General features: G+C 61.1%; 55 protein-coding genes and 2 pseudogenes (1 of these 57 cut by a window edge). 33 read left to right on the top strand and 24 right to left on the bottom strand.

What is annotated here, in order from left to right:
* The 3 genes and pseudogenes from AC1RDQ_RS03095 to AC1RDQ_RS03085 all read right to left on the bottom strand — a co-directional run.
* A protein-coding gene (locus tag AC1RDQ_RS03095; RefSeq protein ID WP_407515724.1) for an MFS transporter crosses the window boundary here: on the bottom strand, window positions 1–1,590 show its 5' portion. Its footprint begins 87 nt before the window's first position; the window shows 1,590 of its 1,677 coding nt (coding positions 1–1,590); it begins with the start codon at window positions 1,588–1,590; the stop codon falls past the left edge of the window.
* 315 nt (window positions 1,591–1,905) lie between these two features.
* Window positions 1,906–2,499 (bottom strand): annotated as a pseudogene (locus tag AC1RDQ_RS03090) (methyl-accepting chemotaxis protein); the annotation flags it as partial.
* A gap of 264 nt (window positions 2,500–2,763) precedes the next feature.
* A pseudogene (locus AC1RDQ_RS03085) lies at window positions 2,764–3,834 on the bottom strand (methyl-accepting chemotaxis protein); the annotation flags it as partial.
* Between the two features lie 579 nt (window positions 3,835–4,413).
* Between AC1RDQ_RS03085 and AC1RDQ_RS03080 the strand changes: the two are divergent.
* The 4 genes from AC1RDQ_RS03080 (at window position 4,414) to AC1RDQ_RS03065 (ending at window position 8,797) form a co-directional block, all read left to right on the top strand.
* Entirely contained in the window at window positions 4,414–5,730 is a 1,317-nt protein-coding gene (locus AC1RDQ_RS03080; protein ID WP_056722503.1) for a Na+/H+ antiporter family protein, read from the top strand.
* Between the two features lie 53 nt (window positions 5,731–5,783).
* On the top strand, window positions 5,784–7,631 hold the full coding sequence (ctpM, locus tag AC1RDQ_RS03075) for a methyl-accepting chemotaxis protein CtpM (RefSeq protein WP_492586266.1): 1,848 nt from the start codon (window positions 5,784–5,786) through the stop codon (window positions 7,629–7,631).
* Between the two features lie 154 nt (window positions 7,632–7,785).
* Complete coding sequence (locus AC1RDQ_RS03070) at window positions 7,786–8,538, top strand: C1 family peptidase (RefSeq protein ID WP_492586264.1); 753 nt, start codon at window positions 7,786–7,788, stop codon at window positions 8,536–8,538.
* 103 nt (window positions 8,539–8,641) lie between these two features.
* Window positions 8,642–8,797, top strand: coding sequence for a metallothionein (locus AC1RDQ_RS03065; protein ID WP_079246731.1), 156 nt, complete (start codon window positions 8,642–8,644; stop codon window positions 8,795–8,797).
* 27 nt (window positions 8,798–8,824) lie between these two features.
* Here the strand turns inward: AC1RDQ_RS03065 and AC1RDQ_RS03060 are convergent, their stop codons facing one another.
* Together AC1RDQ_RS03060 and AC1RDQ_RS03055 are read right to left on the bottom strand one after the other, a co-directional pair.
* The gene (locus AC1RDQ_RS03060; RefSeq protein ID WP_090456811.1) at window positions 8,825–9,103 is read right to left on the bottom strand and encodes a hypothetical protein; all 279 of its coding nucleotides are present in this window, start codon (window positions 9,101–9,103) and stop codon (window positions 8,825–8,827) included.
* 33 nt (window positions 9,104–9,136) lie between these two features.
* The gene (locus tag AC1RDQ_RS03055) at window positions 9,137–9,364 is read right to left on the bottom strand and encodes a DUF6555 family protein (RefSeq protein ID WP_057714008.1); all 228 of its coding nucleotides are present in this window, start codon (window positions 9,362–9,364) and stop codon (window positions 9,137–9,139) included.
* A gap of 145 nt (window positions 9,365–9,509) precedes the next feature.
* Here AC1RDQ_RS03055 and AC1RDQ_RS03050 point away from each other — a divergent pair, with 145 nt between their 5' ends.
* The 5 genes from AC1RDQ_RS03050 (at window position 9,510) to mnmH (ending at window position 13,866) form a co-directional block, all read left to right on the top strand.
* Window positions 9,510–10,289: an AraC family transcriptional regulator gene (locus AC1RDQ_RS03050; RefSeq protein ID WP_492586262.1), complete on the top strand. Its 780-nt coding sequence runs from the start codon at window positions 9,510–9,512 to the stop codon at window positions 10,287–10,289.
* Window positions 10,290–10,394: 105 nt separating this feature from the next.
* On the top strand, window positions 10,395–10,568 hold the full coding sequence (locus AC1RDQ_RS03045; protein ID WP_079246732.1) for a DUF1427 family protein: 174 nt from the start codon (window positions 10,395–10,397) through the stop codon (window positions 10,566–10,568).
* A gap of 27 nt (window positions 10,569–10,595) precedes the next feature.
* A complete protein-coding gene (locus tag AC1RDQ_RS03040) occupies window positions 10,596–11,552 on the top strand; it encodes a quinone oxidoreductase family protein (RefSeq protein ID WP_492586260.1) in 957 nt (318 codons plus the stop codon).
* A gap of 176 nt (window positions 11,553–11,728) precedes the next feature.
* The gene (gene selD / locus AC1RDQ_RS03035) at window positions 11,729–12,763 is read left to right on the top strand and encodes a selenide, water dikinase SelD (protein ID WP_057714011.1); all 1,035 of its coding nucleotides are present in this window, start codon (window positions 11,729–11,731) and stop codon (window positions 12,761–12,763) included.
* Window positions 12,763–13,866, top strand: a complete 1,104-nt coding sequence (gene mnmH / locus AC1RDQ_RS03030; protein ID WP_057714012.1) for a tRNA 2-selenouridine(34) synthase MnmH — start codon at window positions 12,763–12,765, stop codon at window positions 13,864–13,866. The genes selD and mnmH overlap by 1 nt, the downstream gene beginning before the upstream one ends.
* Window positions 13,867–14,003: 137 nt before the next feature.
* Here mnmH and AC1RDQ_RS03025 read toward each other — a convergent pair whose 3' ends face one another.
* Window positions 14,004–14,675, bottom strand: coding sequence for a histidine phosphatase family protein (locus AC1RDQ_RS03025; RefSeq protein WP_218498114.1), 672 nt, complete (start codon window positions 14,673–14,675; stop codon window positions 14,004–14,006).
* Between the two features lie 367 nt (window positions 14,676–15,042).
* On the opposite strand from AC1RDQ_RS03025, the gene AC1RDQ_RS03020 reads away from it, so the two are divergent.
* The gene (locus AC1RDQ_RS03020) at window positions 15,043–15,753 is read left to right on the top strand and encodes a glutathione S-transferase family protein (protein WP_154908800.1); all 711 of its coding nucleotides are present in this window, start codon (window positions 15,043–15,045) and stop codon (window positions 15,751–15,753) included.
* A 156-nt stretch (window positions 15,754–15,909) separates the two neighbouring features.
* A complete protein-coding gene (gene hemB / locus AC1RDQ_RS03015; protein WP_492586258.1) occupies window positions 15,910–16,884 on the top strand; it encodes a porphobilinogen synthase in 975 nt (324 codons plus the stop codon).
* Window positions 16,885–17,021: 137 nt separating this feature from the next.
* Here the strand turns inward: hemB and AC1RDQ_RS03010 are convergent, their stop codons facing one another.
* Window positions 17,022–18,557, bottom strand: coding sequence for an FAD-dependent oxidoreductase (locus tag AC1RDQ_RS03010; protein WP_492586256.1), 1,536 nt, complete (start codon window positions 18,555–18,557; stop codon window positions 17,022–17,024).
* Window positions 18,558–18,694: 137 nt separating this feature from the next.
* On the opposite strand from AC1RDQ_RS03010, the gene AC1RDQ_RS03005 reads away from it, so the two are divergent.
* Window positions 18,695–19,786 carry a DUF1615 domain-containing protein gene (locus tag AC1RDQ_RS03005; RefSeq protein WP_492586254.1) on the top strand — a complete coding sequence of 364 codons (1,092 nt, stop codon included), beginning with the start codon at window positions 18,695–18,697 and terminating at the stop codon, window positions 19,784–19,786.
* Between the two features lie 77 nt (window positions 19,787–19,863).
* Here the strand turns inward: AC1RDQ_RS03005 and AC1RDQ_RS03000 are convergent, their stop codons facing one another.
* Entirely contained in the window at window positions 19,864–20,304 is a 441-nt protein-coding gene (locus AC1RDQ_RS03000; RefSeq protein ID WP_340315944.1) for a phage infection protein, read from the bottom strand.
* A gap of 261 nt (window positions 20,305–20,565) precedes the next feature.
* On the opposite strand from AC1RDQ_RS03000, the gene AC1RDQ_RS02995 reads away from it, so the two are divergent.
* Window positions 20,566–21,189 (top strand): glutathione S-transferase family protein, encoded by a 624-nt coding sequence (locus tag AC1RDQ_RS02995; RefSeq protein WP_057714019.1) that lies wholly within the window; start codon window positions 20,566–20,568, stop codon window positions 21,187–21,189.
* Window positions 21,190–21,322: 133 nt separating this feature from the next.
* On the opposite strand, the gene AC1RDQ_RS02990 is transcribed toward AC1RDQ_RS02995, so the two are convergent.
* Window positions 21,323–21,763, bottom strand: coding sequence for a CBS domain-containing protein (locus AC1RDQ_RS02990; RefSeq protein WP_007976812.1), 441 nt, complete (start codon window positions 21,761–21,763; stop codon window positions 21,323–21,325).
* 330 nt (window positions 21,764–22,093) lie between these two features.
* Between AC1RDQ_RS02990 and AC1RDQ_RS02985 the strand changes: the two genes are divergently transcribed.
* Window positions 22,094–24,454, top strand: coding sequence for a DNA polymerase II (locus tag AC1RDQ_RS02985; protein WP_492586252.1), 2,361 nt, complete (start codon window positions 22,094–22,096; stop codon window positions 24,452–24,454).
* Here AC1RDQ_RS02985 and AC1RDQ_RS02980 read toward each other — a convergent pair.
* Window positions 24,419–24,889 (bottom strand): DUF1810 domain-containing protein, encoded by a 471-nt coding sequence (locus AC1RDQ_RS02980; protein ID WP_090456797.1) that lies wholly within the window; start codon window positions 24,887–24,889, stop codon window positions 24,419–24,421. The genes AC1RDQ_RS02985 and AC1RDQ_RS02980 overlap by 36 nt on opposite strands.
* A 29-nt stretch (window positions 24,890–24,918) precedes the next feature.
* Complete coding sequence (locus tag AC1RDQ_RS02975; protein WP_492586250.1) at window positions 24,919–25,740, bottom strand: aldo/keto reductase; 822 nt, start codon at window positions 25,738–25,740, stop codon at window positions 24,919–24,921.
* Window positions 25,741–25,941: 201 nt separating this feature from the next.
* Between AC1RDQ_RS02975 and AC1RDQ_RS02970 the strand changes: the two genes are divergently transcribed.
* Both AC1RDQ_RS02970 and AC1RDQ_RS02965 read left to right on the top strand, forming a co-directional pair.
* Entirely contained in the window at window positions 25,942–26,691 is a 750-nt protein-coding gene (locus AC1RDQ_RS02970) for a hypothetical protein (protein ID WP_492586248.1), read from the top strand.
* 217 nt (window positions 26,692–26,908) lie between these two features.
* Window positions 26,909–27,694 carry a sulfite exporter TauE/SafE family protein gene (locus tag AC1RDQ_RS02965; protein ID WP_057714023.1) on the top strand — a complete coding sequence of 262 codons (786 nt, stop codon included), beginning with the start codon at window positions 26,909–26,911 and terminating at the stop codon, window positions 27,692–27,694.
* A gap of 20 nt (window positions 27,695–27,714) precedes the next feature.
* Here the strand turns inward: AC1RDQ_RS02965 and AC1RDQ_RS02960 are convergent, their stop codons facing one another.
* On the bottom strand, window positions 27,715–28,083 hold the full coding sequence (locus AC1RDQ_RS02960; RefSeq protein WP_492586246.1) for a VOC family protein: 369 nt from the start codon (window positions 28,081–28,083) through the stop codon (window positions 27,715–27,717).
* 180 nt (window positions 28,084–28,263) lie between these two features.
* Between AC1RDQ_RS02960 and AC1RDQ_RS02955 the strand changes: the two genes are divergently transcribed.
* Complete coding sequence (locus AC1RDQ_RS02955; protein ID WP_492586244.1) at window positions 28,264–28,815, top strand: DUF4174 domain-containing protein; 552 nt, start codon at window positions 28,264–28,266, stop codon at window positions 28,813–28,815.
* Window positions 28,816–28,963: 148 nt separating this feature from the next.
* On the opposite strand, the gene ampC is transcribed toward AC1RDQ_RS02955, so the two are convergent.
* The 3 genes from ampC to AC1RDQ_RS02940 form a co-directional block, all read right to left on the bottom strand.
* Entirely contained in the window at window positions 28,964–30,103 is a 1,140-nt protein-coding gene (ampC, locus tag AC1RDQ_RS02950) for a class C beta-lactamase (RefSeq protein ID WP_492586242.1), read from the bottom strand.
* A 130-nt stretch (window positions 30,104–30,233) separates the two neighbouring features.
* Window positions 30,234–31,577, bottom strand: a complete 1,344-nt coding sequence (gene gudD / locus AC1RDQ_RS02945; protein WP_492586240.1) for a glucarate dehydratase — start codon at window positions 31,575–31,577, stop codon at window positions 30,234–30,236.
* Between the two features lie 24 nt (window positions 31,578–31,601).
* Window positions 31,602–32,948, bottom strand: coding sequence for an MFS transporter (locus AC1RDQ_RS02940; protein ID WP_492586238.1), 1,347 nt, complete (start codon window positions 32,946–32,948; stop codon window positions 31,602–31,604).
* Window positions 32,949–33,226: 278 nt separating this feature from the next.
* On the opposite strand from AC1RDQ_RS02940, the gene AC1RDQ_RS02935 reads away from it, so the two are divergent.
* Window positions 33,227–33,937 (top strand): FadR/GntR family transcriptional regulator, encoded by a 711-nt coding sequence (locus AC1RDQ_RS02935; RefSeq protein ID WP_492586236.1) that lies wholly within the window; start codon window positions 33,227–33,229, stop codon window positions 33,935–33,937.
* A 131-nt stretch (window positions 33,938–34,068) separates the two neighbouring features.
* Here the strand turns inward: AC1RDQ_RS02935 and AC1RDQ_RS02930 are convergent, their stop codons facing one another.
* The gene (locus AC1RDQ_RS02930) at window positions 34,069–34,980 is read right to left on the bottom strand and encodes a DMT family transporter (RefSeq protein WP_492586234.1); all 912 of its coding nucleotides are present in this window, start codon (window positions 34,978–34,980) and stop codon (window positions 34,069–34,071) included.
* Window positions 34,981–35,076: 96 nt separating this feature from the next.
* Here AC1RDQ_RS02930 and AC1RDQ_RS02925 point away from each other — a divergent pair, with 96 nt between their 5' ends.
* Window positions 35,077–35,940, top strand: a complete 864-nt coding sequence (locus tag AC1RDQ_RS02925) for a LysR family transcriptional regulator (protein WP_090456785.1) — start codon at window positions 35,077–35,079, stop codon at window positions 35,938–35,940.
* A 195-nt stretch (window positions 35,941–36,135) separates the two neighbouring features.
* Here the strand turns inward: AC1RDQ_RS02925 and trhP are convergent, their stop codons facing one another.
* Complete coding sequence (gene trhP / locus AC1RDQ_RS02920) at window positions 36,136–37,458, bottom strand: prephenate-dependent tRNA uridine(34) hydroxylase TrhP (protein ID WP_407515711.1); 1,323 nt, start codon at window positions 37,456–37,458, stop codon at window positions 36,136–36,138.
* A gap of 164 nt (window positions 37,459–37,622) precedes the next feature.
* Between trhP and AC1RDQ_RS02915 the strand changes: the two genes are divergently transcribed.
* Window positions 37,623–38,684 (top strand): AI-2E family transporter, encoded by a 1,062-nt coding sequence (locus AC1RDQ_RS02915; protein WP_489338926.1) that lies wholly within the window; start codon window positions 37,623–37,625, stop codon window positions 38,682–38,684.
* On the opposite strand, the gene AC1RDQ_RS02910 is transcribed toward AC1RDQ_RS02915, so the two are convergent.
* From AC1RDQ_RS02910 to AC1RDQ_RS02900, 3 genes are all read right to left on the bottom strand, one after another.
* The gene (locus AC1RDQ_RS02910) at window positions 38,681–38,872 is read right to left on the bottom strand and encodes a hypothetical protein (protein WP_057714034.1); all 192 of its coding nucleotides are present in this window, start codon (window positions 38,870–38,872) and stop codon (window positions 38,681–38,683) included. The two genes, AC1RDQ_RS02915 and AC1RDQ_RS02910, sit on opposite strands and share 4 nt — an antisense overlap.
* A gap of 115 nt (window positions 38,873–38,987) precedes the next feature.
* Window positions 38,988–39,182, bottom strand: a complete 195-nt coding sequence (locus tag AC1RDQ_RS02905) for a hypothetical protein (RefSeq protein WP_008052996.1) — start codon at window positions 39,180–39,182, stop codon at window positions 38,988–38,990.
* A 356-nt stretch (window positions 39,183–39,538) separates the two neighbouring features.
* A complete protein-coding gene (locus AC1RDQ_RS02900) occupies window positions 39,539–39,892 on the bottom strand; it encodes a hypothetical protein (RefSeq protein ID WP_057714035.1) in 354 nt (117 codons plus the stop codon).
* 246 nt (window positions 39,893–40,138) lie between these two features.
* Between AC1RDQ_RS02900 and AC1RDQ_RS02895 the strand changes: the two genes are divergently transcribed.
* Entirely contained in the window at window positions 40,139–40,957 is an 819-nt protein-coding gene (locus AC1RDQ_RS02895; protein WP_154861415.1) for a shikimate 5-dehydrogenase, read from the top strand.
* Between the two features lie 9 nt (window positions 40,958–40,966).
* Window positions 40,967–41,485, top strand: coding sequence for a cupin domain-containing protein (locus AC1RDQ_RS02890; RefSeq protein WP_057714037.1), 519 nt, complete (start codon window positions 40,967–40,969; stop codon window positions 41,483–41,485).
* A gap of 195 nt (window positions 41,486–41,680) precedes the next feature.
* On the opposite strand, the gene AC1RDQ_RS02885 is transcribed toward AC1RDQ_RS02890, so the two are convergent.
* Window positions 41,681–42,325, bottom strand: a complete 645-nt coding sequence (locus tag AC1RDQ_RS02885; RefSeq protein WP_057714038.1) for a YceH family protein — start codon at window positions 42,323–42,325, stop codon at window positions 41,681–41,683.
* 172 nt (window positions 42,326–42,497) lie between these two features.
* Between AC1RDQ_RS02885 and AC1RDQ_RS02880 the strand changes: the two genes are divergently transcribed.
* Genes AC1RDQ_RS02880 through AC1RDQ_RS02850 form a run of 7 tightly spaced genes read left to right on the top strand, consistent with a single transcriptional unit; the run spans window position 42,498 to window position 48,170 of the window.
* On the top strand, window positions 42,498–43,670 hold the full coding sequence (locus tag AC1RDQ_RS02880) for an acyl-CoA dehydrogenase family protein (RefSeq protein ID WP_492586232.1): 1,173 nt from the start codon (window positions 42,498–42,500) through the stop codon (window positions 43,668–43,670).
* Window positions 43,667–44,860, top strand: a complete 1,194-nt coding sequence (locus tag AC1RDQ_RS02875; protein ID WP_492586230.1) for an acyl-CoA dehydrogenase family protein — start codon at window positions 43,667–43,669, stop codon at window positions 44,858–44,860. Before AC1RDQ_RS02880 ends, AC1RDQ_RS02875 begins: the two co-directional genes overlap by 4 nt.
* Window positions 44,861–44,873: 13 nt before the next feature.
* The gene (locus AC1RDQ_RS02870; RefSeq protein ID WP_057714041.1) at window positions 44,874–45,656 is read left to right on the top strand and encodes an SDR family oxidoreductase; all 783 of its coding nucleotides are present in this window, start codon (window positions 44,874–44,876) and stop codon (window positions 45,654–45,656) included.
* A 2-nt stretch (window positions 45,657–45,658) separates the two neighbouring features.
* A complete protein-coding gene (locus AC1RDQ_RS02865) occupies window positions 45,659–46,117 on the top strand; it encodes a MaoC family dehydratase (protein WP_102671858.1) in 459 nt (152 codons plus the stop codon).
* Window positions 46,118–46,146: 29 nt separating this feature from the next.
* Window positions 46,147–47,349, top strand: a complete 1,203-nt coding sequence (locus AC1RDQ_RS02860; RefSeq protein WP_492586228.1) for an acetyl-CoA C-acyltransferase — start codon at window positions 46,147–46,149, stop codon at window positions 47,347–47,349.
* Window positions 47,350–47,739, top strand: coding sequence for a steroid Delta-isomerase (locus AC1RDQ_RS02855; protein WP_090456768.1), 390 nt, complete (start codon window positions 47,350–47,352; stop codon window positions 47,737–47,739).
* A complete protein-coding gene (locus AC1RDQ_RS02850) occupies window positions 47,736–48,170 on the top strand; it encodes a nuclear transport factor 2 family protein (protein WP_492586226.1) in 435 nt (144 codons plus the stop codon). The genes AC1RDQ_RS02855 and AC1RDQ_RS02850 overlap by 4 nt, the downstream gene beginning before the upstream one ends.
* A gap of 455 nt (window positions 48,171–48,625) precedes the next feature.
* Here AC1RDQ_RS02850 and AC1RDQ_RS02845 read toward each other — a convergent pair whose 3' ends face one another.
* Together AC1RDQ_RS02845 and AC1RDQ_RS02840 are read right to left on the bottom strand one after the other, a co-directional pair.
* The gene (locus AC1RDQ_RS02845; protein ID WP_492586224.1) at window positions 48,626–49,120 is read right to left on the bottom strand and encodes an SRPBCC family protein; all 495 of its coding nucleotides are present in this window, start codon (window positions 49,118–49,120) and stop codon (window positions 48,626–48,628) included.
* Between the two features lie 13 nt (window positions 49,121–49,133).
* On the bottom strand, window positions 49,134–49,910 hold the full coding sequence (locus AC1RDQ_RS02840; RefSeq protein ID WP_090456762.1) for an SDR family oxidoreductase: 777 nt from the start codon (window positions 49,908–49,910) through the stop codon (window positions 49,134–49,136).
* 277 nt (window positions 49,911–50,187) lie between these two features.
* Here AC1RDQ_RS02840 and AC1RDQ_RS02835 point away from each other — a divergent pair, with 277 nt between their 5' ends.
* From AC1RDQ_RS02835 to dmpG, 4 genes are read left to right on the top strand one after another with little or no spacing between them, the layout of a single operon-like run.
* Window positions 50,188–51,015, top strand: a complete 828-nt coding sequence (locus AC1RDQ_RS02835) for an alpha/beta fold hydrolase (protein WP_492586222.1) — start codon at window positions 50,188–50,190, stop codon at window positions 51,013–51,015.
* Window positions 51,012–51,803 (top strand): fumarylacetoacetate hydrolase family protein, encoded by a 792-nt coding sequence (locus AC1RDQ_RS02830; RefSeq protein WP_057714049.1) that lies wholly within the window; start codon window positions 51,012–51,014, stop codon window positions 51,801–51,803. Before AC1RDQ_RS02835 ends, AC1RDQ_RS02830 begins: the two co-directional genes overlap by 4 nt.
* 19 nt (window positions 51,804–51,822) lie before the next feature.
* Window positions 51,823–52,731 (top strand): acetaldehyde dehydrogenase (acetylating), encoded by a 909-nt coding sequence (locus AC1RDQ_RS02825; RefSeq protein ID WP_090456759.1) that lies wholly within the window; start codon window positions 51,823–51,825, stop codon window positions 52,729–52,731.
* Window positions 52,732–52,744: 13 nt separating this feature from the next.
* Window positions 52,745–53,779: a 4-hydroxy-2-oxovalerate aldolase gene (gene dmpG / locus AC1RDQ_RS02820; protein ID WP_154861407.1), complete on the top strand. Its 1,035-nt coding sequence runs from the start codon at window positions 52,745–52,747 to the stop codon at window positions 53,777–53,779.
* Between the two features lie 62 nt (window positions 53,780–53,841).
* Here dmpG and AC1RDQ_RS02815 read toward each other — a convergent pair whose 3' ends face one another.
* Window positions 53,842–54,009, bottom strand: coding sequence for a hypothetical protein (locus AC1RDQ_RS02815; protein ID WP_167362873.1), 168 nt, complete (start codon window positions 54,007–54,009; stop codon window positions 53,842–53,844).
* Window positions 54,010–54,346 lie beyond the last annotated feature (337 nt).

Below are 54,346 nucleotides of genomic sequence, written 5' to 3'. Positions count from 1 at the left end.
CCACAGCCCGTAGTAGATATCCCCCGTGGCCGCCACCATGGCGAACGCCACCGTCGGCAGGAAGCCACCGAACCAGCCATTGCCGATGTGGTAGGGAAGCGACATCGAGGTGTAGCGGATGCGCGCCGGGAACAGTTCCACCAGCCAGGCGGCAATCGGCCCGTAGACCATGGTCACGTAGATCACCAGGATCGTCAGCAGTAGCAACACCATCGGGTAGTTGGTCTTGGCCGGGTCGGCCTTTTCGGGGTAGCCGGCGTCCTTGAGGGCGGTGGCGAGGGTGGCGGCAAAGGCGTCGTTCTTGGCCTTGAAGTCGGCGGCCGGCATGCCAGTGCCCTCGAAGCTCTCGATCACTTTATCGCCAATGCGCACCTGCGCAACGGCGCCTGGCTCGGCGTCCGCGTTCTTGTAGGGGATGGCCCTTTTGGCCAGCACGGTCTTGGCCAAGTCACAGGAACTGGTGAATTTGGCCTTGCCCACCGGGTCGAATTGGAACGAACACTGGGCGGGATTGGCGACGACCGTGACCGGATTCTTCTCCTGCGCGATGAACACGTCGGGGTTACCGTATTGGGTCAGCGCGTGGAAGATCGGGAAGTAAGTCAGTGCCGCGATGATACAGCCCGCCATGATGATGCCCTTGCGCCCGATACGGTCGGACAGGCTGCCGAAAATGACGAAGAACGGCGTGCCGATCAACAGGGAGCCGGCAATCAGCAGGTTCGCGGTTTGCGGTTCGATCTTCAGCGTCTGCAACAGGAAGAACAGCGCATAGAATTGCCCGGTGTACCAGACCACGGCCTGGCCGGCGGTGCCGCCGAGCAGGGCCATGATCACGATCTTCAGGTTCTCCCAGCGTGCGAAAGATTCAGTCAGCGGCGCCTTGGAAGACTTGCCTTCGGCCTTCATTTTCACAAACACCGGCGACTCGTTGAGCTGCAAGCGGATGTACACCGAGATAATCAGCAGCAGGATCGACAGCAGGAACGGAATCCGCCAGCCCCAGGCTTCGAAGGCTTCAGTGCCCAGCGCGGTACGGCAGGCGAGGATCACCAGCAGTGACAGAAACAGGCCGAGGGTGGCTGTCGTCTGAATCCACGAGGTGAAGTAGCCGCGTTTGCCCTTGGGGGCATGTTCGGCCACGTAGGTCGCTGCGCCGCCGTACTCACCGCCCAGCGCCAGGCCTTGCAACAGGCGCAGGCTGATCAGGATGATCGGCGCGGCGACGCCGATGGTCGCATAGCCGGGCAGCAAACCCACCACGGCCGTGGAAATACCCATGATCACGATGGTGATGAGGAACGTGTGCTTGCGCCCGATCATGTCGCCCAACCGGCCGAACACGATGGCGCCGAAGGGCCGCACGGCGAAGCCGGCGGCAAAGGCGAGCAGGGCGAAGATGAAGGACGTCGTTTCGTTGACACCGGCGAAGAAGTGCTTGGCGATGATCGCCGCGAGGGAGCCGTACAGGTAGAAGTCATACCATTCGAACACGGTGCCCAGGGACGAGGCAAAAATGACCTTGCGTTCCTCCTTGGTGAGCCCGTGATGGGGCGCGCTGCCCGTGGTTGCATTGTCGATTGCTGCCATGAGTATTCTCCGTCTTGCTTTTGTTGTAGGCCGGAGTTCCCACCAACACTTACCGTACCCAGGCCCTGGGGCTGAAGTCATTGGATTACGTGGCTTGCATTCAGATTGACGCCCGAAGGCGCTGCAAGGTTCCATGAAGCATAATCGGCATGCGGCAGATATCCACTTGCCATCATTTGATTGAGCAGCACGGAAGAATAAATGTGGGAGCGAGCTTGCTCGCGATGGCGGTGGCACATTCAATATCAATGTGTCTGATAATCCGTCATCGCGAGCAAGCTCGCTCCCACAGGTATTTTGTTCGGCCAGCAGGGTTTAAACGCGGAACTGATCCATCAGGCTCTGCTGCTGGTTCGCCAGGCTATTGAGCGACTGGCTGACCCGCGCCGATTCATTGGCCTGGCCCGACAGCGACTCGGTCACGTCGCGGATGGTCGCCACGTTGTTGTTGATCTCCTCGGCCACCGCGCTTTGCTCTTCGGCGGCACTGGCGATCTGCATATTCATGTCGTTGATCACGGTCACCGCGTCACCGATCTGGCGCAGCGCCGTCACGGCCTGGCCAACCTGCTCGACACTGCCCTGGGCCTGACGATGGCTGTTGTTCATCGAACCCACCACCTCCTGGGTGCCGTTTTGCAGTTGTTCGATCACCAGACGGGTTTCTTCCACGGACTCCTGGGTACGCCGCGCCAGGTTGCGCACTTCATCGGCCACCACGGCAAACCCGCGCCCGGCCTCACCGGCGCGGGCCGCTTCGATCGCAGCGTTGAGGGCCAGCAGGTTGGTCTGCTCGGCAATCGCACGGATCACTTCCAGTACCGTGCCGATCTTCTCGCTGTTGGCCGCCAGGCCTTCGACCTGAACCATGGCCGCGCTCATGTCGGCGGCGAGGTTGTCGATGCTGGTGGTGGTGCGGTCGATCACGGTCAGGCCCTGACGGGTCGCCTGATCGGCATCGCGGGCGGCGTGGGCCGCCTGCGCGGCGCTGCGGGCGACGTCCTGGGCGGTGGCGCTCATTTCGTGGGAGGCGGTCGCCACCTGGTCCACCTGGCGGTACTGCTGCTCCATGCCGGCGCTGGTCTGTGCGGCGATGGCGGACGACTGGTCAGCGGTGCTGCGGGCGTCCTGCACCGAGCGCTTCACTTCGGCAATGATCGGTTGCAGCTTGTCGAGGAAACGGTTGAACCAGCCGGCCAATTGGCCCAGTTCATCCTGCTTGTCGTAGGCCAGGCGGCGGGTGAGGTCACCTTCGCCGCAGGCGATGTCTTCGAGCATGTGCGCCACGCCGAGGATCGGTCGGGTGACGCTGCGGGCCATCAGCCACACCAGCAGCAGACCGAGCAGCGCGGCGAGCCCCCCCAGGCCGAGCTCGACCAGGGTACCGGCGGTATTGCTGTCATCGAGTTGCTTTTTCAGGGCTTCGGCCGGGCCGACCAGGACTTTCTCCGGCACGTCGAGCAGCACGCCCCAGGATTTACCGTCGGGAATCGGCTGGAAGGGTGCCAGCACTTTCAGTTGCTGATGGCTGTGCAGGCTGGCGGTTCTGCTGCTGGCGGCGAGCATGCGCAGCAGTTCGGCGCCATTGGCCTTATCCACGGCCTCCAGGCGCTGGCTGAGTTTGCCGGCGTCCGGGCTGTAGCCGGCGAGCAGGCCGGCCGGGCTGATGATGCTGACGCTGGTCTGGCCGTCATAGAGCTTCTTGCTCGCGCCCAGGCTGACCGCTTGCAGGCTGTTGAGGTTGATGTCCACGGACAGCGAGGCGATCACCTTGCCGTTGACCATCAGTGGGAAAACGATGCTGGTCATCAGCACGTTCTGACCGTCGATTTCATAGAAGTAAGGTTCGATCACGCACGGCTTGAGCGTGGTGCGCGGGCAGGTGAACCAGGCGTTGGCCGCTTCGCCGCTGGGGCCGGTGCTGGTGTCGGCCATGTCCCTTTCCGGCAACGCCATGGAGGTTACCTTGCCCGGCGTCGGCTGCGACCAGTAGAGGGCGAAACGACCCTTGTCGTTGCTGCCAAGCTCGGCCTGACCGGCGAACAGTTCGTCCTTGCCGTCCAGCCCATTGGGTTCGAACACCAGGGACAGGCCGAGCAGGTCCGGGTTGGCTTGCAGGGCTGACTTGACCTGGCGGGTCAGGTCTTCGCGCAGGTCGAAGGCATCGAGAAAGCGCTTCTCGGCCTGGTCACGCAGGAACAGCACCTGCCGGGAGAAGCCGTGGCCGTACTGATAGGCGTCCATGAACTGCTGGCGTATCCCCAGCGCCTGGTTTTCGCCCTGGGACTCGATCCGGGCCTGGGCCGCCTCTGTCAGCATCTCCATGCTCGAGGCTTTCACCAGCTCGGAGCTGTGCTCCATGCGGTACAGCGAAAGACCCACCAGCAGGGTCACGATGCCCGCCAGGCACAGCCCGGCCAGCAGGGTGATTTTCCATTGAATGGAAAGTTGTCTGAGCGACATGGAGACGTCCTTATTCGATAAATATCTGAGACTTTGCACTGTAACGGCCGCGATTTTGGTTTCTTTATCCCGTCTATCGGCGATCAAACACTTCCCCCTGTAGGAGCGAGCATGCTCGCGATGGTCGTCAACGATGACGATGGAAACCTGATCCCCCCCGGTGCTCTCAGGTGCATCGCGAGCTAGCTCGCTCCTACAGGTCATCACATGTCGTTACATGTCGACAGCGCCGAGGTGCTTTGACAAGGAGGTGACGCTGCGGCACAGTGCGCGCCCTCTAATAAAACCCATTCCTTAATCCGCTGGTGGCTCTTCGCAGACTGCCGGACGGAGTCTTTTCGTTTGTATCGAGGTAATGAAATGAATGCAGTAATTGCCGCGGTCGGCATCATGCTGATCCTCAGCCTGTCCCGCGTGCATGTGGTGATCGCCTTGATCGTCGGTGCGCTGGTCGGTGGCTTGACCGGTGGCCTGGGAATCGAGGCGACGCTCAAGGCTTTCAACAGCGGCCTCGGTGGCGGGGCGACGGTGGCGTTGTCCTACGCCTTGCTCGGCGCTTTCGCCGTGGCCATTGCCAAGTCCGGCATGGCCCATGCGCTGGCCGACAAGGCCCTGGCCATGGTCGATCGCCAGCACGCCAGCGGCGGTGGCCAGGTCAAGTGGCTGCTGATTGGCCTGCTCTGGGTCGTGGCCATCGCCTCGCAGAACATCTTGCCGATACATATCGCGTTTATTCCGTTGCTGGTGCCGCCGCTTCTTTATGTGCTGACCAAGCTGCAACTGGACCGTCGACTGATCGCCTGCGTCATGACCTTCGGCCTGATCACGCCCTACATGTTCCTGCCGGTGGGCTTCGGCAACATCTTCCTCAATGAGATCCTGCTGGCCAACGTCGCCCGCAGCGGCGTGGACATCAGCGGCATCAACGTGACCCACGCCATGGGCATTCCGGCCCTGGGCATGGTGGCGGGCCTGCTGATCGCGTTTGTCAGCTACCGCAAGAAGCGTGTCTACGACCTGGCGAAGATCGAACAGGTCGAGCAAGTGGCGGTGCAATACAACCCGCTGAGCCTGATGGTGGCCGGCGTGGCCATCGCGGCGGCGTTCATCATTCAGTTGTTGCTCGATTCGATGATCATCGGTGCGCTGGTCGGCTTCCTGATCTTCTCGGTGTCGGGCATTGTCAAATGGCGTGACACCGACGACCTGTTCACCGAAGGCATGAAAATGATGGCGATGATCGGCTTCATCATGATCGCCGCCTCGGGGTTTGCCGAAGTGATGAAGGCCACCGGTGAGGTGCAGACGCTGGTCGAGTCGTCGGCGTCGTACATCGATCACAGCAAAGGCATTGGCGCCTTGCTGATGTTGCTGGTGGGGTTGCTGGTGACCATGGGCATCGGCTCATCGTTCTCCACCGTGCCGATCCTGGCGGCGATCTTCGTGCCGCTGTGCGTGCAACTGGGCTTCAGCCCGTTGGCGATCGTGTGCATCGTCGGCACGGCCGGTGCCCTGGGCGACGCCGGTTCACCGGCTTCCGACTCGACCCTGGGCCCGACTTCCGGCCTGAACATCGATGGCCAGCACCATCACATCTGGGACACCGTGGTCCCGACCTTCCTGCATTACAACCTGCCGTTGCTGGCGTTCGGCTGGGTGGCTGCGATGGTCCTGTAACCAATTCCCTTCTGATTACCCTGGATCAAAATGTGGGAGCGAGCTTGCTCGCGATGGCGGTGAAACAGTCAACATCTATTTGGCTGACAGTCCGCTATCGCGAGCAAGCTCGCTCCCACAGGGGATCTCCACTGCTCCGATTGACTGCGTTCAACTTTTGCCCTGGCGTGCCGTTAAAGCTTTTAACCACGCCAACAAAAATCAAAAGAGTGAACGTCATGCGCATGAGCCTCAAGGCAAAAGTCCTGTCCCTTGCCGTCCTCCCGGTGTTGCTGTTTGCGCTGGTCATCAGCCTGACCACGCTGTTCATTCTTCAGGATCAGGCGCGCAAGGAAGTCGAGCAGACCCGCGAACGCCTGCTCAGCGATGCCAAGGCAACCTTGCAAAGCTACGTGGCCGTGGCCATGACCACGATCAAACCGCTCTACGACGCCGCCGCCCCCGGCGATGAGGCGGCGCGGGCCCAAGTGATCAAGCTGCTGTCGAGCATCACCTACGGCAAGGACGGCTACTTCTTCGGCTACGACTCCAACACCGTGCGCCTGTTCAAGGCCAACAGCCCCGAGGGCGTGGGCCAGAGCTTCAAGGACAACCGCGACCCGAACGGTGTCTACGTCAACCGCGACCTGGTGAGAGTCGCCAAGGACGGTACGCACTACCTGCAATACAGCTCGCCATTGCCTGGCAACACCCAGGTGCTGGTGCCCAAGCTCGGCTACACCGAATACCTGCCGAAGTGGGACATGGCGGTCGGCACCGCGGTCAACCTCGACGGCATCGAAGCACAAGTGGCCGTGGTCGAAGCCAAGGTCCAGGAGCGGATGCAAGGCATGGTGCTGAGTATCGTTGGCGTAGCAGTCGTGGTGCTGTTGGTGATCGCTGCCGCGGGGATGCTGCTGGCCAACACCATTGTGCGTCCGCTGCATCTGATGAAAGCCAACCTCGACGACATCGCGGCGGGCGAGGGCGATCTGACCCGCCGCCTGACCATCACCAGTCAGGACGAGCTCGGTGAACTGGCCGGCTCGTTCAACCGTTTCGTCGACAAGATCCACGGCCTGGTACGGCAGATCACCGAAATGACCTCGCAACTGACCGGACTGGTGAACCAGGTGTCCGACCAGGCCAGCCGTTCGGACCAGGCCATGGAACGCCAGCGTCACGAAACCGATCAGGTGGCCACAGCGATCAACGAAATGTCGGCGGCGGCCCAGGAAGTGGCCAAGAGCGCGCAGAACGCCGCGGTAGCAGCCCAGCAGACCGACGAAGAAGGGCAGGCGGCCAAGCGTGTTGTGGCCGGCAGCATCGAGAAGATCCATGCCCTGGTGGACGACATCCGCAGCAGCGGCGTGTCCCTGGACAGCCTGCAAAAAGACGTGTCGTCGATTGTCAGCGTGCTCGGGGTGATCCGCTCGATTGCCGAGCAGACCAACCTGCTGGCGCTCAACGCGGCCATCGAAGCCGCCCGCGCCGGCGAGGCCGGGCGCGGCTTTGCGGTGGTGGCCGATGAAGTGCGGGCGCTGGCCAGCCGCACGCAAATCAGCACCCAGGAAATCCAGGGCATGATCGACCGTTTGCAGGCCGGCACCCAGTCGGCGGTGGAGGCGATGCGTCGCTCCAGCGAGGCCGGCGACGGCACCTCGGCCCAGGCCAACGAGGCGGGGGCTTCGCTGGACACCATGGCTCAGCTGATCGCGACCATCAACTCGATGAACGCACAGATTGCCAGTGCCGCCGAAGAACAGACCGCCGTGGCCGAAGAGATCAATCGCAGCGTGCACCAGATTGCCGTGGCGGTGGACAGCGTCGCCGACGAAACCCAACTCGGCGCGCAAACCTCTCGCAGCCTGGCCGACCTCGGTCAGCGCCTGGGTAGCCTGGTCGGGCAGTTCCGTATTTGACAGGTATGGTTAACAACGCGAAATGGTGTGGTTTTTATAGCTAAACAGTATTGAACAACTGTCATATTTGACAGTTGTTGCCGTTGGCTTATTGGTCTTTCATTTCAATGACATAGCGAGGTAACTGCAAACCATATAGAAACAGGGGCTAAGTATGAGGTTTTGGCAACTCTCATGTTTCATCCTGGTTGGCGGCTGTGCCGTTACCGTGACGGCACAGGCTCTGGATATACCAAGCTCAGTGGACTGGCGTACCCAGGGAGCTGTTACCAGAGTCAAGCAATTGGGGACTTGTGGCTCCGGTTATGCTTTTTCAGCGGTGGGTGCCCTGGAGGGCGCATTGTTTTTGCAAACCGAAAGACTGGTCGAGCTTTCCGAGCAGCAGATTCTTGATTGCAGCAGTGAGCAAGGTAATCAAGGATGTGATGGCGGGCTGATGGATTACACCTATGACTACGTCAAACAAAACGGTATTCAGTCAGAAGAATATTACCCTTACACAGGCAGCGGGGGACGCTGTGATGCAGGCATGATCAAGGCTGTCGCCGCCAATACGGTGACCTATACGAATATTCCTCGTGGCGACGAGGAGGCACTGCGCCAGGCCGTAGCCAAAGGGCCGGTATCGGCGGCGATTGACGCTTCCGACAACTTTAAAAAATACTCCGGCGGGGTATTGAATGATGAAGATTGCGATGAAAATGATTTGAATTACGCCGTGCTTATTGTTGGTTATGGCACCGAAGATGGCGAGGATTATTGGCTGGTGAAAAATAGCAGGGGGCCGGAGTGGGGGGAGGCCGGGTATATAAGGATGTCCAGAAACAAAGATAATCAGTGTGGCATCGCCTCTTACGCGTCATTCCCTGTCCTCGCGAAACGGATAATTCATCAAGGACTCAAGTAGTGCGCGATACGCGCTGTTGCGGTGTTGCAGTCGACCCCTACACTGAAAAGCACGGGTTGTTTTCATCTCCCCCCGACGACCACTACCCACAGGAGTCAAACCCATGACTGAGCGTATATGCGATTGTCCGAAGTGTTCCTGCAAACTCGGCGAGCACCCGATCGTGCGTCACGGCAAGCACTATTGCTGTGAAGCCTGTGCCAAGCATCACGAGCACGGCGAGGAGTGCGCCTCCCAAGGCTGCAAGTGTGCCCACTGAAAACCACGGCATACGCAAAAGTGGAGCCTAGTCCGGCTCCACTTCCAGCCTGAGGCTGTCATCTTCCAGGCGTTCGCTGTGGCGGACGGTGCCTTGCAAGCGCCGCCCTTCGACCCGCAGCACCAGGGTCTTGGCTTGCTCCAGATCTTCCGGCAGAGGCACCGGGACGCGTATGGCGAAGCAGAATGGGTCATTTTCGACCTGTTCCAGTCCGATTCGGCACTCGGTGCTCCTGGTGATGCGGCCGCTCGGCGTGTCCAGATCGTAGTCCAGTTGCACAGGGCTGTTGACGGGTGTTGCGCTCATATCCCTTCCCCCGAACCTGATGGTTACCGGATATTAGTTCGCCGGCCGCCACTTGACGTTTTCCACGCCGAATTTTTCAGCCATCGGCTTGCTGGTCTTTTGCACCTTCTCGCGTCCGAATCGGGGGATTCGCCCCACCCCCGCGTCACAACTCGCCCAATGCCAGGCTTCTGCGTTATCCATTTTTTCCAGTCGGATGATGAATGATTTCGGAGCACCATGGAGGGTGTACTCGATGACGAATAATTTTGCACTGTTCATAAAGCCCCGGTTCCTCCCTGTTGTACATAAAAGGATCGCGCGCCATCAGAAAAATTCACTCGGATTGTCAGATACCGGCGGTTGCTGGCGACACGTTCGGCGCCTCGTTACCATGAAGCCTTCCCGTACCCAATGAACATAGACCATGGCCCTCGCCGCACCACCTGACCTGAGTGACACCGATGTGCCTGTGCAACCGCTGGCTCGCACCTATCCGCGCGGGTTGTACATCGAGCCCCATGAGCACGTCTGGGGCCAGTTGCTGTATGCGATGAGCGGGGTGATGTGGGTCGAGACGCCGCATGAGGCGCTGGTGGTGCCTCCGCAACGGGCGGTGTGGTTGCCGCCCGGCGTGCCGCATGGCATCCGTGTGGTATCGGACCTGCAAATGCGCAATATCTACCTGCGGCCGTCCCTGGCGGCGACCCTGGATGACAGCGTTCAGGTGATCGAGGTCGGCGGTTTGCTGCGCGAACTGATCGTCGGGCTGGTGGAGCAGGGTAACGACGGGGCGCCCGAGTATTACGACGCGCTGGTGAGCCTGGCGCTGCTGGAACTCAAGCGGGCCAGGCGTTCGCTGCTGAAAATTCCGCTGCCGGACGATTCCGACCGGCGGCTGATGAACCTGTGTCAGGCGGTCATGGCCGCGCCTTCACTGGAGATTCCTTTCGAACAACATGCGGATAGCGCCGGAGCCAGCGTGCGCACCCTGGCGCGGCTGTTCAAGGACGGTTTGGGCATGGGCTTTGCCGAGTGGCGGCGTCAGGTGCAATTGGCGACGGCGGTGGCCGAGCTGATCCAGGGCGTACCGGTCAGCGCGATTGCCCGGGAGCTGGGATATTCTCCGAGCAGCTTCAGCGACATGTTTCGTCGTGAGCTGGGCGTTGCCCCTTCGCAGTTTCCTGCGGCGCAACGCCAGGACTGATTTCGTCGAAGCCAGGCTTTGGCCGAAATTCAGAAGCACTTGACCGATGATCAAAGGCGTCGCCCCCTAGACTTGGCGCATATCTCAATTGCCCCGGAGTCTGCCATGAACTACCTCGTGTCATTGGCCATCGGTCTGGGCGTCGGTCTGCTCTACGGCGCCCTGGATTTTCGTTCCCCCGCACCCCCGGCCATCGCCCTGGTGGGCCTGCTCGGCATGCTCGCCGGCGAAAAACTCTGGCCGATGGGGCGGGGGCTGGTGGCTGGCTGGATCTCCTGAACCCTTTTCGACTCGATGGATACGCCCATGAAAGCTCTGCAATTCGATAAAACCGGTGATCTCTCGGCCCTGCGCTACGTTGAGGTGCCTACCCCCGTTCCCGGCGCCGATGAAGTGCTGGTCGAGATCAAGGCCGCAGGCCTCAACCCCAGCGATGTGAAGAATGTGCTGGGACGTTTTCCCTACACCACCTTGCCGCGGATTCCCGGTCGTGACTTTGCCGGTGTTGTCGTGGCCGGCCCGCAGGCGATGATCGGTCGGGAAGTCTGGGGCACGGGCAAGGAACTGGGCTTTTTCGCCGACGGTTCCCACGCGCAGTTCGTCAAGCTGCCGGCCAACGGCGTGGCGCTCAAACCTACGCATCTGAGCTTTGCCCAGGCCGCCAGCCTCGGCGTGCCGTACACCACGGCGTGGGATGCGCTGGAGCGCAGCCTGGTGACGGCCCAAACCCGATTGCTGGTCATCGGTGGCGGGGCAGTCGGCAGCGCCGCGCTGGCCTTGGCCAAGGTGCGCGGTGCCCGGGTGTTGGCGGCCGCGCGGCGTCCGGAGCAGGTCAAGGATTTGCAAGACCAGGGCTACCAGACCCTGCAACTGGATAAACCCGAAGACTTGGGCGCACAGGTCAACGCGGTGTATGCCGGCGGTGCCGACGTGATTTTCGACACCACCGGTTTCTGGCTGCCGGCCTCGGTAGCGGCCCTGGCCACGTTCGGCCGCATCGCGATCATCGCGGCACCCGTGGACGGTCACGTGCAGTTGCCGGCCCTGGCGTTGTATCGCAAGGGTGGCTCGGTTGTGGGGATCAACTCGTTGCTGTACGGGGTGCAGGCGTGTGCGGCGATGCTCGAACAGTTCGGCCGGTTCTTCGATCAAGACCTGTTGCCGTTGCCCCAGGGCTTGTTCGAGTCGCCATTGGCCGAAGGCCTGGAGCGTTATGCCGAGGTGAATCAGGGCAGTGGTGACAAAGTGATTCTATTGCCATAACCGCGATCAATGTGGGAGCGAACTTGCTCGCGATGGCGGAGTATCAGCCGGCATGGATGTCGGCTGTGAAGGCCTCTTCGCGAGCAAGCCCGCTCCCACAAAGTCCGAGGCTGTGCTACGCCTTGCGCATGCCACGCTCTGCTAGAATCGGCCCATTGACCCAATGAGGTACCCCTATGAGCGAGCCGATTCGCCTGACTCAGTACAGCCACGGCGCTGGATGCGGTTGCAAGATTTCTCCCCAGGTGCTGGAAGTGATCCTGGCCGGCAGTGGGGCGCAGAACCTCGACCCGAAACTTTGGGTCGGCAATGCCTCGCGCGATGATGCGGCGGTGTATGCAATCGATGATGAACGCGGCGTGGTCTCGACCACCGACTTTTTCATGCCGATCGTCGACGATCCCTTCGATTTCGGTCGAATTGCCGCCACCAATGCCATCAGCGACATCTATGCGATGGGCGGCGATCCGTTGATGGCGATTGCGATTCTGGGCTGGCCGGTGAACGTGCTGGCCCCGGAAGTTGCCCGGGAAGTGATACGCGGCGGTCGTTCGGTGTGTGACGCGGCGGGCATCCCGTTGGCAGGTGGGCACTCCATCGACGCGCCAGAACCGATCTTTGGCCTGGCCGTCACCGGTCTGGTGGAAAAGCGCCACATGAAGCGCAACGACACCGCCACGGCCGGTTGCCTGCTCTACCTCACCAAGCCCCTGGGGATCGGCATCCTTACCACGGCCGAGAAAAAGGGCAAATTGCGCAACGCCGACATCGGCCTGGCCCGGGACTGGATGTGCACCCTGAACAAACCCGGCAGCCGTTTCGGCAAGCTCGACGGTGTGACCGCGATGACTGACGTCACCGGTTTCGGCCTGCTCGGGCACCTGGTGGAAATGGCCGACGGCAGCCAGCTCACGGCGCGCATTGAATATGACCGCGTACCGCGCCTGCCGGGGGTGGAGTATTACCTGGAACAAGGCTGCGTACCGGGCGGGACTCTGCGCAATTTCGACAGCTACGCCAGCAAGCTCGGACGCCTTCAGGAGCTGCACAAACGTGTGCTTTGCGATCCGCAGACCAGCGGTGGCCTGCTGATTGCCGTGACGCCTCAAGGCAACGAGCAATTCCTCTCGGTGGCCGCCGAACTGGGCCTGAGCCTGGAACCGATCGGTGAACTGGTCGAGCGACAGAGCAACGCAGTCGAGGTGTTTTGATGTTCGTCGACTGCACTGATTACCGCGACATCTTCCTCAACGACCGGCCAATGATGGACGCCCGCGCGCCGGTCGAATTCAACAAGGGTGCGTTTCCCGGCGTGATCAACCTGCCGTTGATGAATGACCATGAACGCCAGCGGGTCGGTACCTGCTACAAGCAGCACGGCCAGCAAGCGGCCATCGTGCTGGGGCATCAACTGGTGTCGGGCGCGGTCAAGGCCGAACGCATCCAGGCCTGGGCCGATTTTGCCCGGGCGCATCCGGATGGCCTGCTGTATTGCTTTCGCGGCGGCCTGCGCTCGCAGATTGTCCAGCAATGGCTCAAGGACGAGGCCGGCATCGACTATCCACGGGTGGGCGGTGGCTACAAGGCTATGCGAACCTTCCTGCTGGACACCCTCGATCAAGCCGTGACCCAGTGCAATTTCGTCTTGCTGGGCGGGATGACCGGCACGGGCAAAACCGAGGTGCTCACGCAACTCGACAATGCCGTGGACCTTGAAGGTCATGCCAACCATCGCGGCTCCAGTTTCGGCAAGCGCGCCACGGGCCAACCCTCGAATATCGACTTCGAAAACCGCTTGGCCGTAGACGTACTGAAAAAACGCGCCCGGGGCATCGAGCAGTTCGTACTGGAAGACGAAAGCCGTGCGGTGGGCAGTTGTGCCTTGCCGTTGCCGCTTTACCAGGGCATGCAGCAGTTTCCGATGGTGTGGCTTGAAGACAGCCTGGAAGGGCGGGTCGAGCGGATCCTGCGCGATTACGTGGTGGATCTGTGCGCCGAATTCATCGACGTGCATGGCGAGGAAGGCTTTGCGCTGTTTTCCGAGCGCTTGCTGGCAAGCCTGAACAATGTGCAGAAGCGCCTGGGTGGCGAACGTCATCGGCGCATGCTGGTTTTGATGGAGGATGCGCTGGCCGAGCAGGCCCGCAGTGGCGCGGTGGATCTGCACCGGGGCTGGATCGAAGGCCTGCTGTGCGAGTATTACGATCCGATGTATGCGTTTCAGCGGGAGAAGAAAGACGCGCGGATCGAGTTTGTCGGGGAGCGGGGGGCGGTTCTCGAGTATCTGCGTGAGCGAGTGAATCAACGAAAGTGATGTCGGTTTTACTGGCCCTATCGCGAGCAAGCTCGCTCCCACAGGGTTCAGTAGTGCTCATGCCTTCGTGATCACACTGCAAATCCAATGTGGGAGCGAGCTTGCTCGCGATGAGGCCGGATCAGGCATTACAGGTTTCAGGTCGGGCAAGTTTCGGCACCATTATCCAGGCCTTGCTTGTACACATGGCTCTGCAAGCTGGCCTTGCCGTTGTGCCAGGTCAAGGTGAGTACATACAGCGAGTCGTAGTCGCTGGACTCCCAGTCATCCGTGATGGTCATTTTCTTGCCGGTGGCGTCGCCGGCTACCTTGTTGATCAGCTCCGGCAGATAGCCGTGGGACCAGGCGGTGTAGATGACCGCATTGTGGTACTTGTCGTGGAGCAGTTCATCGGCCAGGTCACTGGTGTCATTGGCGGAAAAGTTGATGTTCACCGGCAGGCCAAGCTTGATGGCGCTGGGGCTGATGGTCATCAGTGGGCGGATGTAGCTGTAGGAATTGTCGAACTCGCCTTCCTCGACGTTCCGCGTCGGGTTCGCCGCAAACACATAGTTGGCCTTGCCGAACTTCTCCGGCAGCAGCGTGGCCAGGTCGATGGCGCGGTTCAGTCCCTGGCAATTGAGCTGGCCCAGGCCTCCGGCGGGTTTTTCCCCGTGGCGCAGGAAGACCAGCGTCTGGGTGCCATCCATCGGTTGGGCGCGACTCAGGCCGGACTCCAGCGTCAGGCACACCGCGCTAACCACCAATAAGGCGGGCAACAAAAGGTAAGCGCGATGTTTGAAGCGTTTGGCAAAATTAAACAGATTCATGTGTAAAGGGTCTTCAGCACAATTCGGTTAAGGCTGACAAACCTCTACACCACGATTGTCCTGCGTCGGGTGTTTTCCATGTCATTGAAGCCGGTCCGTCATCAAAGAGGTGGTTCTCAGAGTCCCCTGAGCCCGTTTGGTTCGATTCCGGCCGAGTGGGCGGCAATGTACCGGTAACCTTCACGGGTTTGCAGCGAAGGTTATCGACAGGATGTTGCACAATTGTGGACACGCTACACCGGATGGCGTTGAAACCGTCGTGATTTCTTTTGATCTCGCCTATCAGCGAGATCGATGGCTTCAAGGGATCGCTGAGCCGATATCTACATTATGATCGTCACTCTCAATGTCTTCGTGGATCGTGCCCATGACCGATTTGTCCGCATTCCCCATCACCCGCAAATGGCCTGCCCAGTATCCGGAGTGGATTCAGCTGTACTCCTTGCCGACCCCCAACGGCGTCAAGGTCTCGATCATGCTCGAAGAGATCGGCCTGCCGTATGAACCTCACCGGGTAGGCTTCGACACCAACGACCAGATGTCCCCGGAATTTCTTTCCCTGAATCCCAACAACAAGATTCCGGCGATCCTCGACCCCCACGGTCCGGACGACCGGCCGCTGGCGCTGTTCGAGTCGGGCGCGATTTTGATCTATCTGGCCGACAAGAGCGGGCAACTGCTGGCCCAGGAATCGGCACCGCGCTATGAAACGATTCAGTGGCTGATGTTCCAGATGGGCGGTATTGGTCCGATGTTCGGCCAGCTCGGGTTTTTCAACAAATTCGCCGGCAAGGACTACGAAGACAAGCGTCCCCGTGACCGCTACGTCGAGGAAAGCAGGCGCCTGCTCAAGGTGCTGGACGATCGTCTGCAGGGGCGCGACTGGATCATGGGCGAGCGCTACACCATCGCGGACATTGCCATTTTCCCGTGGGTGCGCAACCTGATCGGCTTCTATGAAGCCGGCGATCTGGTGGGCATCCAGAACTTCCCTAACGTCACGCGGGTGCTGGAACGCTTCCTGGCGCGACCGGCGGTGGTGCGCGGGTTGCAGATTCCAAGCCCCGTCTCCAGCTGATCCACCGCATTACCTGTGGGAGCGAGCTTGCTCGCGAAAAACGTAAGGGCAACGCGAACATTCAGACAATGCGCGTTATCGTTTACGACCATCGTCGGAGCGCCGCCCGGAGCAAGCTCGCTCCTACATCTCGTCCTCTGAAATTCAGGAAAACCCATGTCCAGTCAGTTCCCCGAAGCACGCCCACGCCGTCTGCGCCGCAATGCGAGCCTGCGCAGCCTGTTCCAGGAGACCGAGTTCAGCCTGAACGACCTGGTACTACCGATTTTCGTCGAAGAAGAAATCGACGACTTCGTGCCGATCAACAGCATGCCCGGCGTGATGCGCATTCCCGAGTCGAAGCTGGCCGGCGAGATCGAGCGCTACGCCCGTGCCGGGATCAAGTCAGTGATGACCTTCGGCGTCTCCCACCACCTGGACAGCAGCGGCAGCGACACCTGGCGCGAGGACGGCCTGGTTTCGCGCATGTCGCGCATCGCCAAGGACGCGGTGCCGGAAATGATCGTAATGTCAGACACCTGCTTTTGCGAATACACCGACCACGGCCATTGCGGCGTGCTGCACAACCATGAAGTCGACAACGACCAGACCCTGATCAACCTCGGCAGGCAAGCCGTCGCGGCGGCCCGGGCCGGTGCCGACGTGATCGCACCCTCGGCGGCCATGGACGGGCAAGTCCAGGCGATTCGCCGGGCGCTCGATGACGCCGGGTTTACCCAGACGGTGATCATGGCCTATTCGACCAAATTTGCTTCGGCGCTCTATGGCCCGTTCCGCGAGGCCGGCGGCAGTGCGCTCAAGGGCGACCGTAAAAGCTACCAGATGAACCCGATGAACCGCCGCGAAGCGATACGCGAATCGTTGCTCGACGAACAGGAAGGCGCCGATGCGCTGATGGTCAAACCGGCCGGTGCATACCTGGACATCATCCGCGACATCCGCGAAGCCTCACGCCTGCCGCTGTCGGCCTATCAGGTGAGCGGTGAGTACGCGATGATCAAGTTTGCCGCCCAGGCCGGGGCCATCGATGAAGACCGTGTGGTGCGCGAGAGCCTGGGGGCGATCAAACGTGCCGGGGCAGACCTGATCTTTACGTACTTTGCGATGGACCTGGCGCTGGCGGGGATCTAGGCACCAGCGCATATCCCCCTTGTAGGAGCGAGCTTGCTCGCGATGGTCGTTAACGATGACGCGTGTTTACTGACTAAACGCGGCGCCTTTGGGTCCATCGCGAGCAGGCTCGCTCCTACAGGGGGGATGTGGTGTTCTCAGGGCGCGCCAAAAAACGGCCGGATCCCGTGATCACGGAAATACCGTTCGATCACTTTCGGGTCCGCGCAAGTTTCGGCAATCGCCACATAGGTGTCGGGCCGCAACAGATAAAAGCCGTTGCGCCCCAGGCCCGCGGCTTCGAACGCCGGTCGCCAGTCGAACACATGCAGTGGCAAATGGTGCTCGTGGCACCAGGCGATCATCTCGTCGCTGGTGTCGCCATAGACATGCACCTGCCAGGTCAGGCACTTGAGCGACTCAAAATTATCCCCCTCGCCGTCATGGGCCCAGGGCAGGCGATCGCCACCATGCACGTGCCCGGCAACGCCCGTGCTCAGCGGCATTCCACGATAATTGAGGGTGATCTGCGACACCGTGCGAAACATGAATTCGCGAGAGGTTTCGAATGAGGTTATTTTCGGTATCAAGAACGGGGCCAGGCGTGTACGCAGCAAGTCGGCAATTCGCCCATCGGCAGTGACGAAGTTAAATACCCGGTCGGTGGTGGCCACCAGTTTGCGTGCAAACGCGATGCGCTCGGTTTCATAGGTGTCGAGCAGTCTGGCCTCTGCGCCGCCGCTCAACACGGCCGCCAGTTTCCAGGCCAGGTTGATGGCATCGCCAATCCCGGTGTTCATGCCCTGGCCGCCCGCCGGGCTGTGCACATGGGCGGCATCCCCCAGTAAAAACGCCCGGTCTTTGCGGAAGTGATCCGCCACCCGATGATGTACGCGATAGGTCGAAAACCAGTTCAGTTGCTCGACCTTCACCTTCATGTGCTCGATGGCCCTGCTGCTGACGTCCTCGAAGCGCAGGGTCTCGGCGTGTTCGGCGCGTTCGTCGCGTACCGTGCCGATCAAGCGCGCACGACCACTGCCGGCCAACGGGAACACGGCGAGGAAGTCTGCCTCGTCGAGGTCCACATGCAGTTCGCCGTTGAATGTCGGGCCGCTGCCCTGTACGTCGGCGACGTAGAAAATCTGCTGGTAAGTCCCGCCGGGAAACCCGGTCTCCAGGGTTTTGCGCACAATCGACCGGGCACCATCGCATCCGGCCAGGTAACAGGCCTGGCAGATTTCCTGCTGACCGTCGGGCAAGTGCAGCGTGGCCGTGATGCCGTCTGCGGTTTGCTCGAAGTCCGCCAGTTCGGTGTTGCGTTCCACTGTGATACCGAAAGCGTTCAGGCGCTCGATCAGCAGCCGTTCGTGTTCGTCCTGGGGGAAAATCTCGAGAAACGAGTAGGGTGTCAGGCCTTCACCGATCTGAGACAGGGGCAGGCGCGCCACGGGCTCACCCTTTACCCAGAAGTTGCCGGCCGTTACTTGATGGCCGTTTTGCACCACGGCGTCGTCCAGTCCAAGCTGGCGATACAACTCCAGCGTCCGTGCCTGGACGGCCAGCGCCCGGGACGTGGTGCCGGGGGCGGAGGTTTTGTCGACGATCCGCACGCGCACGCCGAGTTTGCTCAGCCACAACGCCAGGACCAGCCCGGTGGGGCCGGCGCCGATGATCAACACGTCGCTGCGGTGCATGAACCTGTCCTCCTCGCGGTGTGAATCAAGTATGGTCCAGTCGGGGAGGGCGGCAACCGTCGGACTGTCACAGACGTAGCCGCTGACCTGCCATTGGTCGTATGGTTGGCCCGGACCAACGGATTAGATGGAACGACATGCAAATCAGATTGATCACAAGCGTCGCAGCGTTGCTGGTATTGGCCGGTTGCGGCAGCCAACGGACCCAGGAACCGGTGGCGCGCAGCCCGGCCGAAGTGAAAGCCGAGATTGTGCGTTTGCTACCGGCCAAGGCTGCCGATCGCCAGGGTTGGGCCACGGATATCCAGGTGGCGTTTACCGCGCAAGACATCTCGCCGACTACGCAAAACCTGTGCTCGGTGCTGGCGGTGACTGAACAGGAGTCGACCTTTCAGGTCGATCCGAGCGTACCGGGCCTGGGCAAGATCTCCCGCGACGAGATCGACCGCCGTGCCGCCAAGGCACATATTCCCGGCCTGTTGGTGAGCGGTGCGTTAATGCTCGACTCGCCCAACGGCAAAAGCTACAGCAGCCGCCTGAATGCCGCGCGCAGTGAAAAGGAACTGAGCGCTGTTTTCGATGACTTCATCGGCATGGTGCCGATGGGCAAGACCCTGTTCGGCGGCTTCAACCCGGTGCATACCGGTGGGCCGATGCAGGTCAGTATTGATTTTGCCGAGCAGCAGGCCAAGGGTTATCCGTACCCGGTGAAGGGCTCGATTCGTCATGAAGTGTTCACCCGGCGCGGCGGTATGTATTTCGGCATTGCGCATCTGCTCGGGTATCCGGTGAGCTACCCACAGCCGTTGTACCGCTTTGCGGACTTCAACGCGGGTTGGTACGCCAGCCGTAACGCCGCGTTCCAGAACGCGGTGAGTCGGGCTTCCGGTATCCCGTTGGCGCTGGATGGCGACCTGGTGCGCTACGGTTCGATCATGCCCGGCACCACGGAACTGGCCGTGCGTACCCTCGGCAAGCAACTGGACATGCGCAATCCGACGATCCGGGCACAACTGGAAGAGGGGAACACCCTGGCGTTCGAAGACAGCAAACTCTATCGGCGGGTTTTCGAATTGGCCGAACGGGCCGAGGGCCGGCCGTTACCCCGTCAAGTGTTACCCGGGATCGTGCTGCAAAGCCCGAAAATCACCCGCAAACTCACCACCGCGTGGTTCGCCAAGCGAGTCGATGAACGCTACCAGCGCTGCATGGCGCGGGCAGGGCAGTAATCGCGGCGCAAAAAAAGCATAAAAAACCCGGCGGGTGAGGCCGGGTTTCCATTGAGTCCTGCGGTCAGGCACTGCATTCAGACAGCGCGGCTTTCGATCAAACGATCCGAACCACCTTCGGCGACGCGGTTTTGCAGGAGCTTGTCGGAGCCACCTTCAGCGACGCGGTTTTGCAGCAGTTTGTCGGAGCCACCTTCGGCGACGCGGTTTTGCAGGAGCTTGTCGGAGCCACCTTCAGCGACACGGTTTTGCAAGAGCTTGTCGGAGCCACCTTCAGCGACGCGGTTTTGCAGGAGCTTGTCGGAGCCACCTTCAGCGACACGGTTTTGCAACAGCTTGTCGGAACCGCCTTCGGCGACGCGGTTTTCGATCAGGCGATCCGAACCACCCTCGGCCACACGGCTTTCAATCAGACGATCCGAGCCGCCTTCAGCGACTACAGGTTGAGCAGAGTTTGCGGCGAAAGCGTTAACTGCGAAAACCGAGAAAGCGATGCTGAGGAGGGTTTGGCGTTTCATGATGGTGTGCTCCGGGGTGCTTATGGGTTGGTATGGAGCAGATGTTACGCCGGGGATTTTTTAAGAGAACTTCATTGAGATGATGGTGAACATCGACGGCAATGATAGGACCGATGCCACACCCCAAGTGAACGTGATGGTGCGATCGTCGGATGGTCGTGGTGTGGCGGGTGGTGGCTTCTACACTGGTTAGCTGGCGCGATCCTCAGCCGCGACGCTTGATGCGGCACTGCAGAGGTTACGGTATGCAAGGAGACGTTTATGTACCAGCTCTATGGCCATCAGAACTCCGGGGCGGCGGCCATCGAAGCCGCCCTTGAGCTCTGTGATGTTCCTTATCGCTTCATCGATGTCGAGACGTCCGCGGAGGCGGCCCAGGCGCTGGAGAAGCTCAACCCGCTCAAACAGATTCCGACCTTGCAACTACCCGATGGCGCTGTCCTGACCGAGAGCGCGGCGATCCTGATCCACCTCGGGCTCACCTTTCCCGCATCGGGATTGTTGCCGCAGGATCCGGCCGAACGGGACCAGGCCATTCGCGGCATGGCGTACATCGTCAGCAATTGCTATGCGGCCATCGGCATCATCGATTACCCCGAACGCTGGCTGGCCGAGGCGGATGAGTTGTCCAGGCAGAACCTCATGGAGGGCGCCCGCCGGCGCCTGCACTGGAGTTGGGAGGTGTTTGCCGATCAGTTTTCGGGTGAGTTGTACCTGGGCAGCGAAAAACCAGGGGGCCTGGATGTGCTGGCGGCGGTGATCTCGCGATGGGCGGGCAGCCGGGAACATTTGCGCAACGCCCGGCCGGGGTTTTTCGCCTGGCTGGAACGCATCGACCGCCACCCGGCACTGGCACCGGTGTTCGCCCGGCATTGGCCGGCTTGAAAACACCACTTACCCTGTGGGAGCGAGCTTGCTCGCGATGACGGCCTGACATTCGACATCAATGTCGGCTGACAGGACCCCATCGCGAGCAAGCTCGCTCCCACAGGTTTTCGGGTGAATATTGAGTCCGGCTTTATTCCCCGCGAATGTACTGTTCCAGCTGGCGAATCAGTTCAGCCTGTTCGGCAATGGCTTCCTTGACCAGGTCACCGATCGACAGCAGGCCGATCAATTTGCCGCCTTCGACCACCGGCAAGTGACGCAGGCGTCTATCGGACATGATGCCCAGGCAGGTATCCACGGTTTGATGGGTGTCGACGGTAATCACCGGTGACACCATGATGTCGCGCACCGGCGTGCCCACCGAAGAGCGGCCGTGCAACACCAGTTTGCGCGCGTAATCCCGTTCGCTGATGATGCCCAGCACTTCATCATTTTCCACCACGAGCAAGGCGCCGACGTTTTTCTCGGCCATCTTCATCAGCGCTTCGAGCACCATGTGGTCGGGTTTGATCTGGTGCACTTCCTGATTCTTCTGATCTTTGAGCTTGAGCAGTTGGGCGACGGTTTTCATGGTGGTTACTCGGGTGTTGTCGTTGTTCTTGAAGAATCGTAGACGCAAGCGTTCAGGGCAAGGGCGAAAGCGGCAGATAACACGCAAAAAACGTCATTTGGCGGTTTTTCTTTGGCAAACCCCACATTCCGGCCAACGAACCACCTGTGGGAACGAGCTTGCTCGCGATAGCGGTGGGCCAGTCAACACCAACGCTGAATGTAATGCCGCCATCGCGAGCAAGCTCGCTCCCACAGGATCGGTGCCTGCCTGACAGGCCTGCGGTAAACGGGCTATCGCTGTCGATGACGGGTAGAATCACCCTCTGAATCAGTTTCGAGGTTTGCAGTGGTGGATCTACAGCAGGGCTTCGTCCTGACCCGGCATTGGCGCGACACCCCGGCCGGTACGGAAGTCGAATTCTGGCTGGCGACCGACAGCGGTCCCCGGCGTATCCGCCTGCCTCATCAACCGTCGGTGGCGTTCATCCCGGCTGCGCAGCGTCAGCCCGCCGAAAGTGTTTTGCATGACGAGAAAAACGTCGAGCTCAAACCCCTGGCTCTGCAGGATTTCGAACATCGCCCGGTCCTCGGTCTCTATTGCCAGCAACATGGCCAGTTGATGCGCCTGGAAACCGCGCTGCGCCGGGCCGGTGTCGAGGTGTTCGAAGCCGACGTGCGCCCGCCGGAACGCTACATGATGGAGCGCTTCATCACCGCGCCGGTGCGCTTCAGTGGCACACCGGATGCCGAGGGCCTGCTGCTCGACGCGCAGATGAAACCCGACCCCGATTACCGGCCGAGCCTGAAGCTGGTGTCCCTGGACATCGAGACCACGGCTCAGGGCGAGTTGTATTCCATCGCCCTGGAAGGCTGCGGCGAGCGCCAGGTGTACATGCTCGGTCCGCCTAATGGCGATGCCAGCCAGGTGGATTTCCAGCTCGAATACTGCGATTCGCGCACCCTGTTGCTGAAAAAACTCAACGAATGGTTTGCCCGGTTCGACCCCGACGCGATCATCGGCTGGAACGTCGTGCAGTTCGACTTGCGGGTGCTTCACGAACACGCCCGGCGCCTGGCGGTGCCGTTGAAACTGGGGCGTGGCGGCGAGGAAATGCAGTGGCGCGAACACGGCAGCGGTAATCACTACTTCGCATCTGCGGCTGGCCGCCTGATCATCGACGGTATCGAGGCCCTGCGTTCGGCGACCTGGAGTTTCCCCTCGTTCAGCCTGGAAAACGTCGCGCAAACCTTGCTCGGCGAGGGCAAGTCCATCGACAACCCGTACCAGCGCATGGACGAAATCAATCGCATGTTCGCCGAGGACAAACCGGCGCTGGCCAAATACAACCTCAAGGACTGCGAACTGGTCACGCGGATTTTTGCCAGGACCGAGTTGCTCACCTTCCTGTTGGAGCGAGCCAGCGTCACCGGTTTGCCGGCCGATCGCATGGGCGGTTCGGTGGCGGCGTTCACGCACCTGTACATGCCGCTGATGCACCGTCAGGGTTTCGTGGCGCCAAACCTCGGTGGCAAGCCGCCCGAAGCCAGCCCCGGCGGTTTTGTCATGGATTCGCAGCCGGGACTGTACGAGTCGGTGCTGGTGCTCGACTACAAAAGTCTCTACCCGTCGATCATCCGCACCTTCCTGATTGACCCCGTGGGGCTGATCGAGGGGCTCAAACACCCGGATGACAGCGAGTCGGTGCCGGGATTTCGTGGCGCGCGCTTTTCCCGCACCCGGCATTGTCTGCCGTCCATCGTCGCCCGGGTGGCCGAAGGCCGGGAAACCGCCAAGCGCGAACACAACGCGCCGCTGTCCCAGGCGCTGAAAATCATCATGAACGCGTTCTACGGAGTGCTCGGCTCCAGCGGTTGTCGTTTCTTCGACACGCGCCTAGCGTCGTCCATCACCTTGCGCGGGCACGAAATCATGCTGCGCACCCGCCAGTTGATCGAAGCCCAGGGGCATGCGGTGATTTACGGCGACACCGACTCGACGTTCGTCTGGCTGCGTCGCGCCCATGGCCAGCAGGAGGCGGCGCAGATCGGCCAGGCGCTGGTGGCGCACGTCAATCAGTGGTGGCGCGAGCACGTGCAGCAGGAATACGGCTTGCAGAGCGTTCTCGAATTGCAATTCGAAACCCACTACAAGCGCTTTTTGATGCCGACCATTCGCGGTGCCGAGGAAGGCAGTAAAAAACGCTATGCCGGACTGGTCACCCGGGACGACGGCAGCGACGAAATGGTCTACAAAGGCCTGGAAACCGTGCGCACCGACTGGTCGCTGCTGGCCCGGCAGTTCCAGCAGGAGCTGTATTCGCGGATCTTCCTGCGCAAGCCCTACCAGGATTATGTGCGTGACTACGTGCGCAAGACCCTGGCCGGTGAATTCGATGACCGGCTGATCTACCGCAAACGCCTGCGCCGCACCCTCGATGACTATCAGCGCAACGTACCGCCCCATGTGCGCGCGGCGCGCCTGGCCGACGAGTACAACGACCGGCAGGGGCGCCCGCGGCAGTATCAGAACGGCGGCTGGATCAGCTACGTGATCACCGTCGCCGGCCCCGAACCGCTGGAAGTGCGTAGCGCGCCCATCGATTACGACCACTACATCACCCGGCAACTGCAACCGGTGGCGGACGCGATACTGCCGTTTGTCGACGACGACTTCTCAACCCTGATTGGGGGGCAACTGGGCCTGTTTTGAGTCCATCAGCGACAGGGTCCAGTCATCCAGGATGCCGTGGAAGTACTGGTTCAAGGCTTGCTGGAAAAGGTTGTCGGCATCGGCGACCTGGGCAAACAGGGTCATCGAGGAATGAAACTTCAGGTCGTCGGGATGACCGAAAATCCCCGCTACCGAGCGCTCCCGGATGTTCAGCACTTCCTGGGTGCAGGTACGCAGCCGGGCGCCCAGCAACGGATGATCAAGGTAGGCCAGGGCTTCCTCCCGCGAGCGGATGGCAAAGCGGCGCGACATCTCGCTGTCGCCGAGCCCGGCAAACTGCGGAAAAATGAACCACATCCAGTGACTACGCTTGTGTCCGTTGTTCAGCTCGTTTTGAACCCGGTCGAATACCGGGTCCTGAGCCTGGAGAAAACGTTGCAGATTGAACGGGTCCAGGTGGTCGGTGCTTCTCATGGCGAAGCTCTCTGACAGGCTGCGGTGGTTCAGACCATGGCCAGCCGCTGTTTGCGTTGTGGCGCGTGAAACGCTTGGTCCAGCGCCTCCAGATCCCCGGGCTCAAGCTGCAACGTGGCGGCCTGGGCGTTGAGGCGTACATGTTCGAGTCGGACCGCCTTGGGGATGGCGATCACTCCTTCCTGACGCAGTATCCAGGCCAGTGCCACCTGAGCCGGTGCGACGCCGTGACGGACAGCCACCTGCTTGAGCGCGACGTCCAAGAGCATTTTACCGCCTTGGCCAATCGGGCAGTAAGCCATGACCGGCAACCGCCGTTGTTGGCTCCAGGGCAGCAAATCAAATTCTATGCCCCGTTGTTCCAGGTTGTAGAGCACCTGATTGGTGGCACAGGCCGGGGCGTCCAGTTCCAGCAGGTCGTCGAGGTCGAAGTTGGACACGCCCCAACGGCCAATCTTGCCGGCTTCGCGCAGGCGCTCGAAGGCGTCGACGGTTTCTTCCAGAGGATACTGACCGCGCCAATGCAGCAGATACAGGTCGATGTAATCGGTGCCAAGCCTGCGCAGGCTTCGCTCGCAAGCCTGGGGAATGCCCTGGCGACTGGCGTTGTGCGGGTACACCTTGCTGACCAGAAAGACGTTGTCGCGCTGGCCGGCAATGGCATCGCGCACCACTTCCTCGGCACCGCCTTCGGCGTACATTTCCGCAGTGTCGATCAGGGTCATGCCCAGCTCGATACCCAGGCGCAGTGCCGCGACTTCTTCCGTGTGCCGTGAACGGTCTTCGCCCATCTGCCAGGTCCCCTGGCCGATGACCGGGACCCTGGTGCCAGCCAGTTCAAGCGTGCGCATGCAAACCTCCTTTATGAATGCCGATGGTTATTTCAGTGGGCAGCAGAATAGTCCATCGGTTCCGCCGCAGGCTGCGAACTCTTGAGCTGCACCTTGCCGGTGATCGATTGCTCTGTGCCGATACTGCACTTTTTCGAAATGTCCGGCTCTATCCATGGCAGCCTGCGGCGATCCCCTCCGCCGGCCCAAGTCCAAGAACCCATGGCTCGAGTTTCACCCACGATCACCACTAGAATCCGCCGTCATTGCCTGCTGCTTGCAGGTCTGTCGATGCTCTACGTCACCGGTTGCAGCCAGCAGCAGGGCGGCGACATCATCAACCAGATGCGCGAAGGCAAACCCCAGGAGTTCCTGCAGACCAGCGTCGACCGCATGGCCACCCTGACCATGCGCGACAACCTCAACAGCCTTTACCTGCTGATGAGCAAGCTCTATCTGCGTAACCCCGACGAGCTGAAAAAATCCGGTTTCCTCGATGCCCGCACCGCTGGCAAGCAAGTGCGCATGACCATTGAGCTGCAGCAACCATTGCCGACCCTGGGCGGCAAAAAGGACCTCGCGGCCCTGCGTTTTGCCATGAGTCCGGAGTTTCTGGGCGACCGGGTCGGGGCGTTCATCTATGCCATCGGCAGCATGCTGGTGACCGCCCACGGCAATCGCCTCGAGTTCTACATGACCGACACGATCAACCCGGTATTTGTCAGCAATGCCGCGCGCAATATCGAAATCGCCACCTGGATCCTCAGCCAGCGACAGAACAAAGAGGGCCAGCCCTTGCTGTTCTCCAACGAAATCTCGGAGGAGGGCAGCAACCTGAGCTTTGCCGTCGAGTTCGGCAAGATCGTCGCCCGGCTGGACCTGCTGACCCGGATGCTCGACGAACGCTACCGGCGCATCGGCGTGAACTATGCCCAGAGCCTGCTGTTCCTGAATTTCCTGCCGGTGCAGTGAGCACGACACATATTCCTTGTGGGAGCGGGCTTGCTCGCGAAGGCGTAGTGTCAGGCAGCATTAATATCGACTGACCCACCGCTTTCGCGAGCAAGCCCGCTCCCACAGGGGGAATTGAGTTCAGGGTATAAAGATAGATCGCATCGATATAACTGGTTATAAGAAATATCGCTATGCTGCGGGCCAGATTTCCCCTGCGATCTTTGTGGAAGTATTCATGGATTTAGTGAACATCGGGTTGGTCGTTGCCGGGCTGGTTGTCGGCTTCATCGTCGGCATGACGGGCGTAGGTGGCGGGTCGCTCATGACCCCGATTCTGCTTGGATTCGGCATCAACCCGGCGACGGCGGTCGGTACCGACCTGCTGTACGCCGCCATCACCAAGTCCAGCGGCGTACTGGTTCACCGCAAGAACAACAACATCGACTGGGCGATCACCGGCTGGCTGACCTTGGGCAGCGTGCCCGCGGTGGCGTTGACGCTGTGGTTCCTCAGTACCCTGCACAGCGCCCCCGAGTCGATGAACGCGATCATCAAGCAAGCCCTCGGGTTCGTGTTGTTCGCCACGGCTCTGGCGATCCTGTTCAAGAAGCGCCTGCTCGACTTCGCCCACAAACGTGCGGGTGGCAACTACAACCCCAGCGGATTACGTTTGAACGTGATGACGGTCATCACCGGGCTGGTCCTTGGCGCCATGGTCGCGCTGACGTCCATCGGTGCCGGTGCACTGGGCACCGTGGCACTGTTCATTCTCTATCCGATGCTGCCGACCCGCCGCCTGGTAGGGACTGAAATCGCCCACGCCGTGCCGCTGACCCTGGTCGCGGGCCTTGGCCACGCCAGCATGGGCAACATGGATTGGCACGTCTTGGGTTACTTGCTGGTGGGCTCGTTGCCGGGGATTTACCTGGGCAGTCACCTGACCGGGCGCATCTCCGATGAATTGCTGCGCCCTTGCTTGGCGACCATGCTGTTGCTGATCGGCTACAAACTGGCGTTCTGATTCAAGCCGCCACGCCAGCTTCATTCGCGGGTGAATATTTCCAGCAGATGCCCGTCCGGGTCATCGAAATACACCCGCCGTCCTCCCGCGTAATCATTGATCTCCCTCAGTCGCTGCTTGCCCGGGTCGGCCCACCATGGCTGACCGTTGACTTGCAGGCGTGCGAAGGCCGCATCGAAATCCTCATCGCCAATCAGGAATGCGTAGTGCTGAGACGCAATCGGCGGCTCGTTGTCGTAGAAATCCAGTGATACGCCGTTATCCAGTTTGACGATCAGCATGGGGCCGAAGGGCTCGGGGGCAGACAGGCCAAGGAGGACCGTCAGGAAATTCGCCGAAACCTGCTTGTCCCGGCACCAGACGATGGTGTGATTCAACTGAGTACTCATGGGCAAGTCCTCACAAGGGATCAGGCTGGTTGCCATGAGTCTTCAGATTAGCCCAGTCTGTTGCGCAATGACCGCCCTGACCTAAGCTTGGGGCAAGGCGAACAATATTTGCGGTATGTCACCCGGAACGATCGCCGCGATGCGCAATCATTAGAGCGTGAATATCAAAAGGAGATGCGCATGCTCATCAGGTCACTGACTCTGGCTACTTTGCTGGCGATTGCCGGCACCTCGTTCGCCGCCGATGGCGACTCACCGCTGGACATGGACAAGGGCAGGGCCCGGCCACTGATCGTCATCGCTCCGAGCACGGTTGACCCGACCTGGGTCAGCCTGAAAAAGTCCCTGGATGAGCCGGCTAACCGCAAGGGCTTCACCGACCGCAACATGGTGCTCTACACCGTACTCAACCTGATGGGCCAACGCGACGGCAAGGACCTCGGGCCACAGGACACGGCGGCGCTGATCCGCTCGCTCAAGCTGGGGGCCGGCGCCAAGACCAAGGTGATTCTGGTCGGCAAGGACGGCGAAAAGAAACTTGAACAATCGGACGCCATCAAGCTGGAAGATGTTTTCAGCGCTGTCGATCAGCTGCCGGTGGCCGAGAAAGAATTTACCGCGACCGTGGCCGCTCCCGTCACTGAAGCCGAGCCGGCGGCAAAAGGCGCCAAAGGTACAAAACCTGGCAAACCGGCCAAGCCCGCCAAGCCGCCTGAAATGCCGGATGATTGATCCTCTATCTGGCGACGATGGCAGGCTTTTCTGTGGGAGCGAGCTTGCTCGCGATAGCGTCGTAACAGTCGATACAAATGTTGAATGTCAGACCTCCATCCTCGGAGCGCCGCCCGGAGCAAGCTCGCTCCCACAGATGGATCAGCAACTATCGGGCAAGGGCACTCAGTATCTGATGAGCGATCCTGACCCGCTGCGCATTGGGATAATTCTTGTTGGCCAGCATCACGATGCCGATGTCCTTCGAAGGCACGTACGCCACATAAGCACCAAAGCCACCGGTTGAACCTGTCTTGTTGATCAGCACGTTCTGCGGCTGCGCCTGCGGCGGGTTCAGCCACTGGACTTCATGGGCTTGCATGGCCATTGGCGTGGAGTTGCCGTCCAGCAAGCGATCCAGTGTGATCGGGTATCGATACATCTCCCAGCCCAGGCCCTGGGTCATATCGCCTACGGTGTAGTAACCGCTGTGAGTCAAGGCGATGGCCTGCTGCAACGGCTTTTCCAGGGACGCCAGTTTCATGTTCGCGCCGACATAGCTCAGCAAGTCTGCGGCGCTGGTCTTCACCCCATACGCCTCGGAATTCAGCGCGCCCGGACCCACCCGTACCGGTTTGCCGTCCTTGTTGTAGCCCTGGGCGTAGAGCGCCATCTGATCCTGCGGCACATGCACATAGGTGTGCCGCAAGCCGAGTTTTGGCAGCAGGGTCTTCTCCATCAGGTCATCAAACGGCTGGCCCATGCTGTGGGCGGTGAGGTAGCCGAACAGGCCCAGACTGGGGTTCGAATACAGTCGGTGGCTGCCGGGGGCGTAGAGCGGTTTCCATTGTTTGTAGTAGCCGAGCATTTTGTCGGCCGAATCAGATTCAGCAGGAAATTGCAGGGGTAAACCGCCAGCGCTGTAGGTGCCCAGTTGCAGCACACTGATGTGGTCGAAAGCACTGCCGCGCAAGGCCGGCAGGACCTGGCTGGCCTTGTCGGTCAGGGACAGCTTGCCGGTGGCTTGGGCGTAGGCGGCGAGGGTGGCGGTGAAGGTTTTGCTGACTGAGCCGATTTCGAACAGGGTGTCCTGTGTGACGGGATTACCGGTTTCTATCGAGGCGACGCCATAGTTGAAGTAATGCGCCTGGCCGTTGACGGTGATCGCCACGGCCATGCCGTGGATACCCTCGGCCTGCATTACCGGTTGTACAGCGGCGTTCACCACTGTCTCGACTTGATCCTGTGCAACGCACTGGGCCGCGGCGAATATCGCCACGCCAGCGGCGATGGTTTTCAGCCTGTCCATATTGGTTTTATCCGTCGTTGATTCAGTTGCGCGTCATTTTAGGGGCTCAAGCGCCATGCTCCGAGCGCTTTTTAAAATCGGCCGCCATCAGGCGGCCACGCGCAACCCTTGATTCAACGCGCTTGGCGATTCAACGCACCAGGCAAGGCCGCTTGTTGTCGAACTTCCAGCCGGGAATCAGGAACTGCATCGCCACGCTGTCATCCCGCGCCCCCAGGCCCATGCCTTTGTACAGCTCGTGAGCCTTGGCGACCTGATCCATATCCAGTTCGACCCCCAGCCCCGGTTTCTGCGGCACCTGCACGCAGCCGTCGACGATTTGCAGCGGGGCCTTGGTCAGGCGCTGGCCGTCCTGCCAGATCCAGTGGGTGTCGATGGCGGTGATCTCGCCCGGCGCGGCTGCCGCGACATGGGTGAACATCGCCAGGGAAATGTCGAAGTGGTTGTTAGAGTGCGAACCCCAGGTCAGGCCCCATTCGTGGCACATCTGCGCCACGCGCACCGAACCCTGCATCGTCCAGAAGTGCGGGTCGGCCAGTGGAATATCGACCGACTGCAACTGGATCGCATGGCCCATCTCCCGCCAGTCGGTGGCGATCATGTTGGTCGCGGTTTTCAAACCCGTGGCGCGACGGAATTCGGTCATGACTTCTCGACCCGAGTAACCGTTTTCTGCCCCGCACGGGTCTTCGGCGTAGGCCAGCACGTGGTGCTGATCGCGGCACAGGCGGATGGCTTCTTTCAGTGACCAGGCGCCATTCGGGTCGAGGGTGATGCGCGCATCGGGGAAGCGTTCGGCGAGGGCCGTGACCGCTTCGATTTCGGCGTCGCCGCTGAGCACGCCGCCCTTGAGCTTGAAGTCCTTGAAGCCATAACGCGCGTGAGCCGCCTCGGCCAGGCGGACCACCGCATCGGCGGTCATGGCTTTCTCGTGCCGCACGCGGAACCAGTCGTTGTCGGCGTCCGGTTCGCTGCGGTAGGCGAGGTCGGTTTCGTTGCGATCACCGACGTAAAACAGATAGCCGAGCATCTTCACTTCATCGCGCTGCTGGCCTTCGCCGAGCAGGGCGGCCACCGGTACGTCCAGGTGCTGGCCGAGCAAATCGAGCAATGCGGCTTCCAGGCCGGTGACGGCGTGAATGGTGATGCGCAGATCGAAGGTCTGCAAACCACGGCCACCGGCATCGCGGTCGGCGAAGGTCTGGCGTACCTGATTAAGGATTTTCTGATAAGTGCCAATCGGGCTGCCGACCACCAGGCTGCGCGCGTCTTCGAGGGTCTGGCGAATGCGCTCGCCCCCCGGCACTTCGCCAACGCCGGTGTGGCCGGCGTTGTCCTTGAGGATCACGATGTTGCGGGTGAAAAACGGGCCGTGGGCGCCGCTCAGGTTGAGCAGCATGCCATCGTGGCCGGCGACCGGAACCACTTGCATGCTGGTGATGACCGGGGCTTTTGCGGTGTCTTGTGGGTTCATTTTCCAATCCTTAAAAAGCAGAATTCAGGCGTGGTCGGGAGCGGGTTTGCCCAGCGCCACGGCAGGTGCGGGTTTCGGTGTGTTACGGGCAGCAAACACGATGATGGCGGCGATGATTGAAGTCGCGGCCAGGCCGTACAGCCCGCCCTGAATGGAACCGGTGCGTTCTTCCAGCAGGCCGAAAGTGGTCGGCGCAACGAAGCCGCCGAGGTTGCCCACCGAGTTGATCAACGCGATGACGCCAGCGGCAATGCGCGCATCCAGATAGGCCTGGGGAATCGGCCAGAACAGCGACGAGGCCGATTTGAAGCCCAGTGCTGCAAAGCAGATGGCGACAAAGGCGAAGACCGGCCCGCCGGTGGTGGACATGAACATCCCGGCCGCGGCGATCAGCAGGGCAGTGGCGACCCAGGCTTGCTGGTGTTTCCATTTGGCCGACAAGGAAGCGAAGGCGTACATGCCGACAATCGACAGCAACCACGGAATCGAGTTGAACAGCCCGACCTGGACATCGCTCAGATCGCCCATCTTCTTGATGATGCTCGGCAGCCAGAAGGTCGCGGCGTAGATGGTCAGCTGGATAAAGAAGTAAATCAGGCAGAACAGGATGATCTGGCGATCCTTGAGCAGTTTGCCCAGCGACGGCTTGATGGGCGTGGCGGCTTCCCGGGCCAGTTGTTCGTCGTCGATGGCCTTGACCAGTGCGTCCTGCTCTTCGCGGCTCAGCCATTTGGCGTCGTGGGGCCTGGAGTCCAGCCAGAACCAGACGAACACGCACAACCCCACCGAAAACATGCCCTCGATGAAGTACATCCACTGCCAGCCGTGCAGGCCCAGTCCTTCGATTTGCAGGAGCAAACCGGACAGGGGGCCTGAGATCAGTGACGCGACCGCCGAGCCACTGAGGAAGATGGCAATCGCCTTGCCTCGCTCCACGCCGGGCAACCAGCGGGTGAAGTAGTAGATCACCCCGGGAAAGAACCCGGCTTCGGCCACGCCCAGCAGAAAACGCAGGATGTAGAAGTGGGTTTCGTTCTGGATGAACGCCATGCCCGCGGCGACCAGGCCCCAGGTCAGCATGATCCGGGTCAGCCAGATGCGTGCGCCGACTTTCTGCAGAAGGATGTTGGAGGGCACCTCGAACAGTGCATAACCGATGAAGAACAGACCGGCACCCAGGCCGTAGGCGGCCGCGCCAATGCCCAGGTCGTGCTCCATGTGGGAGCGGACGAAACCGATGTTCACGCGATCAATGTAATTGACGATGAACATGATGACGAACAGCGGCAAGACGTGTCTTTTGACTTTGGCGATGGCGGACTTCAGCGCTGAATCGGCGTCGTCGTGCATCCCGGAGATGGATGTATTCACTGCGTTTTCTCCCACTCGTTATTTTTATGCGGGGTGAAGCTGGGTGTTGCGTTGTTGATAGACATCATACAACTAGGTTTTTTGAAGTTGCAACCATGCTTGTCCAATGAAATGGCGACAATTCAGAGGTTTTTAATTCTGTTGGTGGTGTTGAGTGGCCTTTTAAGCGATTAAATATGGGCTTCTGTTGAGTGTTGTCATACAAGTTGAGCGAGATTTTTCGGAATTCCCGTCCGGCGCGGTGCTACGATTCGATAGCCCTGATTTCGGACACGCCCATGCAAGAAGACCTCGAAGCACCTGCCCGCAAGCGCAGCCACAACCTGGCCCATGACCTGGTGGAGAAACTGACCCAGCGCATCCTGCTCGGCCAGATGTTGCCCGGCGACAAGCTGCCGTCGGAAAACACCATCGTTCAGGAGCGCGGGGTCAGTCGCACGGTGGTGCGCGAGGCGATCTCGAAGTTACAGGCCTCGGGGCTGGTGGAAACCCGGCATGGGATTGGCACGTTTGTGATCGAGCGCGCTCCGGAGCAGGGGCTGCGGCTGAATGTCGATACGGCGTTGGGGGTGCGCAGTATTCTGGAGTTGCGCATGGGTCTGGAAACCCAGGCGGCGGCGCTGGCGGCAACTCGCCGCACCGATCTGCAACTGGCGCAGATGCGTGAAGCGCTGGACGACTATCAAAACCTGCTGGCCAACAACGACAGCTGTGTCGAAGCGGACCGGCGTTTTCATCTGCTGATCGCCGAAGCCACCGGCAACGTCTGTTTCACGGAAATCATGCAGCACCTGGGCAGTGCGATGATCCCGCGCACCCGGGTCAATGCCGCCGAGCGTGGTGCGGTGGACTTGAGCAAGCTCGGTCAGTTGGCCAACCTGGAGCACGAGGCGATTCTCAACGCCATCAAACGCCAGGACCCGGACGCGGCGCGGGCGGCAATGTGGCTGCACCTGACCAACAGTCGCGACCGGTTTTCGCCCAGCTGATGGTCAGTGATACCGCGTTATCGTTCATCGCGGGCAAGCCACGCTCCCACACCGATTGTGTGAGCACCGCATTTCCCCTGTGGGAGCGAGCTTGCTCGCGATAGCGCCAGACCTGACAGCGAAAACCTGAGTCAGACCCTGACAGTTTGAACAACCACAACCCGCCGCTCCAGATTCAACGCCAGCACACTCGCCAACACCACCAACCCGCCGACCACGATCAACAGCGTCGGCCGTTCGCCGAGCGCATAGGACGCAATCACCATCGCCGTCGGCGGCGTCAAATACAGCGTCATCGTCGCCCGGCTCAAATCGACATGCGCCAGCACATAAGCCCAAGCCAGGTACGCCAGGGCACTGGGGAATATCCCCAGGGCAATCACCGCAAACTGCACGCGCAGCGGCGCCTGGGCGACTTGATCCGCCAGACCGGGCAAGTAGACCAGCAACAGCACCGTCCCGGACCACACCGTGTAACACACCAGCGTCAGCCCGTCGTATCGCCCGGTGTGATGCTTTTGCAGGGCAAAGTAGAGACTCCAGGACACCGCCGCCAGCAGGATCAGCAAGCCGTGGGCATCAATACTGTCCAAGCCATGATCGCCTGCCACCACAATCATCACGCCAAACAACCCGAGCAGCACACAACCCCAGCGCCACAGGCTCACCTGATCCTTGAACACGAAGCGCGCGATCAACGTACTGAACAGCGGGGTGGTCTGGGCCAGGACGCTCGAAGCGCCAGCGCTGACACCCTGCTGTCCGAAGTTGATCGCCACGTGGTGCAGGCTCACGGCAAAGAAGCCCAAGCCGAACATCAGGGGCAGATCTCGCAGGCTCGGCAGGCGAATGCCCTTGAACATCGCGACCACGGCCATGAACACAGAGGCCAGCAGGAAGCGCAGGAGCGCCAGGTGCACCGGGTCATAGGCCTGCAAGCCGATATGGATGCCGGTCGGGGAGTAGCCCCAGCACGCCACGACAAACGCCATGGCCAGAATGATTTTCCAGGGTGAAACGGGGGAGGGTGTGAGCGGCGTCATGGTCGTGCACCTGTGGGTGGATGCACCGAGTATCAGAAAGCCGATCGTTCGCCACAACTGACTTATACTGCGCTAACCGTTCACTATAGGTGATGTATGGAGCTGGCTCAGATTCGCATGTTCAAGACCGTGGCCGATGTCGGCAGCATCGCCCGCGCGGCCGAGCTGTTGCATTGCGTGCCGTCGAACATCACGGCCCGGATCAAGGCCCTGGAGGCCGAACTGGGTGTCGCGCTGTTTCTGCGTGAGGGTCGAGGGCTGCGCATCAGCCCGTCGGGGCAAACCTTCCTGGCCTATGCCTCGAAAATTCTTGCCCTCACCGCCGAGGCCAAGCGCGCGGTCGATCCTTCGGCCGAACCCTCGGGGCCGTTGCGCATCGGAGCCATCGAGTCGTCGGCCACCGGGCGATTGCCGCGCCTGCTGGCGAAATTCCACAAGCGTTTCCCGCAGGTGGCGCTGGAGCTGACCACCGGCTCCTGGGGGCAGTTGCTCGACGACACACTCAACCACAAGCTCGACGGCGCCATCGTGGCGGTGGATGTCGAGCGTTCGCATCTCAAGCGCACGCCGATGTACCGCGAGGACTTGCTGCTGATCGCCTCGACCTCCCTGGGGCCGCTGCGGGACATCAGTGATTTGCAGGACCAGACCGTGTTCATGTGGCCCCAGGGCTGTCCGTACCGGGCGGCGCTGGAGCATTGGTTGTTGCGCAAGGGGCAGGCGCTGCCGATTGTCAGCCTGGCCAGTTATGGCGCGATTGTCGGTTGCGTCAGCGCCGGGGCCGGCGTTGCGCTGGTGCCTAAGGGGATCTTTGACCAATACGCCAAAGGTGCAGGGTGCGCAGGGTTTGAGTTTCCTGAGCTGACCGCCGTCGATAACCTGTTTTACTGGCACGAAAACGCCGGGGTGCACCCGGCGCGTGAGGCGTTTGTGGCGATGCTCCGCGAGGAATTTGCGTAATCATTGATCGCTGTAGAAATGGGGTAAGGCAGCGTTTGTGGCGAGGGGGCTTGCCCCCGATCGGCGGCGAAGCCGTCGTAATCCCGACGAAAGTACTTGTACAGAAAAACCGCGTCTTCTGGATTTAGGGCTGCTTCGCACCCCAGCGGGGGCAAGCCCCCTCGCCACAGGTTCACATGGCACTGTTGCTGATGTTCAGCCCCTCACATCCCGCATCAACAACCCAAACTCCAGATCCACCGCATCCGGTATCGGCAAATACACCGTATGCCCATCCCCCGGCGCAACGTCGATCGCTTCACCCTTGGCGTTCTGCAACTGATGCAGATCGAAGTGGAAGTTGCCCTTGGGCGTCATCAGCTCCATGTGATCGCCCAGGCCGAAGCGGTTTTTCACCTTGACCTCGGCCAGGCGATCCCGCCGCTGTCCGGTCAGTTCACCGACAAACTGCTGGCGCTCCGACACCGAGCTGCCGTTCTGGTAGTTCTGGTATTCGTCATGCACATGCCGGCGCAGAAAACCTTCGGTGTAGCCACGCTGGGCGAGGGACTCCAGGTCGGTCATCAGGCCGCGGTCGAAGGCCCGGCCCGCCACCGCATCGTCGATGGCCCGGCGATAAACCTGGGTGGTGCGCGCGCAATAAAAGTGGGATTTGGTCCGGCCTTCGATTTTCAGGGAGTGCACGCCCATGTGGGTCAGGCGTTCGACATGCTGCACGGCGCGCAGGTCCTTGGCGTTCATGATGTATGTGCCGTGTTCGTCTTCGAAGGCGGGCATCTGTTCGCCGGGACGATTGGCTTCCTGCAACAGGAACACCTGCCCGGTGGGCGCGCCGATGCCCAGGGTGGGTTCCGGCTGATACTGCTGCACGATCTCGCCGAGCGGGTTTTCCGTGGCCGGTTGCGCCGAGTATTTCCAGCGGCAGGCGTTGGTGCAGCTGCCCTGATTGGCGTCGCGCCTGTTCATGTAGCCCGACAGCAGGCAACGACCGGAATAGGCCATGCACAATGCGCCGTGCACGAACACCTCCAGTTCCATGGCCGGCACTTGCTCGCGGATCTCGGCGATTTCTTCCAGGGACAGCTCTCGGGACAGGATGATCCGGCTCAAGCCTTGCTGCTGCCAGAACTCGACACTGGCCCAGTTCACCGTATTGGCCTGCACCGAAAGGTGGATCGGCATCTGCGGGTAGTGTCGGCGCACCAGCATGATCAGGCCGGGGTCGGACATGATCAGCGCATCCGGGGCCATGGCGATCACCGGTTCAAGGTCCTTGAGGAAGGTCTTGAGCTTGGCGTTGTGCGGCGCGATGTTCACCACCACGTAGAAGCGCTTGCCCCGGGCCTGGGCCTCGCGAATGCCGAGGGCCAGGTTGGCGTGGTCGAATTCGTTGTTGCGCACCCGCAGGCTATAGCGCGGCTGGCCGGCGTACACGGCATCGGCGCCGTAGGCGAAGGCGTAACGCATGTTTTTCAAGGTGCCGGCGGGGGCGAGCAGTTCTGGCGCGGTGAGGTTCATGGCGGTGTCGGTCGCAAAAGCCGCACAGGGTAAATGCCCTGTGCCAAGGGTTTATTGACCTGGATCTATGCCTGATCAACAAACCGATGGCACTCGCGCGAGCCGTGGCGGACTAAACATCAAGGCGAAAGTTTTTCGTCCTGACTGGCTGGCACGGATCGGACATGAACGAAACGAACCCACAAGACAAATCGCTGACGGTATTGCTGGTGCTGGTGAGCGCTGCCTTCATCTGGATCCTGCTGCCGTTTTACGGCGCGGCGTTCTGGGCGGTGATCCTGGGCATCCTCTTTGCGCCACTGCAGGGCCGGCTGCAAGTGAAGTTCGGCTGGCAACGCAACCTCACGTCGCTGTGCACATTGAGCATTTGCCTGGTGATTGCGATTCTGCCGGTGATCATCATCAGCGCCTTGCTGGTTCAGGAGGGCGCGTCACTCTACAAAAGCGTCGAGAGCGGCGAACTCGACATTGCCGGGTATGTGTCGCAGTTCAAGCACAGCCTGCCGCCGTATTTCCAGCATCTGCTGGATCGCTTCGGCATGGGCGAGTTGAACGGGCTGCGCGAGAAAATCGTCAAGAGCGCGATGACCGGCGGGCAGGCGCTGGCCTCTAAGGCGTTCAGTTTCGGCCAGGGCACGTTCGAGTTCATCGTCAGCTTTTTCATCATGCTGTACCTGCTGTTTTTCTTCCTGCGTGACGGTGCGGAACTGGCGCGCAAGGTGCGTGCGGCGGTGCCGTTGCAGGAACAGCAGAAACGCCGTTTGCAGCTCAAGTTCAATCGTGTGGTGCGGGCCACGGTGAAAGGCAACCTGCTGGTGGCCGTCACCCAAGGTGCGCTGGGCGGACTGATTTTCTGGTTTCTGGACGTTCCCAGCGTGTTGCTCTGGGCGGTGTTGATGGCGTTTCTGTCGTTGCTGCCGGCGGTGGGGGCGGGAATAGTCTGGGTGCCGGTGGCGGCGTTTTTCCTGCTCACCGGGGCGATCTGGCAGGGCGTGGTGCTGGTATTGTTCGGGGTTTTGGTGATCGGTCTGGTGGACAACCTGCTCCGGCCATTGCTGGTGGGCAAGGACACCAGGATGCCGGACTACATGATCCTGGTCTCGACCCTGGGCGGCCTGGCGATTTTCGGGCTGAACGGTTTTGTCATCGGCCCGTTGATCGCGGCCCTGTTCATGTCGAGCTGGGACATTTTCATCGAAACCAAACCGCGGGTGCAGCTGCCTTAGGCGCTGAACCTGCCGGACTGGCCGCTGCCGATGCGTTGCGACAGCTCACGGGCGGCGGGCAGCGAAGTGAGCGGGCCGCTGATCTGTACGCCGTCCTGCACCAGGTACCAGCAGGCGAGCATGCCCAGCTCTCTGAGCTGTGCGGGGACGGCGCTGCCGATAACGGACATGATCTGAACCTTGGACATGAAAAGTACCTCCATCAATCTGTGGAGTTACTTTAAGGTCCGGGTACCTTGAGGGGTAATCAACGTTTTCGATAGTGGTCATTGATGCCAGAGGGGGTAAACGACCGTTGGTCGGTCAGCTGACTACCTGATCGAGCATATGCACCACTTCCTGCTCGTTGAGCAGGCCCTTGCGCACCAGGCTTTGCGTCAACAGCGAGAGAAACTTGGCGCTGCGATGACCTTCCAGGTGCTTGAGTTCGGTCAGTGCGTTGTAGACCTTGCTGGAGGTGCACAGACCGACGATGCGGTGCGGGTTTTGCGTTGGCATGTGGTCGTCCTTGTTGTTATGAACCTGTTTTCGACGGACAGCACCGAGCTTGCGGAACTGACATGACAAAAATATGACCGTTTTGTGCCGCGGGGCAGAAATCGGGTCAAGTCCATCTTGCCTGTTTCTGCCACGGACACTGTCCCGATAGCGACCTTGGCGAGATTTATCCAGACCTTGACCGACAAATGGGCATAAAAAGGTATGGTCAGGGGTTCTGTAGGAGCGAGCTTGCTCCGGGCGGCGTTCCGACGATGGACTCAAGATCGCTGTGTTTTAGTCAGTAAACACACGGCATCGTTAACGACCATCGCGAGCAAGCTCGCTCCTACAGTGGATCAGGCCGGTTGAGTCTGTTACCAGCGACCGTAATGTCGGCCGTAGTAGCCGCGTGGCGGGCCGTAGTAACCACGGGGTGGTCCGTAGTAAACCGGGGCCGGACGGTAGTAGATCGGTTGTTGCACGTAGACCGGGGCCGGTTGGTAGTAAACCGGAGGCGGTGGTGCGTAATAAACCGGCGCGGGCTGGTAGTAGACCGGTTGCGGCGCGACATAGACCGGGCGGTTGGCGTTGATCAGAGCCGAGCCGACGATGGCAGTACCGACGATCGCTCCAAATACCGCCGCGTCATTACCATGCCCGGCTTGCGCCTGACCTGCGATAGCGAGGGTGCCGATCAGCAAGGCTACTGTGGGGACTTTACGGATCATGATAGTACCTCGGTTCTTCAACCCGGCGCTTGTGTCTGCAATAGACCCAAGGATTGTCGCGGGGATACTTCTAAGACAGCGTTTTTCTGAAAAACAGCACGGCCGCGAGGTAAATTTTGTGTAAGGTCTGTACCGACTTTCTTACCGACCCGTGTAGGCCCGTGCGAACACGCTTACATGATCGATCAGAACCCGATGGAGGGCTAATCCCGTCCATCCGAAAAGTGCATTTGAAGGAGCTTGCCCATGCAGATGAACCCCAACAAAGACACTCAGTTGTGCATGTCCCTTTCAGGACGCCCCGGGAACTTTGGCCTGCGTTTTCACAATCATCTGTATGAACAACTGGACTTGAATTTTTACTACAAGGCCTTTGCCAGCCAGGACCTGACGGGTGCTGTTGCCGGCATTCGCGCCCTGCGGATTCGTGGTTGTGGCGTGTCGATGCCGTTCAAGGAAGCCTGCATTGCCCTGGTGGATGAACTCGACGCATCTGCCGCCGCCATTCAATCGATCAACACCATCGTCAACACCGACGGGCATCTCAAGGCCTACAACACCGACTACATCGCCGTTGCCCAGTTGCTGGAAAAACACCAGGTGCCCAAGGACTCGACCTTTGCCTTGCGCGGCAGTGGCGGCATGGCCAAGGCCGTGGCGAGTGCCTTGCGCGATGGCGGCTATGAAAACGGCCTGATCGTGGCCCGCAACGAGCGCGCCGGGCAGGCGCTGGCGCAGTCTTTGGGGTATGAGTGGCAGGCCGAACTGGGGAGTCGTCGCCCGCAGATGCTGGTCAACGTCACCCCGATCGGCATGACGGGAGGACCGGAGGCCGATCAACTGGCCTTTGAGCCTGATGTGATCGAAAAAGCGGAAACTGTCTTCGATGTGGTGGCGATACCCTCGGAAACACCGCTGATCGTGCGTGCCCGTGCCGAAGGCAAGCGGGTCATCACCGGACTGGAAGTGATCGCGATCCAGGCACTGGAGCAATTTGTGCTCTATACCGGTGTACGGCCGACGGACGAGCAATTCCAGAAGGCCGTGGCGTTTGCCCGCAGCTAGGAGGTGTCCATGCATCCCCCCATTCTCAATCTGGATTCGGTCGAACTTGAGCCGCTACCCGAAGCGTTTGCGCCGACCGGTGAAACCGCCGGTCGCTATCAACAGCGCCTGGCCCTTGTCGGTCAGCAACTGGGGGCGCAAAAACTGGGTTATCGCCTGTATGTGCTGGAGCCAGGCATGCGCGGCAGTCCGTTTCACAGTCATCGGGTCAATGAGGAAATGTTCTACGTGGTGGCCGGGGAAGGGCAGGTTCGCCTGGGATCCGAACGGTTTCCAATCCGTGCCGGTGATGTGATCGCCTGTCCACCGGGTGGGCCAGAAAAGGCGCACCAGATCATCAATACCAGTAACGGCGAGTTGCGGTATCTGGCCGTCAGCACCCAGCAATCACCGGAAATCTGTGAATACCCGGATTCCGGTAAATACGCCGTGATGGATGACTTCAAGGTGGATGCCGAGGGTAATGCGTCAGGCTTTGTTGCGGTGGCCCGGCAGGCGGACGGGGTGGATTACTGGGACGGCGAGTAACCACACGCACCGTCAAACCACTGTAGGAGCGAGCCTGCTCGCGATGGACGTCGACGATAACGCGTGCTGTCTGAATGAGCGCGTCGTCTGAACGTTTTTCGCGAGCAGGCTCGCTCCTACAGGGATTGTGTCAATCACACATGCCCGTCGGTCCACGATCCATTGTGGGAGTGTTGTGTCAGGTAAACATCCAGGTTATTCGAGCCGGGCAAGTCTTTCTTCCAGCGCCGCAATTCGCGCTTCCAGTTCTTCGATCCGTTCAACCGAAACCCCGCTGCCGCCACGCTCGGCCGGGTTTTGCCGTGCCGCCATGATCGCTTCGATATCCGCCGGGTCGCCCAGGGCGTGGGTGTAACGGTCTTCGCGTTGGCCGGCCTGACGCGGAATCAGCACGGCCAGACCCCGGGCAATCAGGCGTTCGAGTTGATGCACCACCTGTTCGGTGTCTTCGAATTCATGCATGCGGCCGCTGCGGGTTAGCAGTTCATTGACGGTCTGCGGGCCGCGCAGAAACATCAGCCCGGTCAGGATGACCTGCGCCGGTACCAGTTCCAGGGCCTTGTCGACCTTGTGTTCCCAGCGGTCGGCGCGGCTGCCCATCACCAGTCTGGCGAAGCCGCGTCCTTCGAGGGCGCGCAGGCTCTGACCGACCTGGCCCGGCGTCAGGTTCATCACTGGCTCGCGGCTGGTTTTCTGGTTGCAGGCAATCACCAGGGCATTGAGGGTCAGGGGGTAGGTTTCCGGGCTGGTGGCCTGTTTCTCGATCAACGAACCCAGAATGCGGATTTCCGTGCTGCTGAGCCGTGGCTCGTCGAAAGTCGTCTCTTGCTCAGTGCTCATGGTTCTGCATCCTTAGCCGATTCATGTTTTTCACTTGCGTAGGCGCACTTTGACATCGCCCGTTCGGACTAGGCAAGGCTAACGATTCTGCCGCGTCCGGGCGGCGCCAAACTTCATGCTCAAAGGGGTGTTGCGCCACGCGCGCCCCGCCAAACGAGCAGAAGGCGCCGCGATGGAGTTTGCATTCAGCGACGAACAGGAAATGATCCGCGCATCGGCCGAGGGTTTCCTCGCCGATGTCTCGGATTCTGCCGCCGTGCGCGCGGCAATGGTCAGCGAACGGGGTTTCGACGAAGCCCTCTGGCAGCGTCTGTGCCAGGAAATGTACTGGCCGGCCATTCATATCCCCGAAACCTATGGGGGCCTGGGCCTCGGCTTTGTCGAGCTGACGATCCTGCTGGAACAGATGGGCCGGCGCTTGCTGTGCTCGCCATTTTTCGCCACCGCCTGCATGGCCACCCCTGCGCTGTTGCTGGCGGCCAATGATCAACAGAAGCAGCGCTGGTTGCCGTCGATTGCCGATGGCAGCGTGACCGCGACCCTGGCGTTCAGCAGTGCCAACGGCTGGTCCGCCGACGATGTCCAGGCAACGGTGGTGGCTGAGGGCGACGGGTTCGTCCTCGACGGCACCCTCAAGCATGTGCTCGATGGCCATGGCGCTGACCTGTTGATCATTGCCGCACGGCAACCCGGAACCACTGGCGAAAAGGGCATCAGCCTGTTTGCCGTGAACGCCGTATGCGCAGGTATCGAACGGCAAATGCTGCCGACCATGGACCAGACCCGGCGCCAGGCGCGGATCCAGCTCAAGGGCCTGTACCTTGAAGCCGACTGCCTGCTGGGTGAGCTCGGGAACGGCTGGTCGCACCTTGAGCGAGTCCTGCAACTGGCCTGCATCGGCCTGGCTGCCGAGCAGACCGGCGGCGCGCAGCAGGTACTCGACCTCAGCGTGGCCTACATGCAGGAACGCCAGCAGTTCGGTCGCCCGATTGCCAGTTTCCAGGCCCTCAAACACCGCGCCGCCGACATGATGCTGCAAGTCGAATGCGCCCGTTCGGCCAGTTATTACGCCGCGTGCGTGGCCCAGGAAGTCCTCGATCCCCAGGGTGATCCGCAGGTCGCGGCCGAACTGCCGCTGGCGGCGGCGCTGGCCAAGGCGCAGTGCTCCGAGACCTACTTCTCCTGCGCGTCCGAATCAATCCAGCTACACGGCGGCGTCGGTTTCACCTGGGAATACGACCCGCACCTCTACTTCAAGCGCGCCCGCGGCAGCGAGAGCTTCCTCGGGCTACCGGCCTGGCATCGCGAGCGCATTGCTTCGGTGATTCTGGGAGAGCAGCCATGAAAATCAGTTTCAGCGAGCAGGACGAACGCTTCCGTCGGGAAGTCGCCGACTGGATGTGCGCCAACCTCTGCGGCGAGTTCGAAGCCCTGCGTTTTCGCGGTGGTCCAGGCGATGAGCACATGTTTCCCGAAGAGCGCAAAGCCTGGGAGCGCAAGCTTGCCGAAGGCGGCTGGACCTGCGTCGGCTGGGCGCCGGAGCATGGCGGGCGCGGCCTGTCGATCACCCAGCAGGTGATCTTCAACGAAGAGTACGCCCGCGCCGGCGGCCCCGGCCGCATGGGGCATATCGGCGAAGGCCTGGCCGGGCCGACCATCGCCGCATTCGGCACGGTCGAACAGCAACAGCGTTTTTTGCCGGGGATCGTCAGCGGTACGTCGTTCTGGTGCCAGGGCTATTCAGAGCCGGGCGCCGGTTCCGACCTGGCCAACGTCAAGACCCGCGCAACGCTGGATGAAGCCACCGGCAGTTGGATCATCAATGGCCAGAAAGTCTGGACCTCCCTGGCCCACGAATCGGACTGGTGCTTTGTCATCGCACGCACCGAACCGGGTAGCGTCGGCCATCGCGGCCTGTCGTTCCTGCTGGTGCCCATGGCCCAGACAGAAATAACCGTGCGACCCATCGAGCAACTCACCGGCACCTCGGAATTCAACGAAGTGTTCTTCGACGATGCCCGCACCGATGCCACCAACATCATTGGCGCGCCGGGCGAAGGCTGGAAGATCGCCATGGCACTGCTGGGCTTCGAGCGGGGTGTGTCGACCCTCGGCCAGCAGATGCAGTTCCAGAACGAACTCAACGAAATCATCGCCATCGCCAAGTCCAATGGCGCCGACCGCGATCCGATCCTGCGTCAGCGCCTGGCCGAGGCCTGGAGCGGGTTGCGGATCATGCGCTACAACTCGCTGCGCATGCTCTCGGGTAGCCAGGACGGTTCGCTGCGCAAAGAGGCGACCATCTACAAGCTGTTCTGGTCGACCTGGCACGCCAGCCTCGGCAAGTTGGCGATGGACGTCCTCGGCGCCGAGGCGGAATTGCTCGAAGCCGCGCCTTACCAGTTGACCCGTTTGCAGTCGCTGTACCTGTTCAGCCGCGCCGACACCCTCTACGGCGGCAGCAACGAAATCCAGCGCAACATCATCGCCGAGCGTGCCCTGGGCATGCCCAAAGAGCCGCGTCCGCGCACCTGAAAGGAGAGAGTTCATGTCTGTACCTCAATATGTTGAAGGTCGCGGCCTGCTGCGCGGCAAGTCGGTGCTGATCACCGCCGCCGCAGGCGCCGGGATCGGTTTTTCCGCCGCCGTGCGTGCCGCCGAAGAAGGCTGCCGTGCGCTGATGATCAGCGATATCCATGAAGGCCGGTTGGCCGAAGCGGTGCTGAAAATCCGCGAAACCACCGGGCTGCAACACGTGTTCGGCCAGGTCTGCAACGTTGCCGACGAAGCCCAGGTACAGCAGCTGATCGCCTGCGCCGAGCGTGACCTGCAAGGCGTCGACGTGTTGATCAACAACGCCGGGCTTGGCGGCTCGCGCTTGCTGGTGGACATGGCCGATGAAGAGTGGAATCGGGTCATCGACGTGACGCTCACCGGCACCATGCGCATGACCCGCGCCATGCTGCCGAAAATGATGGAGCGGCGTGCCGGAGTGATCGTCAACAACGCCTCGGTGCTGGGCTGGCGCGCGCAGAAAGAACAGGCGCACTACGCCGCCGCCAAGGCTGGCGTGATGGCGCTGACCCGCTGCGCAGCGGTCGAGGCGGCTGACTACGGCATCCGCATCAACGCGGTCAGCCCGAGCATTGCCCTGCACGATTTCCTGCGCAAATCCGCGCCCCAGGCAGTGCTCGATCAACTCGCCGCCAACGAAGCGTTCGGCCGCGCCGCCGAAGTCTGGGAAGTGGCAAACGTGATGATGTTCCTGGCCAGCGACTACAGCTCCTACATGACCGGCGAAGTGTTGTCGGTGTCCAGCCAGAGGGCGTGACCATGCCACGTATTTTCGACACGCCGATGGCCTTGTTCGACGCCGTGGGCGAATCACTCGGCGCCAGCGACTGGCTGTTGCTGGAACAGGACCGCATCGACCGCTTCGCCGACGCCACCGGCGATCACCAGTGGATTCACGTCGATCCGCTCAAGGCTGCCAACGGTCCGTTCGGCGCCTGCATTGCCCACGGCTACCTGAGCCTGTCGCTGGTCAACCTGTTCTTGCCGCAGATCGTCGAGGTCCGTGGCCTGGCCATGGGTGTCAATTACGGCTGTGAGCGGGTGCGCTTCCCCTCGGTGGTGCGCGTCGGCTCGCGGGTGCGCGGCAGTGCGCAACTGATCGCGGTCGAGGAAGTGAAGGGCGGCGTACAGGCGACCATCCGCGTCAGCGTCGAAATCGATGGCGAGGAGCGTCCCGGCTGCGTGGTCGACACCATCAGTCGCTATTACCCGGCCTGACCTTCAACAGCATTTTCGAGGAATCCAGCATGAAAGAAGCCGTCATCGTTTCCACCGCCCGCACCCCGATCGGCAAAGCCTTTCGCGGTGCGTTCAATGACACCGAAGCGCCGCAACTGGGCGGACATGTGGTGCGCGAAGCCGTGCGCCGTGCCGGTATCGAACCGGGTGAAGTGGACGACGTGATCATCGGCGCCGCCGCGCAGCAGGGTACGCAGTCCTATAACCTGGGGCGCCTGTGTGCGATTGCCGGTGGCTTGCCGGCATCGGTTGCCGGGATGGCCGTCGAGCGCCAGTGCTCGTCGGGCCTGATGAGTATCGCCATGGCCGCCAAGGGCATCATGTGCGACGAAATCGACATCGCCGTGGCCGGTGGCCTGGAGTCGATTTCCCTGGTGCAGAACAAGCACAAGAACCTGTATCGCAATCAGTCGGGTTCGGTGATCGAGCTGGACCCGCACGCCTACATCCCGATGATCGAAACCGCCGAGATCGTCTCCGCGCGCTACGGCATCTCCCGCGACGAGCAGGACGAATACAGCTACCAGAGCCAGCTGCGTACCGCACAGGCCCAGAGCGCCGGACGCTTCGACCGGGAGCTCGCGCCGCTGGCAAGCCGCAAGGCACTGTTCGACAAGGCCACCGGCGAAACCAGTTATGAAACCGTCACCTTGCTGCGCGATGAGTGCAACCGCATCGACACCACTCTCCAGAGCCTGAAGGCGCTGGAGCCAGTGTGGCCGGGCGGTCAGTGGAGCGACAAGGGTCGTTTCATCACCGCCGGCAACGCCTCGCAGTTGTCCGACGGTGCGTCGGCCTCGGTGTTGATGAGCGCGAAAATGGCCGAGAAACGTGGCCTGGAACCGCTGGGGATCTATCGCGGCATGGCCGTCGCCGGCTGCAATTCCGACGAGATGGGCATCGGTCCGATCTACGCGATTCCGAAACTGCTCAAGCGTCATGGCCTGACCATGGACCACATCGGCCTCTGGGAGTTGAACGAAGCGTTCGCCTGCCAGGTGCTGTACTGCCGCGACACCCTGGGCATTCCGGCCGAGCGCCTGAACGTCAACGGCGGGGCGATCGCCATCGGCCATCCGTTCGGCATGTCCGGGGCGCGGATGGTTGGCCACGCGTTGGTCGAAGGCCAGCGTCGCGGCTTGCGTTACGTGGTGGTGAGCATGTGCATCGGTGGCGGCATGGGCGCTGCTGCTCTGTTCGAGGTGGTCTGAATGATCAGCGCACAACATATCCAGACGACAATGGCGCGTTACGTGGAATTGGTGGATGCCGGCGACATCGACGGCATCCTCGCGCTCTATGCCAAAGACGCCACCGTTGAAGACCCGGTCGGCCAGGCGCCGTTGCAGGGCATCGACGCTATCGCGCGCTTTTACCGTGAAGGACTGGGGGCGATGAAAGTCTCCGCAACCCAGACCGGCCCGGTGCGTGCGACGCTCAACGGTTGCGGCGCGATGCCGTTCCGGGTCGACATGGAGTGGGGTGGGCAACCGTGCTCGCTGCATGTGATCGACGTGATGGAATTCGATACCGACGGCAAAGTCCGCTCGATGAAAGCCTACTGGAGTGAGGTCAATGTGACGACGCGAGGTGCAGCATGAACCTGGAGCAGCGGATCGCCCGCCTGGAAGCGCTGGAGGATATTCGCCAGCTCAAGCATCGCTACCTCAACGCCTGCGACCTCAAGCAGGTCGAGGTGATTGCCGACTGCTTCGCCGAAGGTGAAGTGCTGATCGATTACGGCCCGTTGGGGATCTTTCGTGAGCGCAACAGTTTTGTCGCGCTGTACCGCGAACTGGCCTGCCATGAGCGGGTGATCGACCTGCATCACGGCGCCAACCCGGAAATCGATGTGCTAAGCGAAGATGAAGCCCAGGGCCGTTGGGCCCTGTGGTATTTCAACCTGGATGGCGAGAGCGGGGCGACGCGGCAGTTGGGTGGGTTCTATCAGGACCGTTATCAGCGTATCGCCGGAAAATGGAAGATTGTCGCCACCCGTTTTACCGCTCACTCGGAAGTGGCACGTTCCTGAAGGTTGCTCACTCCAGAGGTGGCTCCTGTAGGCGCGAACCTGCTCGCGATGGCGGCATGTCAGGCAGCATCAATGTTGGATGTGCCGACCTCATCGCGAGCAAGCTCGCTCCCACAGTTTTTGTGGTGACGCCGGCATTGCGAGCACACCCCAATCCCCTGTGGGAGCGGGCTTGCTCGCGAAGGCGGCATGTCAGGCAACATCAATGTTGAATGTGCCGACCTCATCGCGAGCAAGCTCGCTCCCACAATTTTTGTGGTGACACCGGCATTGCGAGCCCCCAATCCCCTGTGGGAGCGAGCTTGCTCGCGATGGCGGCATGTCAGGCAGCATCAATGTTGAATGTGCCGACCTCATCGCGAGCAAGCTAGCTCCCACAGTTTTTGTGGTGACGCCGGCATTGCGAGTACACCTTAATCCCCTGTGGGAGCGAGCTTGCTCGCGATGGCGGTGTATCAGGCAGCATTGATATTGGATGTGCTGACAGCCATATCCGGATTCTGCGTTCGGCCGGTTTCGTAGTAGGCCTTGAGGTTCTCGGCAATCTGCCGAACGACCTTGTTGAAAGCCTTGGCCAGCAACCCTTCAAACAGCTTGCCACCGCGCAGGCTGTAACTCATTTGCAGAGTGATGCGGGTCGCGTTGCCTTCGGCTTGCAAGGCATAACTGAAACTCGCCTGGCGAAACGGAAAGGGCGAGTCATTGCCGCCCTTGTGCAACCGCAGCACGAACCCCGTGCCTTCCTGCCACTGCACCACGCTTTCATCCAGATACTGACCGCCCTTGCGCAACACCCGGCGACTGGCGCCGATACCTTCCGTTGCGCCAGGATGAAACTGGCAACCGGTCAGGCCTGGTACGTAGTGCGGGGCAAGGCTCAGGTCGCGTAGTCTGGTCCAGGCGGCTTGTCGCGTGAGGTTCAGCACAACGCTGTGGCTGGCTACGGGCATGTCGAAAGTCCTCTTATGGATGGGATTGAGCCGCATCGAGAAATGCCGGGCGTTCTCCCGCGCCATGCACCGCGATGTCCGCGCCGCTGACGTAACGGGCCAATGTCGATGCCAGGTACAGGCAGGTGTCGCCAATATCCTCCGGGGTCGCCAGGCGTTGCAACGGAATGGTCGCGGCCACCCTGGCAATGCCCGCGTCGTCACCATAATGCATGGCCGCCTGCTCGGTGAGAATCAGCCCGGCGGTCACGGCGTTGACCCGCACCTTGGGCGCCCATTCCACCGCCAGCGAGGTCGTCAGGTTGAGCAAGCCGGCCTTGGCCGCACCATAAGCGGCGGTGCCGGGGGAAGGGCGGGTGGCGCTGACGCTGCAGATGTTGATGATTGCGCCACCGTCGGCCTGGGCCTGCATCACCTGGTTGGCCTGCTGGCACAGGTTCAGTGGCGCAATCAGGTTCAGGCGGATGATTGCCTCGCTGAAGCGCGGCGAAGCCGTGGCGGCGTCGGCATTCGGCGAACCGCCGGCGTTGTTGACCAGCACATCGAGGCGGCCGAAGCGCTCGACGATCTGCGTAATCAAGCGCCCGGACTGCTCGACATCCCGCAGGTCGCAGGCCACGAACACCGCCTCGCGCCCGGCGCTGGCCGGCAAGGTTTGTGGTGCTTCGCGACCGCAAATCACCACCTCGGCACCACAGTCCAGAAAGCGCTGGCTGATGCCGCGACCCACACCTTTGCCACCTCCGGTGACCAGTACCACTTTGCCGCGAAAGTCCATTGGATCAAGCATGGGGTGTCTCGTTCTGTCGCTCGGGAATGTAACCGATGCTAGGTCTGCAACCCCGGCAGGCCAACGTCCAAAGGGACTAGAGATTGTCTGTAGGAGCGAGCCTGCTCGCGATGGACCTGAGAGCACCGCGGGGTGTCAGGTATCCAGCGTCATCGTTGGCGATCATCGCGAGCGAGCTCGCTCCTACACAGTGCAGGTGCGTAGTCCTGTCGGACGATGTTGATTGTCCGGGCCCTCGGAATAATCCGGCGACAACAACAGGCCGGGAGGACACCTTATGGGCGCTTCAGCGCAAGGGCACTTCGTTACGCTGCCGGATGGTTTGCAGCTGCACTACAGAGACATCGGCAACGGCGAGCCGGTGATTTTCATCCATGGCAGCGGACCGGGTGCCAGCGGTCACAGCAACTTCAAGCAGAACTACCCGCTGTTCGCCGAAGCTGGTTACCGGGTGATCGTCCCGGATTTGCCCGGCTACGGCGCTTCAGACAAGCCCGACACCCTCTACACCCTGGACTTTTTTGTCGCCGCCCTCAGCGGTTTGCTCGATGCCCTCGACATCCAGCGTTGCGTGCTGGTCGGCAATTCCCTGGGCGGCGCGATCGCGATCAAACTGGCCCTCGACCAACCGCAGCGTATCAGCCGTCTGGTGCTGATGGCGCCCGGTGGCCTGATGGAAAAAGAACAGTATTACCTGCAGATGGACGGCATCCAGAAAATGGGCGCGGCTTTCGCCAAGGGTGAGCTGAACGATGCGGCGGGCATGCGTCGCCTGCTGGCCCTGCAACTGTTCGACGAAACCCTGATCAGCGACGAAACGGTGAACGAGCGCGTCGCCGTGGTTAAGCAGCAACCGGTGTGCGTGCTGTCGACCATGCAGGTGCCGAACATGACGTCGCGCCTGGGTGAATTGCAGTGCCCGATCCTCGGTTTCTGGGGCATGAACGACAAGTTCTGCCCGTCCTCCGGTGCCCAGACCATGCTTGAACACTGCACCCAAATACGTTTCGTGATGCTCAGCGAGTGCGGGCATTGGGTCCAGGTCGAGCACCGTGACTTTTTCAACCGCCAGTGCCTGGCGTTTTTTCAGGAGGCCCGTGGATGAGCGTGCAATTGCGCCGTGAGTTCGGCGAAGAGCTTTATCAGGCGCTGCTCAGCGGCTCCACCCTGGCGCCGCTGACCGAACGCTGGCCGTCGATCAGCATCGAAGACGCCTATCACATTTCCCTGTACGCCATTGAGCGTCGGGTGGCGGCCGGTGACCAGATCGTCGGCAAGAAAATCGGCGTGACCTCGGCGGCAGTGCAGCAGATGCTCAACGTGCATCAGCCGGATTTCGGCTTCATCACGCGACAGATGTCGTTCGATGACGATGCGCAAATTTCCCTGTCCGCCAACAAACTGATACAACCCCGTGCCGAGGGCGAGATCGCCTTCAAGCTCAAGCATGACCTGGTCGGCCCCGGCATCACCGAAGCCGACGTGCTGGCCGCCACCGAATACGTGATGCCGTGCTTCGAGATCGTCGACTCGCGGATTCACGACTGGCGCATCCGCATCCAGGACACGGTCGCAGACAACGCTTCTTGCGGAGTGTTTGTGTTGGGCGACAGCAAGGTGGATCCGCGCGAACTGGACCTGCCGAATTTGCGCATGCGTGTGTTCAAAAACGCAGAGCCCCTGAGTGAAGGCCTGGGTTCGGCGGTGCAGGGCAACCCGTTGACGGCGGTGGCCTGGCTGGCCAATACCCTGGGCGCCTTCGGCATTCCGTTCAAGGCCGGGGAAATCATCCTGTCCGGCTCGCTGGTACCGCTGGAACCGGCCCGTGCCGGCGACCGTTTTGAACTGACCATTGATGGCCTGGGCAGTGCCCGGGTGTCTTTCTGCGCCTGACTTTTGGAGTTTGACCCCCATGAGCAAAAAACTCAGAGCGGCCATTATCGGCCCGGGCAACATCGGCACCGATCTGCTGATGAAAATGTGCCGATCGCAATGGATCGAGCCGGTGTGGATGGTTGGTGTCGACCCTGAATCCGAAGGCCTGAAACGTGCTCGGGAAATGGGCATCAAAACCACCGCCGGCGGTGTCGATGGCTTGCTGCCTCACGTCCTCGACGATGACATTCGCATTGCCTTCGATGCCACCTCGGCTTACGTACACGCGGAAAACAGCCGCAAGCTCAACGAACTCGGGGTGATCATGATCGACCTCACGCCGGCGGCCATCGGTCCGTACTGCGTGCCGCCGGTCAACCTCAAGGAGCACGCGTCGAGCCTGGCGATGAACGTCAACATGGTCACCTGCGGTGGCCAGGCGACCATCCCGATGGTGGCGGCGGTGTCGCGGGTGCAGCCGGTGAGCTACGGCGAGATCGTCGCGACGGTGTCCTCCGGTTCGGTGGGCCCGGGCACGCGGCAGAACATCGACGAGTTCACCCGCACCACCGCTGGTGCGGTGGAGAAGATCGGCGGCGCCCGACGCGGCAAGGCGATCATCGTGATCAACCCGGCCGAGCCGCCGCTGATGATGCGCGACACCATCCATTGCCTGACCGATGACGAGCCGAACCAGGATGCAATCCGCACCTCGGTGCTGGAGATGGTCCGTGAAGTGCAGCGCTATGTGCCCGGCTACAAGCTGATCAACGGGCCGGTGTTCGACGGGCGCAAGGTGTCGATTTTCATCGAGGTCGAAGGCCTCGGCGATTTCCTGCCCAAGTCCGCCGGCAACCTCGACATCATGACCGCCGCCGGTTTGCGCACGGCCGAGATGTTCGCCGAAGAAGCCCACAAGGGCACCCTGCAATTGCCTGCCCGTTGAGTGGAGAATCGCTATGAATTTGCAAGATAAGAGCGTCCGTCTGCATGACATGAGCCTGCGCGACGGCATGCACGCCAAACAGCACCAGATCAGTATCGAACAAATGGTCTCGGTGGCCACCGGTCTCGATGCGGCCGGTGTGCCGCTGATCGAAATCACCCACGGCGATGGTCTGGGCGGTGCTTCGCTGAACTACGGTTTCCCGGCCCACAGCGACGAGGAATACTTCTCTGCGGTGATTCCGAAGATGAAACAGGCCAAGGTTTCGGCTCTGTTGTTGCCGGGGATCGGTACCCTCGACCACCTGAAAATGGCCCACGAACACGGCGTGTCGACCATTCGTGTGGCGACCCACTGCACCGAGGCGGACGTGTCCGGCCAGCACATCGGCATGTCGGCGAAGATGGGCCTGGACACCGTTGGCTTCCTGATGATGGCGCACATGGTCAGCCCGGAAAAACTGCTGGAGCAGGCGCGGTTGATGGAAAGCTACGGCGCCAATTGCATCTATTGCACTGACTCGGCCGGCTACATGCTGCCCGATGAAGTGACGCAAAAGATCGGGGCCCTGCGTGCGGGGCTGAACGCCGGGACCGAAGTCGGTTTCCACGGTCACCACAATATGGGCATGGCCATCGCCAACTCCCTGGCTGCCATCGAGGCCGGTGCTGCACGGATCGACGGCTCGGTCGCTGGTCTTGGCGCGGGGGCGGGCAATACGCCGCTGGAAGTGTTCGTCGCGGTGCTGGAGCGCATGGGCGTCAACAGTGGCGTCGACCTGTACAAGATCATGGATGTGGCCGAAGACCTGGTGGTGCCGATGATGGACCAGCCGATCCGCCTCGACCGCGATGCCCTGACCCTGGGTTACGCCGGGGTCTACAGCTCGTTCCTGTTGTTCGCCAAGCGTGCCGAGCAGAAGTACGGCATCGCTGCTCGCGAACTGCTGGTGGAGCTGGGCCGACGCGGAACTGTGGGTGGCCAGGAAGACATGATCGAAGACCTGGCGCTGACCCTGTCGCGGGCCAGGGGTGTACTGCCGACCTGATTAATGCGGCAACGAAAAAACCACCGATCCGGTGGTTTTTTTATGGCCGGTGGAAACCGTGCTCAAGGCAGCAGATTGCGCACCACAGGCGGGTAGCAGTTGATGGCCGAGCTCGAACAGCTGAAGTAAGCCGTGGTCGGTCGGTAGGCTTCGTTCTTGAACAGCTGGCACAGACTGGTGGAAGCACCCGCACAGAGGATGATGAACAGAGCACAAGTCGTTTTGCGCATGATGAGTCTCGACACGGTTTTATTGTTGTAGAGACAGGTTATGGCTGCAGCGCGCGAGTCGCCTCGTCCGAATGGACTAGCCGACCAATTTGAAACTGCCCCTTCCGTTGTGGGTGTTTGATCCCCTGTGGGAGCGAGCTTGCTCGCGATGGCGGCCTATCAGGCGACATGGGTGTTGGATGTGCCGGCCTCATCGCGAGCAAGCTCGTTCCCACAGGTTTATTAGGCGTTCCCGGGATTTGCGTCTGGCCGCGATCCGGTGGGAGCGAGCTTGCTCGCGATGGCGGCCTATCAGGCGACATGGGTGTTGGATGTGCCGGCCTCATCGCGAGCAAGC

Source organism: Pseudomonas sp. GW823-FHT02E01 (assembly GCF_058797535.1).
This window is presented reverse-complemented; position numbering and strand designations above follow the sequence as displayed.

Excerpts from the sequence above, each read along its gene's own strand:
- AC1RDQ_RS02890 (WP_057714037.1), top strand. The coding sequence starts at position 40,967 with ATGCATCCCCCCATTCTCAATCTGGATTCGGTCGAACTTGAGCCGCTA.
- AC1RDQ_RS02850 (WP_492586226.1), top strand. The coding sequence starts at position 47,736 with ATGAACCTGGAGCAGCGGATCGCCCGCCTGGAAGCGCTGGAGGATATT.
- AC1RDQ_RS02960 (WP_492586246.1), bottom strand. The coding sequence starts at position 28,083 with ATGAGTACTCAGTTGAATCACACCATCGTCTGGTGCCGGGACAAGCAG.
- AC1RDQ_RS02855 (WP_090456768.1), top strand. The coding sequence starts at position 47,350 with ATGATCAGCGCACAACATATCCAGACGACAATGGCGCGTTACGTGGAA.
- AC1RDQ_RS03080 (WP_056722503.1), top strand. The coding sequence starts at position 4,414 with ATGAATGCAGTAATTGCCGCGGTCGGCATCATGCTGATCCTCAGCCTG.
- AC1RDQ_RS02905 (WP_008052996.1), bottom strand. The coding sequence starts at position 39,182 with ATGCCAACGCAAAACCCGCACCGCATCGTCGGTCTGTGCACCTCCAGC.
- AC1RDQ_RS03025 (WP_218498114.1), bottom strand. The coding sequence starts at position 14,675 with ATGAATCTGTTTAATTTTGCCAAACGCTTCAAACATCGCGCTTACCTT.
- AC1RDQ_RS03000 (WP_340315944.1), bottom strand. The coding sequence starts at position 20,304 with ATGAAACGCCAAACCCTCCTCAGCATCGCTTTCTCGGTTTTCGCAGTT.
- AC1RDQ_RS02975 (WP_492586250.1), bottom strand. The coding sequence starts at position 25,740 with ATGCGCACGCTTGAACTGGCTGGCACCAGGGTCCCGGTCATCGGCCAG.
- AC1RDQ_RS02860 (WP_492586228.1), top strand. The coding sequence starts at position 46,147 with ATGAAAGAAGCCGTCATCGTTTCCACCGCCCGCACCCCGATCGGCAAA.
- AC1RDQ_RS03055 (WP_057714008.1), bottom strand. The coding sequence starts at position 9,364 with ATGAACAGTGCAAAATTATTCGTCATCGAGTACACCCTCCATGGTGCT.
- selD (WP_057714011.1), top strand. The coding sequence starts at position 11,729 with ATGAGCGAGCCGATTCGCCTGACTCAGTACAGCCACGGCGCTGGATGC.
- AC1RDQ_RS03060 (WP_090456811.1), bottom strand. The coding sequence starts at position 9,103 with ATGAGCGCAACACCCGTCAACAGCCCTGTGCAACTGGACTACGATCTG.
- AC1RDQ_RS02925 (WP_090456785.1), top strand. The coding sequence starts at position 35,077 with ATGGAGCTGGCTCAGATTCGCATGTTCAAGACCGTGGCCGATGTCGGC.
- AC1RDQ_RS03010 (WP_492586256.1), bottom strand. The coding sequence starts at position 18,557 with ATGCACCGCAGCGACGTGTTGATCATCGGCGCCGGCCCCACCGGGCTG.
- AC1RDQ_RS02955 (WP_492586244.1), top strand. The coding sequence starts at position 28,264 with ATGCTCATCAGGTCACTGACTCTGGCTACTTTGCTGGCGATTGCCGGC.
- AC1RDQ_RS02870 (WP_057714041.1), top strand. The coding sequence starts at position 44,874 with ATGTCTGTACCTCAATATGTTGAAGGTCGCGGCCTGCTGCGCGGCAAG.
- AC1RDQ_RS02840 (WP_090456762.1), bottom strand. The coding sequence starts at position 49,910 with ATGCTTGATCCAATGGACTTTCGCGGCAAAGTGGTACTGGTCACCGGA.
- AC1RDQ_RS02830 (WP_057714049.1), top strand. The coding sequence starts at position 51,012 with ATGAGCGTGCAATTGCGCCGTGAGTTCGGCGAAGAGCTTTATCAGGCG.
- AC1RDQ_RS02915 (WP_489338926.1), top strand. The coding sequence starts at position 37,623 with ATGAACGAAACGAACCCACAAGACAAATCGCTGACGGTATTGCTGGTG.
- AC1RDQ_RS02995 (WP_057714019.1), top strand. The coding sequence starts at position 20,566 with ATGTACCAGCTCTATGGCCATCAGAACTCCGGGGCGGCGGCCATCGAA.
- AC1RDQ_RS02910 (WP_057714034.1), bottom strand. The coding sequence starts at position 38,872 with ATGTCCAAGGTTCAGATCATGTCCGTTATCGGCAGCGCCGTCCCCGCA.
- AC1RDQ_RS02935 (WP_492586236.1), top strand. The coding sequence starts at position 33,227 with ATGCAAGAAGACCTCGAAGCACCTGCCCGCAAGCGCAGCCACAACCTG.
- AC1RDQ_RS03070 (WP_492586264.1), top strand. The coding sequence starts at position 7,786 with ATGAGGTTTTGGCAACTCTCATGTTTCATCCTGGTTGGCGGCTGTGCC.
- AC1RDQ_RS02990 (WP_007976812.1), bottom strand. The coding sequence starts at position 21,763 with ATGAAAACCGTCGCCCAACTGCTCAAGCTCAAAGATCAGAAGAATCAG.
- AC1RDQ_RS02825 (WP_090456759.1), top strand. The coding sequence starts at position 51,823 with ATGAGCAAAAAACTCAGAGCGGCCATTATCGGCCCGGGCAACATCGGC.
- AC1RDQ_RS02835 (WP_492586222.1), top strand. The coding sequence starts at position 50,188 with ATGGGCGCTTCAGCGCAAGGGCACTTCGTTACGCTGCCGGATGGTTTG.
- AC1RDQ_RS02900 (WP_057714035.1), bottom strand. The coding sequence starts at position 39,892 with ATGATCCGTAAAGTCCCCACAGTAGCCTTGCTGATCGGCACCCTCGCT.
- AC1RDQ_RS02970 (WP_492586248.1), top strand. The coding sequence starts at position 25,942 with ATGGCTCGAGTTTCACCCACGATCACCACTAGAATCCGCCGTCATTGC.
- AC1RDQ_RS03005 (WP_492586254.1), top strand. The coding sequence starts at position 18,695 with ATGCAAATCAGATTGATCACAAGCGTCGCAGCGTTGCTGGTATTGGCC.
- AC1RDQ_RS02980 (WP_090456797.1), bottom strand. The coding sequence starts at position 24,889 with ATGAGAAGCACCGACCACCTGGACCCGTTCAATCTGCAACGTTTTCTC.
- AC1RDQ_RS02865 (WP_102671858.1), top strand. The coding sequence starts at position 45,659 with ATGCCACGTATTTTCGACACGCCGATGGCCTTGTTCGACGCCGTGGGC.
- AC1RDQ_RS03050 (WP_492586262.1), top strand. The coding sequence starts at position 9,510 with ATGGCCCTCGCCGCACCACCTGACCTGAGTGACACCGATGTGCCTGTG.
- AC1RDQ_RS03045 (WP_079246732.1), top strand. The coding sequence starts at position 10,395 with ATGAACTACCTCGTGTCATTGGCCATCGGTCTGGGCGTCGGTCTGCTC.
- AC1RDQ_RS02880 (WP_492586232.1), top strand. The coding sequence starts at position 42,498 with ATGGAGTTTGCATTCAGCGACGAACAGGAAATGATCCGCGCATCGGCC.
- AC1RDQ_RS02885 (WP_057714038.1), bottom strand. The coding sequence starts at position 42,325 with ATGAGCACTGAGCAAGAGACGACTTTCGACGAGCCACGGCTCAGCAGC.
- AC1RDQ_RS03065 (WP_079246731.1), top strand. The coding sequence starts at position 8,642 with ATGACTGAGCGTATATGCGATTGTCCGAAGTGTTCCTGCAAACTCGGC.
- AC1RDQ_RS02845 (WP_492586224.1), bottom strand. The coding sequence starts at position 49,120 with ATGCCCGTAGCCAGCCACAGCGTTGTGCTGAACCTCACGCGACAAGCC.
- dmpG (WP_154861407.1), top strand. The coding sequence starts at position 52,745 with ATGAATTTGCAAGATAAGAGCGTCCGTCTGCATGACATGAGCCTGCGC.
- hemB (WP_492586258.1), top strand. The coding sequence starts at position 15,910 with ATGTCCAGTCAGTTCCCCGAAGCACGCCCACGCCGTCTGCGCCGCAAT.
- AC1RDQ_RS03020 (WP_154908800.1), top strand. The coding sequence starts at position 15,043 with ATGACCGATTTGTCCGCATTCCCCATCACCCGCAAATGGCCTGCCCAG.
- AC1RDQ_RS02895 (WP_154861415.1), top strand. The coding sequence starts at position 40,139 with ATGCAGATGAACCCCAACAAAGACACTCAGTTGTGCATGTCCCTTTCA.
- mnmH (WP_057714012.1), top strand. The coding sequence starts at position 12,763 with ATGTTCGTCGACTGCACTGATTACCGCGACATCTTCCTCAACGACCGG.
- AC1RDQ_RS02875 (WP_492586230.1), top strand. The coding sequence starts at position 43,667 with ATGAAAATCAGTTTCAGCGAGCAGGACGAACGCTTCCGTCGGGAAGTC.
- ctpM (WP_492586266.1), top strand. The coding sequence starts at position 5,784 with ATGGCGGTGAAACAGTCAACATCTATTTGGCTGACAGTCCGCTATCGC.
- AC1RDQ_RS02965 (WP_057714023.1), top strand. The coding sequence starts at position 26,909 with ATGGATTTAGTGAACATCGGGTTGGTCGTTGCCGGGCTGGTTGTCGGC.
- gudD (WP_492586240.1), bottom strand. The coding sequence starts at position 31,577 with ATGAACCCACAAGACACCGCAAAAGCCCCGGTCATCACCAGCATGCAA.
- AC1RDQ_RS02815 (WP_167362873.1), bottom strand. The coding sequence starts at position 54,009 with ATGCGCAAAACGACTTGTGCTCTGTTCATCATCCTCTGTGCGGGTGCT.
- trhP (WP_407515711.1), bottom strand. The coding sequence starts at position 37,458 with ATGAACCTCACCGCGCCAGAACTGCTCGCCCCCGCCGGCACCTTGAAA.
- AC1RDQ_RS02930 (WP_492586234.1), bottom strand. The coding sequence starts at position 34,980 with ATGACGCCGCTCACACCCTCCCCCGTTTCACCCTGGAAAATCATTCTG.
- AC1RDQ_RS03040 (WP_492586260.1), top strand. The coding sequence starts at position 10,596 with ATGAAAGCTCTGCAATTCGATAAAACCGGTGATCTCTCGGCCCTGCGC.
- ampC (WP_492586242.1), bottom strand. The coding sequence starts at position 30,103 with ATGGACAGGCTGAAAACCATCGCCGCTGGCGTGGCGATATTCGCCGCG.